Annotated in this window: 41 protein-coding genes (1 of these 41 running past the window's edge); 25 read left to right on the top strand and 16 right to left on the bottom strand. The window is 70.9% G+C overall.

All coding sequences use genetic code 11. The features are described 5' to 3' along the window. Nucleotides 1-618, bottom strand: a 618-nt coding sequence (locus tag ICC28_RS35055; RefSeq protein WP_188292850.1) for a maltotransferase domain-containing protein, incomplete at its 3' end; no start/stop codon positions are given. Between the two features lie 76 nt (nucleotides 619-694). After that, nucleotides 695-985, bottom strand: a complete 291-nt coding sequence (locus tag ICC28_RS35050; RefSeq protein ID WP_188292849.1) for a DUF5133 domain-containing protein — start codon at nucleotides 983-985, stop codon at nucleotides 695-697. Between the two features lie 297 nt (nucleotides 986-1,282). Here ICC28_RS35050 and ICC28_RS35045 point away from each other — a divergent pair, with 297 nt between their 5' ends. Next, on the top strand, nucleotides 1,283-1,795 hold the full coding sequence (locus ICC28_RS35045; protein ID WP_188292848.1) for a pep a2: 513 nt from the start codon (nucleotides 1,283-1,285) through the stop codon (nucleotides 1,793-1,795). Beyond that, nucleotides 1,792-3,936: a glycogen debranching protein GlgX gene (glgX, locus tag ICC28_RS35040; protein WP_317454151.1), complete on the top strand. Its 2,145-nt coding sequence runs from the start codon at nucleotides 1,792-1,794 to the stop codon at nucleotides 3,934-3,936. Before ICC28_RS35045 ends, glgX begins: the two co-directional genes overlap by 4 nt. Before the next feature lie 2 nt (nucleotides 3,937-3,938). Here the strand turns inward: glgX and ICC28_RS35035 are convergent, their stop codons facing one another. Continuing rightward, on the bottom strand, nucleotides 3,939-4,742 hold the full coding sequence (locus tag ICC28_RS35035) for a VOC family protein (protein ID WP_188292847.1): 804 nt from the start codon (nucleotides 4,740-4,742) through the stop codon (nucleotides 3,939-3,941). A 168-nt stretch (nucleotides 4,743-4,910) separates the two neighbouring features. Between ICC28_RS35035 and ICC28_RS35030 the strand changes: the two genes are divergently transcribed. Further along, the gene (locus ICC28_RS35030; protein WP_188292846.1) at nucleotides 4,911-5,240 is read left to right on the top strand and encodes an ANTAR domain-containing protein; all 330 of its coding nucleotides are present in this window, start codon (nucleotides 4,911-4,913) and stop codon (nucleotides 5,238-5,240) included. A 13-nt stretch (nucleotides 5,241-5,253) separates the two neighbouring features. Here ICC28_RS35030 and ICC28_RS35025 read toward each other — a convergent pair whose 3' ends face one another. Next, nucleotides 5,254-6,042 (bottom strand): RNA polymerase sigma factor SigF, encoded by a 789-nt coding sequence (locus ICC28_RS35025; RefSeq protein ID WP_188292845.1) that lies wholly within the window; start codon nucleotides 6,040-6,042, stop codon nucleotides 5,254-5,256. 503 nt (nucleotides 6,043-6,545) lie between these two features. On the opposite strand from ICC28_RS35025, the gene ICC28_RS35020 reads away from it, so the two are divergent. Further along, a complete protein-coding gene (locus ICC28_RS35020) occupies nucleotides 6,546-7,061 on the top strand; it encodes a hypothetical protein (RefSeq protein ID WP_188292844.1) in 516 nt (171 codons plus the stop codon). 12 nt (nucleotides 7,062-7,073) lie between these two features. On the opposite strand, the gene hemC is transcribed toward ICC28_RS35020, so the two are convergent. After that, the gene (gene hemC / locus ICC28_RS35015) at nucleotides 7,074-8,009 is read right to left on the bottom strand and encodes a hydroxymethylbilane synthase (protein ID WP_188292843.1); all 936 of its coding nucleotides are present in this window, start codon (nucleotides 8,007-8,009) and stop codon (nucleotides 7,074-7,076) included. Between the two features lie 105 nt (nucleotides 8,010-8,114). Further along, nucleotides 8,115-9,314 (bottom strand): MFS transporter, encoded by a 1,200-nt coding sequence (locus ICC28_RS35010; protein ID WP_188292842.1) that lies wholly within the window; start codon nucleotides 9,312-9,314, stop codon nucleotides 8,115-8,117. Nucleotides 9,315-9,408: 94 nt separating this feature from the next. Here ICC28_RS35010 and ICC28_RS35005 point away from each other — a divergent pair, with 94 nt between their 5' ends. Further along, entirely contained in the window at nucleotides 9,409-10,398 is a 990-nt protein-coding gene (locus ICC28_RS35005) for an ArsR/SmtB family transcription factor (protein WP_188292841.1), read from the top strand. Between the two features lies 1 nt (nucleotide 10,399). On the opposite strand, the gene ICC28_RS35000 is transcribed toward ICC28_RS35005, so the two are convergent. The 3 genes from ICC28_RS35000 to ICC28_RS34990 all read right to left on the bottom strand — a co-directional run bounded on the left by ICC28_RS35000 (nucleotide 10,400) and on the right by ICC28_RS34990 (nucleotide 13,402). After that, nucleotides 10,400-11,422, bottom strand: a complete 1,023-nt coding sequence (locus ICC28_RS35000; RefSeq protein WP_188292840.1) for a questin oxidase family protein — start codon at nucleotides 11,420-11,422, stop codon at nucleotides 10,400-10,402. Between the two features lie 96 nt (nucleotides 11,423-11,518). Then, nucleotides 11,519-12,295, bottom strand: coding sequence for an NPP1 family protein (locus ICC28_RS34995; protein ID WP_188292839.1), 777 nt, complete (start codon nucleotides 12,293-12,295; stop codon nucleotides 11,519-11,521). Nucleotides 12,296-12,421: 126 nt separating this feature from the next. Then, nucleotides 12,422-13,402: an ATP-dependent DNA ligase gene (locus tag ICC28_RS34990; RefSeq protein ID WP_188292838.1), complete on the bottom strand. Its 981-nt coding sequence runs from the start codon at nucleotides 13,400-13,402 to the stop codon at nucleotides 12,422-12,424. A 768-nt stretch (nucleotides 13,403-14,170) separates the two neighbouring features. Here ICC28_RS34990 and ICC28_RS34985 point away from each other — a divergent pair. The 4 genes from ICC28_RS34985 to ICC28_RS34970 all read left to right on the top strand — a co-directional run bounded on the left by ICC28_RS34985 (nucleotide 14,171) and on the right by ICC28_RS34970 (nucleotide 17,835). After that, entirely contained in the window at nucleotides 14,171-14,551 is a 381-nt protein-coding gene (locus ICC28_RS34985) for a DoxX family protein (RefSeq protein WP_188292837.1), read from the top strand. Further along, nucleotides 14,548-15,015 carry a peroxiredoxin gene (locus ICC28_RS34980; protein ID WP_223190313.1) on the top strand — a complete coding sequence of 156 codons (468 nt, stop codon included), beginning with the start codon at nucleotides 14,548-14,550 and terminating at the stop codon, nucleotides 15,013-15,015. Before ICC28_RS34985 ends, ICC28_RS34980 begins: the two co-directional genes overlap by 4 nt. A 616-nt stretch (nucleotides 15,016-15,631) precedes the next feature. Continuing rightward, the gene (locus tag ICC28_RS34975; RefSeq protein WP_188292836.1) at nucleotides 15,632-16,648 is read left to right on the top strand and encodes a M48 family metallopeptidase; all 1,017 of its coding nucleotides are present in this window, start codon (nucleotides 15,632-15,634) and stop codon (nucleotides 16,646-16,648) included. Between the two features lie 122 nt (nucleotides 16,649-16,770). Continuing rightward, nucleotides 16,771-17,835: a LacI family DNA-binding transcriptional regulator gene (locus tag ICC28_RS34970; protein WP_188292835.1), complete on the top strand. Its 1,065-nt coding sequence runs from the start codon at nucleotides 16,771-16,773 to the stop codon at nucleotides 17,833-17,835. A gap of 245 nt (nucleotides 17,836-18,080) precedes the next feature. On the opposite strand, the gene ICC28_RS34965 is transcribed toward ICC28_RS34970, so the two are convergent. The 4 genes from ICC28_RS34965 to ICC28_RS34950 are packed head-to-tail and all read right to left on the bottom strand — an operon-like array spanning nucleotide 18,081 to nucleotide 22,706. After that, nucleotides 18,081-19,466, bottom strand: coding sequence for a glycoside hydrolase family 32 protein (locus ICC28_RS34965; protein ID WP_188292856.1), 1,386 nt, complete (start codon nucleotides 19,464-19,466; stop codon nucleotides 18,081-18,083). An 11-nt stretch (nucleotides 19,467-19,477) separates the two neighbouring features. Next, nucleotides 19,478-20,332, bottom strand: a complete 855-nt coding sequence (locus ICC28_RS34960) for a carbohydrate ABC transporter permease (RefSeq protein ID WP_188292834.1) — start codon at nucleotides 20,330-20,332, stop codon at nucleotides 19,478-19,480. Nucleotides 20,333-20,346: 14 nt separating this feature from the next. Further along, nucleotides 20,347-21,300 (bottom strand): carbohydrate ABC transporter permease, encoded by a 954-nt coding sequence (locus tag ICC28_RS34955; protein WP_188292833.1) that lies wholly within the window; start codon nucleotides 21,298-21,300, stop codon nucleotides 20,347-20,349. Further along, nucleotides 21,297-22,706 (bottom strand): extracellular solute-binding protein, encoded by a 1,410-nt coding sequence (locus ICC28_RS34950; RefSeq protein ID WP_188292832.1) that lies wholly within the window; start codon nucleotides 22,704-22,706, stop codon nucleotides 21,297-21,299. Before ICC28_RS34950 ends, ICC28_RS34955 begins: the two co-directional genes overlap by 4 nt. Before the next feature lie 445 nt (nucleotides 22,707-23,151). Between ICC28_RS34950 and ICC28_RS34945 the strand changes: the two genes are divergently transcribed. Both ICC28_RS34945 and ICC28_RS34940 read left to right on the top strand, forming a co-directional pair. Next, nucleotides 23,152-25,992 carry a carbohydrate-binding protein gene (locus tag ICC28_RS34945; protein WP_188292831.1) on the top strand — a complete coding sequence of 947 codons (2,841 nt, stop codon included), beginning with the start codon at nucleotides 23,152-23,154 and terminating at the stop codon, nucleotides 25,990-25,992. A 29-nt stretch (nucleotides 25,993-26,021) separates the two neighbouring features. Further along, the gene (locus ICC28_RS34940; RefSeq protein ID WP_188292830.1) at nucleotides 26,022-27,731 is read left to right on the top strand and encodes a ThuA domain-containing protein; all 1,710 of its coding nucleotides are present in this window, start codon (nucleotides 26,022-26,024) and stop codon (nucleotides 27,729-27,731) included. A 115-nt stretch (nucleotides 27,732-27,846) separates the two neighbouring features. On the opposite strand, the gene ICC28_RS34935 is transcribed toward ICC28_RS34940, so the two are convergent. Together ICC28_RS34935 and ICC28_RS34930 are read right to left on the bottom strand one after the other, a co-directional pair. Then, complete coding sequence (locus ICC28_RS34935; RefSeq protein ID WP_188292829.1) at nucleotides 27,847-29,334, bottom strand: arabinofuranosidase catalytic domain-containing protein; 1,488 nt, start codon at nucleotides 29,332-29,334, stop codon at nucleotides 27,847-27,849. Nucleotides 29,335-29,404: 70 nt separating this feature from the next. Continuing rightward, complete coding sequence (locus ICC28_RS34930) at nucleotides 29,405-32,956, bottom strand: ThuA domain-containing protein (protein ID WP_188292828.1); 3,552 nt, start codon at nucleotides 32,954-32,956, stop codon at nucleotides 29,405-29,407. 583 nt (nucleotides 32,957-33,539) lie between these two features. Here ICC28_RS34930 and ICC28_RS34925 point away from each other — a divergent pair. From ICC28_RS34925 to ICC28_RS34900, 6 genes are all read left to right on the top strand, one after another. Next, the gene (locus ICC28_RS34925; RefSeq protein WP_188292827.1) at nucleotides 33,540-35,051 is read left to right on the top strand and encodes a sugar ABC transporter ATP-binding protein; all 1,512 of its coding nucleotides are present in this window, start codon (nucleotides 33,540-33,542) and stop codon (nucleotides 35,049-35,051) included. Beyond that, nucleotides 35,048-36,019, top strand: coding sequence for an ABC transporter permease (locus tag ICC28_RS34920; RefSeq protein ID WP_188292826.1), 972 nt, complete (start codon nucleotides 35,048-35,050; stop codon nucleotides 36,017-36,019). Before ICC28_RS34925 ends, ICC28_RS34920 begins: the two co-directional genes overlap by 4 nt. 1 nt (nucleotide 36,020) lies before the next feature. Next, a complete protein-coding gene (locus tag ICC28_RS34915) occupies nucleotides 36,021-36,992 on the top strand; it encodes an ABC transporter permease (protein WP_188292825.1) in 972 nt (323 codons plus the stop codon). A 22-nt stretch (nucleotides 36,993-37,014) separates the two neighbouring features. Next, a complete protein-coding gene (locus tag ICC28_RS34910; protein WP_188292824.1) occupies nucleotides 37,015-38,187 on the top strand; it encodes a substrate-binding domain-containing protein in 1,173 nt (390 codons plus the stop codon). A gap of 4 nt (nucleotides 38,188-38,191) precedes the next feature. After that, nucleotides 38,192-39,070 carry a sugar phosphate isomerase/epimerase family protein gene (locus ICC28_RS34905; RefSeq protein ID WP_188292823.1) on the top strand — a complete coding sequence of 293 codons (879 nt, stop codon included), beginning with the start codon at nucleotides 38,192-38,194 and terminating at the stop codon, nucleotides 39,068-39,070. Between the two features lie 137 nt (nucleotides 39,071-39,207). Next, complete coding sequence (locus ICC28_RS34900) at nucleotides 39,208-41,502, top strand: ricin-type beta-trefoil lectin domain protein (RefSeq protein ID WP_188292855.1); 2,295 nt, start codon at nucleotides 39,208-39,210, stop codon at nucleotides 41,500-41,502. Nucleotides 41,503-41,711: 209 nt separating this feature from the next. Here the strand turns inward: ICC28_RS34900 and ICC28_RS34895 are convergent, their stop codons facing one another. Beyond that, on the bottom strand, nucleotides 41,712-42,482 hold the full coding sequence (locus ICC28_RS34895; protein ID WP_188292822.1) for a FadR/GntR family transcriptional regulator: 771 nt from the start codon (nucleotides 42,480-42,482) through the stop codon (nucleotides 41,712-41,714). A 159-nt stretch (nucleotides 42,483-42,641) separates the two neighbouring features. Here ICC28_RS34895 and ICC28_RS34890 point away from each other — a divergent pair, with 159 nt between their 5' ends. The 8 genes from ICC28_RS34890 to ICC28_RS34855 all read left to right on the top strand — a co-directional run. After that, nucleotides 42,642-43,913, top strand: a complete 1,272-nt coding sequence (locus ICC28_RS34890; protein ID WP_188292821.1) for an ABC transporter substrate-binding protein — start codon at nucleotides 42,642-42,644, stop codon at nucleotides 43,911-43,913. A gap of 4 nt (nucleotides 43,914-43,917) precedes the next feature. Next, the gene (locus tag ICC28_RS34885) at nucleotides 43,918-44,898 is read left to right on the top strand and encodes a carbohydrate ABC transporter permease (RefSeq protein WP_223190310.1); all 981 of its coding nucleotides are present in this window, start codon (nucleotides 43,918-43,920) and stop codon (nucleotides 44,896-44,898) included. Beyond that, nucleotides 44,898-45,725, top strand: coding sequence for a carbohydrate ABC transporter permease (locus ICC28_RS34880; RefSeq protein WP_188292820.1), 828 nt, complete (start codon nucleotides 44,898-44,900; stop codon nucleotides 45,723-45,725). Before ICC28_RS34885 ends, ICC28_RS34880 begins: the two co-directional genes overlap by 1 nt. A gap of 3 nt (nucleotides 45,726-45,728) precedes the next feature. After that, nucleotides 45,729-46,943 carry a mandelate racemase/muconate lactonizing enzyme family protein gene (locus tag ICC28_RS34875; RefSeq protein WP_188292819.1) on the top strand — a complete coding sequence of 405 codons (1,215 nt, stop codon included), beginning with the start codon at nucleotides 45,729-45,731 and terminating at the stop codon, nucleotides 46,941-46,943. Beyond that, the gene (locus ICC28_RS34870; protein WP_188292818.1) at nucleotides 46,940-47,119 is read left to right on the top strand and encodes a hypothetical protein; all 180 of its coding nucleotides are present in this window, start codon (nucleotides 46,940-46,942) and stop codon (nucleotides 47,117-47,119) included. Before ICC28_RS34875 ends, ICC28_RS34870 begins: the two co-directional genes overlap by 4 nt. A gap of 65 nt (nucleotides 47,120-47,184) precedes the next feature. After that, a complete protein-coding gene (locus ICC28_RS34865; protein ID WP_317454150.1) occupies nucleotides 47,185-48,159 on the top strand; it encodes a sigma-70 family RNA polymerase sigma factor in 975 nt (324 codons plus the stop codon). Between the two features lie 400 nt (nucleotides 48,160-48,559). After that, nucleotides 48,560-50,008 carry a ricin-type beta-trefoil lectin domain protein gene (locus ICC28_RS34860; RefSeq protein WP_188292817.1) on the top strand — a complete coding sequence of 483 codons (1,449 nt, stop codon included), beginning with the start codon at nucleotides 48,560-48,562 and terminating at the stop codon, nucleotides 50,006-50,008. A gap of 79 nt (nucleotides 50,009-50,087) precedes the next feature. Continuing rightward, nucleotides 50,088-52,717: the 5' portion of a glycosyl hydrolase family 95 catalytic domain-containing protein gene (locus ICC28_RS34855; protein ID WP_188292816.1), read on the top strand. Its footprint extends 295 nt past the window's final position; only the first 2,630 of its 2,925 coding nucleotides appear in the window; the start codon lies at nucleotides 50,088-50,090; its stop codon lies beyond the right edge, outside the window.

The raw sequence follows: 52,717 nt of genomic DNA, 5'->3' as shown, positions 1-52,717 counted from the left end.
ACGGGGGAAGAACTCGTACCAGGCGCCGTACAGGGCCCGCTCGCGCTCCACCAGCAGCGGCAGCGGCTCGGAAGCGGTGACCGGCTCCCGCAGCGGATACCGCGACAGCAACTCCTCCACCTCGGGCCGGAAGGCGGCCGCCAGCCGGGTCGCGACCGGCAGCGAGTCGTCGCGCAGCGTCTCGACGGCGGCACGGATCACCCGCCGCTCCTTGCGGGGCACCGAGGCCGCCGCCCGCTCGTGGATGTCGGCGCCCTCCTCCAGGACCAGCCCGGTGTCGATCCCGGCCGGAATCTTGATGCGGGCGTGGTGCCGCCAGGTGGTCACCGGGTCGCCCCAGGCCTCGACGTGGAACGTCCACCGCCCGGGAGCCGTCGGGGTGACGTCGGCGCCCCAGCGGTCGGTGCCCGGGGCCAGCTCCCGCATCGGCGTCCAGGGGCCCGGACGCCCCTGCGGGTCCCGGAGGACGACATTGGCGGCGACGGCGTCATGACCCTCGCGGAACACGGTGGCCGAGACCTCGAACGTCTCACCCACGACCGCCTTCGCCGGGCCGCCCTCCACGGCCGGTCGCACATCCCGCACGGGGATACGGCCGATGCCCGGGGTTGCCTTCATGGTCTCGCCTCTCCACCGTGCCGGTGGCCGGGCCCAGGGGCCCGGCCGGGGGGAATGCAAGCTGCGCCGAACGGGGCTACGTTCCCGCCGGGGAACGCCGCGTGGCCGCCAGACGGGGGCCGCCGGCCGGAACGACGTGCTGACTCTGTTCGCGCAAATAGGTGCCGAGGCTGGTGCGCAGATAGCGCTCGGCGGCGTCCGCGGCCTCGCGCGCGCACCGTTTGCCCATCAGCACGCACAGCGTGTACCCCGCGTCCTCGAAGGTGGCCCGCACATTGCGGTCGGTCGGAGCCGCGAGCATGAGACGTTCCCAGGCGCGGTAGCGCCGCAGTTGGCGGGCGACTTCGGCTTTGGCCGGTAGCAGCATGAGGCCGTTCACCTTCCGGGTCGGTGGGCGCGCGGCCCGAGGGGCGCGCGGTGGCCGGGTGCGGACACACGACACCGCTCCGGGGCGTCGAGGTCTTCACTCATGGTGCATGTGCAACGACCCAGCGTCTTGTTAGAGCTTCAACGACCCGGCGTGTCGCTCTCGTGTTGCACGAATGGCGTAGCACTCCCACGCTTGAGGTGACTCAGAAGCGATCAGTGCTCACGCTTCGCGTTCGGGGCCCGTCCCGCGGGGACGGGGGAAGCGCTGAGTCTCGCCGGTGAGGAGCCAACGACGATGAAGACCGCAGTGCCCTGCTACTACCACCTCGACGTGGAAGTCAGTCCGGAACGGGTCGGACAGGTCAGGCGCATCCTGGCCGCTCACCTGAAGTACTGGCACCTGGACAACCTCGTACAGCCCGTATGCGGCGGCGCCGAACTGCTGCTGAAGGCCATCGACGAGCACGCGACGGACAAGAGCACGTCGATCGAGATGTGGTGGAACGGCCAGCACCTCATCACCGCCATCGGGGGCAACGACCGCGACCTGCGCCCCGACCAGGACCTGCGCGGCTGCCTGCAGCACCTCGCGGCCACCAGCGACGGCTGGGGCTGCTGCGCCACGGACACCGGCGGCAAGGTCATCTGGTTCTCGCAGCGGGCCCGTGCCGGCGGGCGCATCCCGCTCGTGCCGACGGCCCCGGCACCGAGCCTGCGCGAGGTGCTCCAGGTGCCGCGCGACGTTCCGGCCGCCCTGCTGGCCGACCCGGCGAGCACCCCGGACGGGGTGCTGGAGGAGGCGCGGTGACCGCGCCCGAGCACCGGAAAGGGGTGCCCGCCTGGAGCGGGCACCCCTACCCGTTGGGCGCCGCCTACGACGGACAGGGCATCAACTTCGCCCTGTTCAGCGAGGTCGCCGACCACGTCGAACTGGTCCTCGTCGACGACGACGGCAACCACACCGGCGTGGCGATGACCGAGGTCGACGGCTTCGTCTGGCACTGCTTCCTGCCGGGCGTGGGCCCGGGACAGCGCTACGGCTACCGGGTGCACGGGCCCTGGCAGCCCGCCCTCGGCCACCGGTGCAATCCGGCGAAGCTGCTCCTGGACCCGTACACCCGCGCGGTCGACGGTCAGATGGACAACCACGCCTCCCTGTTCGAGCGCACCCCCGGCGGCCCCTCCCCGGCCGACAGCGCCGGGCACACCATGCTCGGCGTGGTGACCGACCCGTACTTCGACTGGGGCGACGACCGCCCGCCGCGGCGGCCGTACGCCGACACGGTCATCTACGAGGCCCACGTCCGCGGCCTGACCCGCACCCACCCCGACGTCCCCGAGGACCTGCGCGGCACCTACGCCGGGCTCGCGCACCCCGCGGTCGTCGAGCACCTGACCTCGCTCGGCGTCACGGCCGTGGAGCTGATGCCGGTCCACCAGTTCGTCCAGGACGGCGTGCTCAAGGACCGGGGCCTGTCCAACTACTGGGGCTACAACACGATCGGCTTCTTCGCCCCGCACAACGCCTACGCCGCCCACGGCACCCGCGGACAGCAGGTCGCCGAGTTCAAGTCGATGGTGAAGACGCTGCACGCGGCCGGCCTCGAAGTGATCCTCGACGTCGTCTACAACCACACCGCCGAGGGCAACGAGAAGGGCCCCACCCTCTCCTTCCGCGGCATCGACAACGCCTCCTACTACCGCCTGGTGGACGGCGACTGGTCCCACTACTACGACACCACCGGCACCGGCAACAGCCTGCTGATGCGGCACCCCTACGTCCTCCAGCTGATCATGGACTCGCTGCGGTACTGGGTGACCGAGATGCACGTCGACGGCTTCCGCTTCGATCTCGCCGCCACCCTGGCCCGCCAGTTCCACGAGGTGGACCGGCTGTCGGCGTTCTTCGACCTGATCCAGCAGGACCCGGTGATCAGCCGCGTCAAGCTGATCGCGGAACCCTGGGACGTCGGCGAGGGCGGCTACCAGGTGGGCAACTTCCCGCCGCTGTGGTCGGAGTGGAACGGCAAGTACCGGGACGCCGTACGGGACTTCTGGCGCACCGAGCCGCACACCCTGGGCGAGTTCGCCTCCCGGCTCACCGGCTCCTCCGACCTGTACCAGCACAGCAGGCGCCGGCCGCGCGCCAGCGTCAACTTCGTCACCGCGCACGACGGGTTCACCCTGCGCGACCTCGTCTCCTACAACGACAAGCACAACGAGGCCAACGGCGAGGGAAACCGGGACGGCGAGAGCACCAACCGCTCCTGGAACTGCGGCGCCGAGGGCGACACCGCCGACGAGGCCGTCCTCGAACTCCGTGCCCGCCAGCAGCGCAACTTCCTCGCCACCCTGCTGCTCTCGCAGGGCATCCCCATGCTCGGCCACGGCGACGAACTCGGCCGCACCCAGCGCGGCAACAACAACGCCTACTGCCAGGACAACGAAGTCTCCTGGATCGACTGGCGGTTGACCGACGAGCAGCGCGAACTCGCCGACTTCACCCGGCATGTCATCGCCCTGCGCCGCGCCCACCCCGTGCTGCGCCGCCGCCGCTTCTTCCGCGGCGAGACGGTCACGCACGCGGGCCAGCCGCTGCCCGACCTGGTGTGGCTGCTGCCCGACGCACGCGAGATGACGGAGGAGGACTGGCAGCGCTCCGACGCGCACTGCGTCGGGGTCTTCCTCAACGGCGACGCCATCGCCGAACCCGACCCCTGCGGCAGGCCGCTGGTGGACGACTCCTTCCTGCTGCTGCTCAACAGCTACTGGGAGCCGGTGGAGTTCCTGCTGCCCGACGTCACCTACGGCGAGCGCTGGACGACGCTGATCGACACGGCGGAGACGCAGGGCGCGCCCGACGAGGCCGAGCACAAGGCGGGCACGGGCATGACGGTGGAGGCGCGGAGCCTGGTACTGCTGTCACGGCCCTCGCGCAGCGGCGGCTGAGATCAGCGTTGGCGGTGCGAGGTCACCGTGAACTGGGCGCCGTCCTGGTCCCGCAGCACCGCCTCGTCGCCCGACTTCGTCAGCACGCTGCCGCCGTGCAGCTCCGCCGCCCGGGCGCAGGCCGCCACGTCCGCGACCGCGAAGTGGACCTGCCAGTGCGGCCGGATCGTGGGGTCGGGGGCGGCTCCCAGCGCCCCCGACTCGATCCGCGCCACCACATCGCCGCGGCTGCGCAGGACGACCTCGCCGCCCTCGTAGTGCACCTCGCAGCAGCCGGGCCGCTCCGACGCCCAGTCCAGGACCTCGCCGTAGAAGATCGCGGCGTCGAAGGCGTCGCGGGTGTGCAGGCTGATGAAGGTCGGGGTGGAGCGGCGCCAGGACTCCCAGTCGCTGAACAGTTCCCCCTCCCAGATCCCGAAGGTCGCGCCGTCCCGGTCGGCGAGGAGGGCCGCCCGGCCCGGCGGGAAGGAGAGCGGTCCGACCGCGGCCGTGCCGCCGCGCTCCTGCACCCGCGCCACCGCCTCGTCGGCGCTGGGCACCGCGAAGTACGGCGTCCAGGCGACGGCCATCTGCCACATCGCGGCCACGCCGGCGATCCCGGCGACCGGTACTCCGTCCGCCAGGGCGATCCGGAAGCGCTCGCCGAGCTTGCCCGTGCGCCACTGCCAGCCCAGAACGGCGCCGTAGAACTCCTTGGTGGCCTCCAGGTCGCGGCTGGTCAGACTCACCCAGCACGGTGCGCCGAAGACGGAGTGCGTGGAGACGATGCTCTTGGTGCCGCTGGGGCCTGTCGTGTCGTGGTTCATGGAAGTCGCGTCCTGGTCTCGCCGGCCGGCGGCCACCGGCTTCTCTTCCCAGTGTCCGGCCGTTACCCCTACGGGCGCTCGCCGAGTACCCCGCGCGGCGCGCCGAAACAATGATGATTCCACCCTGCGCCCGCTGGCATACCGCCGCACGAGTGACACGATGGAGTCGTGACCCGGGGTCCGCACGAACCAGCCGACGAGACCGACCGCATCTCCGAGCTCCAGGAAGAAGTCCAGCAGCTCAAGGAGGCCGTCACCTCGCACGCCGTCGTGGACCAGGCGATCGGCATGGTCGTCGCGATGGGCCGGGTCACCCCGGACGCGGGCTGGGCGGTGCTGAAGGAGGTGTCGCAGCACACCAACATCAAGCTCCGCAACGTCGCCGACCTGATCCTGATCTGGGGCCGCGACGGAGCGATGCCGCCCGAGATCCGCGCCGAACTGGAGGCGGCCCTGGACCGCCACAGCCCGACGCAGATCCCGGGGGCCCCCGAGTGAACGACCGGGGACCTCAGCGGACCCCGGCGAGCAGCTCCTCCCGCAGCTGCGCGAAGCAGCCGCTGAGCAGCCGGGAGACATGCATCTGCGAGATGCCCAACTGCTGGGCGATGCGGCTCTGTGTCATCCCGCCGAAGAAGCGCAGGTAGAGAATGGTCCGCTCGCGCTCCGGGAGCTTGTCCAGGCAGGGCCGGACGGCCACCCGGTCGACGACGAGGTCGTAGCCCGGGTCGGGCCCGCCGATCGCGTCGCCCAGGGCGTAGCCGTCGGTGCCGGGCATCTCGGCCTCCAGGGACAGCGCGGAGAAGCACTCCAGCGCCTCCATCCCGGTCCGTACCTCGCCCTCGCTCAGCTGTGCGTGCCGGGCGATCTCCTTCACGGTCGGGGCGTGTCCCGGTGTCGTCTGGGACAGCTCCTTGGTCGAGTGCCGCACGCGGTTGCGCAGGTCCTGGACCCGGCGCGGTACGTGCAGCGTCCACATGTGGTCGCGGAAGTGCCGTTTGATCTCACCGGTGACCGTGGGCACGGCGTACGCCTCGAAGGCGCAGCCGCGCGCCGGGTCGTAGTGGTCGACGGCCTTGACCAGGCCGAGCGCCGCCACCTGGTAGAGATCCTCCAGGGACTCGCCGCGGCCCTTGAACCGGACCGCGATCCGCTCGGCCATGGGCAGCCACGCCCGGACCAGTTCGTCGCGGAGCGCCTTGCGTTCCTCGCCCTCCGGCAGCCGTGCCAGTCGTTCGAAGGCCTCGGCGGTGTCGGGAGCGTCGTGGTGGGGGTGCTTGGTTCTGCCGGCGGTACGCATCGAGCGCGCCTCCCTCAGCAGATGCTGGATGGACAGACATCGTGGGAGGCGTGCGGTCAGGGACTCGCGGAGAACGTCCGGAGCCCGGCCGAAGCGGCTCCCACGGACGTGCCTCCTGTCCGAAGCACATAACGGAGAATTCCCGGCGCCGGAGGTTCCGAAACAATTCGGGGAATTTCCTGGAGGAAAACCCGGGCGGCGGAACATAACGGAATCGGAAGAATTCGGTGAGTGAAAATGCGCGGCCTTCGGCGGGGGCGTCGACGGGCCGCGCGCCCGCGCCGTGGCGCCGCGTCCGCGGGATGCCGCCGATCATGGCCGTGGACGTGATGTGCGGCACGCTCCGGGGCGGGGCCGCCCGCAGGCCGGCCGGATTGTGCCTGGGCAGCGCTTGATCGGCGATCAGACGTGCCGAATGCGCTGGCCACAGCGCATTCCGCGCATTTGACAGTGCGCTCGGCGCACAGATAGGAAGCAGCTCTCTGAGGTCGAAGAGGTGCAGTGTGTGCGAGCCGAACGTGGTCGGGGACTGGCAGGAGTACGACGAGCATGCCGGTCTGCGGGTCCGCGTCCACCGTCTGGAGAAGTCGGAGCCCCCGCGAGGACGTGACGACGCCGCCGAGGGACTGACGTACTTCAGTGTCCGCGTGACCGTCGAGAACCGCGGTGAGCGGCACTTCGGGATCCATCTGGAGGACGGCCAGATCGACGTGCGGATCGGCCCCGACGGCGAGAGCGCCTTCCTCGACTGGCGCAGCACGCAGTTCATCGAGGGCTTCGACGTCTACCCGCTGCGCCGGGCCACCGCCGTGCTCTACGCGGCCGGGCCGGAGGCGAGCCTGAGCCAGGTCGACGTCCAGATTCAGCTGCGCGTCGACGAGGAGTGGACCGACCGCCGGCTGTGGGCGGGCGGCATCGGGCTCGACCAGGGCCATGCCCCCGTCGGCGCCGGGCGGGAGAGCCTGGCGCACCAGATCGACACCTTCCTGCGGGAGCAGGCGGAGGAGGGCACCGCCTGACCCGCCGCCCGCTCAGTGAGGGATGCCGTCGATGACCTCGCGGGCGCCCTGACGCAGCAGGGCCACGGCCACCGACGTGCCCAGCGTGGCCGGGTCGAGCCGGCCGGCCCACTCGTGGGCGTTCAGCCGCGTCTTGCCGTCCGGGGTGAACACGCACGCCCGCAGCGACAGTTCACCACCGTGGTCCACGCGCGCGTACCCGGCGATCGGGCTGTTGCAGTGCCCCTGGAGCACATGCAGGAACATGCGCTCGGCGGTGGCCTCCCGATGCGTGTCCGGGTCGCCGAGGCCGCTGACCGCGTCGATGAGCGCGGTGTCGCCCTCCCGGCACTGCAGGGCGAGGATGCCCGCCCCGATCGGCGGCATCATCGTCTCGGGGGAGAGAACCTCGCTGATCACGTCACGGCGGTCGATGCGCTCCAGGCCGGAGACGGCGAGCAGCAGCGCGTCCGCCTCGCCGGCCGCGAGCTTCGCCAGCCGCCGGTTGGCGTTCCCGCGGAACGGCACGCACTGAAGGTGCGGGTGCGTGGCGGCCAGTTGGGCGACCCGACGCACCGAAGAGGTGCCGACGCGGGTTCCGGCCGGGAGTTCGTCCAGGGTGAGCCCGCCCGGATGGACCAGGGCGTCACGGATGTCGTCCCGCTTGAGGAACGCCGCGAACGTCGTGCCCGCGGGCAGCGGCCGGTCTGCGGGCACGTCCTTGACGCAGTGCACCGCCAGATCCGCCTCGCCCGCCAGCAGGGCGGCGTCCACCTCCTTGGTGAACGCCCCCTTGCCCTCGACCTTCGACAGATCGCCCAGCCACTTGTCCCCGGTCGTCCGCACCGGCACGACCTCGGTGCGCACACCGGGGTGCAGGGCGGCCAACTCGGCGCGGACGCGCTCGACCTGGGCGAGCGCCATGGGGGAGTCGCGGGAGACGATACGGATCAGTTCCGGGACGGACATGCGGCCACGATAGACCTTCGGACCGCGGCATCCGTGCCGTACGGCTCGATTCGCGTCGGTCGTCCGCGGCACCGACACGAGCCGGTCGCGCAGGCCCCGAGCCCTTCAGCGCGCCGCCGAACCGTCCGGGTAGGTGAGCACCGCCAGCGCCCCCACCGTCAGCAGCCCCCCGACGAGGACGGTCCCGCGCACGTCCACCACCGCCAGCAGGGCGCCGCCGAGGAGCGCGCCGAGCCCCACCCCCACGTTGAACGCCACCGAGTTGGCGGCGAGCGCCGACTCCGTGCGGCCGGGGGCCACATGCAGGACCTGGGTCTGCGTCGCCATGAACACCGGAGCGACCGACGCCCCGAGCAGCATCAGCAGCGCGACCGCCGCGACCTTGCCGTCGCCGAGCGCGTACAGGCCCAGCAGGGCGACCGCCTGGGTCGAGACGGGGACGACGAGGGTGGCCCGCGGGTAGCGGTCCAGCAGCGGCCGGTACACCGTGATCCCGGCGAACGCCGCCGCACCGAACGCCAGCAGTACACCGCTCACCGCCTCCTCGCCGAGTCCGCTCACCTCGTCGAGGAAGACGGAGACGTACGTGAACGCGGTGAACACGCCCGTCACCGACAGGGCGGTGGTGGCGAGGACGACGAGGAAGCGGCGCCGGTCGGGCGCGACGCCGTAGGCCGCGTGGCCCTGCGTCGGGCGGGACGTCGGCAGCAGGACGGCGACGGTGACGAGGGACGCCAGTGCGAGCGCGCCGAGCACCGCGAACGGGGTGTGCCAGCCGGTGTGCGCGCCCAGCCAGGTGCCGGCGGGCACCCCGAGCACCGTGGCCAGCGAGCCCCCGATGGACAGCAGGCCCATCACCCGGCCCCGCCGCTCGGGCGGGAACAGGCCCACCGCGACCGGGCCCATCACCGCCCAGTACAGGGCCTGCGCGAGCGCGGTCGCGGTGCGCGCCGCCAGCAGGGGCCCGTACGTGACGGAGTCGAGCGCCGACACCCAGCTCCCCGCGGCGAGCAGGGCGAGCAGCGCGGTGAGCAGGTACCGGCGGGGCACGGACCGGGTGAGGTGGGCGAGCGGCAGGGACACCACCACCACGGTGAGCGCGTAGCCGGTGACCAGTGCGCCCGCCGCCCGGAGCGAGACCCCGAGGTCGTCCGCCATGAGGGGCAGCAGTCCGACAGGGAGGTTCTCGGCGGTGTTGAAGGTGAACGCGGCCAGCATCAGGGCCCCGACGACGGTGGCCCTGCGCCACGCTGCCGGACGCGCGGGGACAGTGCGTTCCTGTACCGGTGATCGTTGGTCGGTCATTGCAGGCAGCCTGCTGGGCCCGGCGGGAGGCTTCTACTCTTTCGTTCCAGGCCGAATCATCCGCCGGTCCGGCCGCGTCGACGAGGGAGGCGCCTTGCCCCTGAGCTTCCACTTGGGCACCGACGACCTGACGCGCTGCCGGTTCGCGATCTCGCCGCTGTGCCAGATCCACGAGGCGCTGCGCTTGCTGCGCCGCCCCGGCCGGCACGGCTACCACCAGGGCTGGCTGCGCCGCGCCCGCCGTACGGTCGCCGGACTCGGCCTCGATCCGCTGCTGATGTTCATCCCGCCGCCCGGCGGCTACACCCCCGACTTCCTCGGCGCGCCCCCGCCGGAGCCGTACCCCTCCTTCGAGGACGAACTGGCACGGATGCGGGCCACCGATCCCGTCCTCGCCCACGCGGAGATGGCCCGCTCGCTCGCCTGCACCCCGGGGCTCGCCGAGTCGCCCCAGGGGCGCGCGGCGCTCGACGACCCCGCCGCCGCCGTGCGGCACCTCGCCGAACTCACCGAACGGGCCTGGCACGCCCTGCTCGCTGCGGACTGGGCCCGCCACCGTGCCGTGCTGGAGGCCGACATCGCCCACCGCTCCCGGCAGGCGGCCGACGGCGGACTCGACGCGCTCCTCACCGACCTGCACCCCGGCATCGGCTGGACCGACCGGACGCTCACGCTGAGCATGTACGGCGAGGTCGCCGAGGCGCAGCGGGCCGACGGACGGGGTGTGCTGCTGATGCCGAGCGTGTTCGTGTGGCCGGACGTGGTCAGCGGGTTCGCCCGGCCCTGGCAGCCCACCGTCATCTACCCGGCCCGCGGGATGGGCCGACTGCACGACACGGGTGTGCCGCGTCCGTCGCAGGGGCTCGCCCGGCTGCTGGGCCACCAGCGCGCCGCCGTCCTCACCGGGCTGACCGCCCCCGCCTCGACCACCGAACTCGCCGCCCGGCACGGCCTGGCCCCGTCCACCGTGTCGGCCCACCTGTCGGTGCTGCGGGAGGCGGGCCTGCTCACCTCGCGGCGCCGGGGCCACTTCGTCCTGTACGGGCGGACCGGCCTCGGCGACGCGGTGGTGAACGGGGGCTGACTCAGGCGACCAGGGGCTCGCTCATCTCGACCGCGCGGACGGCGGCGGCGAGCGCGAGGTCGTCGCCGACGTCCAGGGCGGTGTCGGCCAGCTTGATGACGTGTTCGTCGCCGTGGGCCAGCGCGCGCTCCATGACCTCCCCGGCCGTCAGGCGAGCGGGCGGCTCGTAGGAGACCGGTTCGTCGGGGGCGTACATGGCGGTGACGGCGGCGGACGCGGTCCAGGCCGCGTGCAGGCTGGGCACCCACAGCTCCCGCGGCAGCGAATCCAGCGTCCGCAGCACGGCGTTGGGGGCCGTGGCCGCGTGGACCAGCATGGTCGGCTCACCGTGGCCGTGGGTGGCGTAGCGGTGCGTCGAGGCGCGGACAAGCTCCGCCAGCCGCTGCCGCGCGGTGTCCGGGTCGGTCACCTCCTGCGCCCACAGCGGCAGTTGCCGCACCGCGGCAAGACGGCTGCGGAAGCCCACGTGCCCCTTGCCGATGGGGGGTACGGCGTCCAGGGCCTCGGTGGCGGTCGGCGCGGCGCCCGGCAGTACGGCCAGGTCGGTCAGCGGCTGGTGCCGGGCCGCCCAGTAGCCCAGCCCGTGCGCGAGTTCGGCGAGCCGGGGGGCGTTCTCGGCGGCCTCCAGGGCGCGTACGGCATGGCCGATCCGGATGACGACGTGCGTCGCGCCGCCGTACAGGCCCGGCAGCAGCCGCGGCCACCACTCGGCGAGGACGTCCCGCCAGGGGCGCTCGGCGAGGGAGCGGGCGAAGTGGTCGTTCCAGTCGGTGATCCGGCGCGGATCCCCCAGCGCCGAGGGCCAGTTGTCGTCCGTGACGGGTGCCACGCGGTCGGGCAGCTCGTCCAGCCGGTCCCGGTAGAGGTCCAGCCAGCGGTGCACCGCCCCCGCGTGCCCGTGCGCGGCGAGCGCCTCGACGACCATGGGGGCGTGATTGGTCAGCCAGCCCTCGAACTCCGGGCCGGAGGCGTGCACGCGTTCCAGAGCCTCTTCGAGCTGCCCGCTCGTGTCTGTCGTCTTCATGCCGATCACGGTAGGCAGCGGCCCGCGCCACCGGATCGGGCCCGAGGCGTAGGCGCGCCGCTGCGCGGGTCCTAGTCCCCAGGCCCGACGGCCGGATCAGGCGTACGGGTCGAAGGCGATGTCCGACGGCTTCGCCTTCGCCAGATGGTTGGTGAAGCTGCCGTCCTTCAGGCCGAAGTGGGCGCTGCCGAAGTCGTACGCGGTCAGCTTGTCGCGCACGCCCGCGGGGTAGCCGTTCCAGCCGACCAGCGGCGGGTACTGCCAGGTGCCCTTGTGGTTCTCCGGCGGCTCGTCGTTGGAGTTCGCCAGCCGGAAGCAGTGCGTGCTGACGCCGTCCTTGTGGTAGACGATCTTCGCGTGCGTGCCGTCGAAGCGCACGCGGGAGGCCGCGGAGATCGTGAACGAGCCGTGGTTGGACGTCGAGACGTACTGGACGGCGCCGTTCTGCACCCAGACCACGACGTGCTCCCAGTCGTGCCGGTGCCCGCCGATGCTGCTGCCCGCGAGCGCCTGGTCCTTCTCGAAGTACAGGCCGTACAGGTAGGCGCACCAGCCGTTGTTGCACTTGTAGCGGGAGTAGGTGTTGGTGTTGTCGAGGTCCGAGGCGTCGCGGCAGCTGCCGTTGAGGGCACCGGTGGGCTTGAGGCCGCCGTTGACCGTTCCGTCCGGGCCGATCGCGGGCGTGGAGTAGCAGCCGTCCGTGTCGTAGTCGAAGGCCGGCTGGTACGTGAACTCGGCGGCCTCGGCGTTGGCGGGCAGGGCGGGCGGCGGGGCGGCGAAGGCCACGGAGGGGAAGGCGACGACGAGCGCGGCGGCACCGGCGAGTCCGGTGAGCCATCTCCTGCGGTGCTTCTTGAACGACGGTGACGACACGGGTCCTCCTCGTCGGGCGGCGCCCAACGGCTGTGGGGGAAAGGGAAGTTCAGCTTCCCCACTTTTCATGTCCGCGCCAAGAGGGGGGGAGGCGTCGCTCCGGTAACGGCCGCGCCAACAGTTGGATCAAGGTGGCGGGTCGGGCAGGTCGGCCGCCGAATCCTCCGGCGTGAGGTCGGGCCGCAGTCGCAACCAGGACGGCTGACGCAGCAGCCCGGCCCGCGTACGGGTGCTGAACCGCACCTCGCCGACCAGCCGGGGGAGCACCCAGCGCGCGCCCGGGACCGGCGGCACCGGGTCGAAGGGACACACGCCCGTCTCGGCGGCCCCGAGCAGAACGGCGAGTTCCGCGCGTTCCCGCTCGCTCCATCCGGTGCCCACCCCGCCGACGTACCGCAGCCGCCCGCCGGCGCGCTGGCCGACCAGAACCGCGCCCGGCAGGCCCGTCAGCCGCCCCTTGCCCGGCAGCCAGCCGCCCACCACGACGTCCTCGCTGTGCAGGTTGCGGATCTTGATCCAGGCGCGGGAGCGGACGCCGGGTTCGTACACCGAGTCCAGCCGCTTGCACACCAGCCCTTCCAGACCGTGCTCCCGAGTGGCCCGCAGCGCCTGCTCGCCGTGGCCGAAGAGGGCCGCGGGCGTCGACCAGTACGGACCGTCCAGGCCGAGCCCCGTCAACCGCTCGCGCCGCCGCGTGTAGGGCAGGGAGGTGAGCAGGCGGCCGCCCAGGTGCATCACGTCGAACAGCACCAGCCGGACCGGCGCCCGCGCGGCCCGGCGGGCGGCCCTGGCCGGGGCGTGGGCGAGCCCCATGCGGGACTGCAGCAACTGGAAGTCCGCGCGCCCCTGTTCGTCGAGGGCCAGCACCTCCCCGTCCAGCACGGCGGCCTGGGTGCCGAGCGCGCCGCCCAGGCCGCGCAGCTCAGGATAGGCGGCGGTGACGTCCTCCCCGGAGCGGGCCCGCAGCAGCAGGGTGCCGTCACCGGGGAGGTAGGCCACCACCCGCTGGCCGTCCTGCTTGGTCTCGTACGCCCAGCGCGCGTCCTGCGCGGCGGGCGGAAGGGCGCCGGGCGTGGCGAGCATCGGAGGGATCAGCGGCAGGCTCACGGATGAGTTGTCGACGCCCCGGTCCCGCGCCACGCACCCGAACCCCGCCTTTCGCCTGATCGGCGGCCCGTGCGCCCGGCGGGAGCGCCGTTGCGCAGGCGGGGCCGCGGTCGCGCTGCCGCGGCAGACCACCGGCTGCGTGCCGCAACGGCCGGGGGAGCGCGGGGGCCTCGCCCGCCACGCGCACGGTGCGGCGACTGGAGCAGTCCGGCCACGTCACCCGCGCACCCGACCCCGACGACCGCCGGGTCCGGTGCATCGACGCGACTGAGTCCGGCCTCGATGACCGCCGGGTCCGGTGCATCGACGCGACTGAGTCCGGCCTCGATGACCGCCGGGTCCGGTGCATCGACGCGACCGAGTCCGGCCTCGATGACCGCCGGGTCCGGTGCATCGACGCGACCGAGTCCGGCCTCGATGACCGCCGGGTCCGGTGCATCGACGCGACTGAGTCCGGCCTCGATGACCGCCGGGTCCGGTGCATCGACGCGACCGAGTCCGCCTCCGACGAGGGCCGCGTCCGGTGCATCGACGCGACCGAGTCCGGCCGGGACGCAGGCGCTCCGGGCACACGGTCGGCCCCGGCCGCCTGGTCGCCTGGTCGCCCGACGAACTCCGGCGACCGGCAGGGCCGTTCCCCCGCACGGTCGACGACTTCCTCGCCTGCGCGGCCGACGGGGAGCCGCAGCACCGGCCGACGGCCGACCGGCCGTGCACCTCCGCTCTACCGTCCGGTAACATCGCGCGGCAGACCCCGGAGGAGGAACCGTGCCACGGTCCGAACGCTCACCCCTGCTGCTCGCCGGCCTCCTGGCCACCGCCGGCGTCGCTCACTTCGCCGCCCCGCGCCAGTTCGACGCGATCGTGCCCCGCTCCCTGCCGGGCACCCCCCGGACCTGGACCTACGTCAGTGGGGCCGCCGAACTGGCGCTGGCTGCCGGCATCGCCCTGCCGCGCACCCGGAAGACCGCCGCACGGGCCGCGGCGGCCTTCTTCGTCGGAGTGTTCCCGGCCAACGTGAAGATGGCCGTCGACTACCGGCACCGCCCCGCCCCGGCCAGGGCCGCCGCCCTCGGCAGGCTGCCGCTCCAGGTACCCCTCGTGCTGTGGGCCCGCAGCGTCGCCCGCGGCGGAGAGGCACAGGCATGAGCACCCCCGTGAAGATCGGCGACACGGTCGAGGACTTCGCCCTGCCCGACGAGACCGGAACCACCCGGCGGCTGTCCGAACTGCTCGCTGAAGGACCGGTCGTGCTGTTCTTCTACCCGGCCGCCCTGACCCCCGGCTGCACCGCCCAGGCCTGCCACTTCCGTGACCTGGCCGCCGAGTTCGCCGCCGTGGGCGCCCGGCCCGTCGGCGTCAGCGGCGACCCCGTGGAACGCCAGCAGGAGTTCGCGGGCCGGCACACCCTCGGCATGCCGCTGCTCTCCGACAGCGACGGCACGGTCCGCGAGCGGTTCGGCGTGAAGCGCGGCTTCTCGCTGGCGCCCACCAAGCGGAGCACCTTCGTCATAGACCGGGACCGCACGGTCCTGGAGGTCGTCCGCAGCGAGCTGCGCATGAACACCCACGCCGACCGGGCGCTCGCCGCCCTGCGTACCCGGCAGGGCTGAGACGCTCGGCTCACTGGCGCACGTGGAGTCGAAGTGGCTCAGCGTGCCCTGCCGCACGACGGCGGGCGCGCACTGGTGTGTCAGCGACTCCGCACGCCGATCTCCTGGGCACTGCGGCGGACCCTGACGGGCGGCTCCATCGGCATCCACGTGTGTGCTGCGACATCGCCGGTCCACACGGTCGGCCCACGTGCGTTCCTTGTTCGAACTCCTCCGAATAGGAGTGACGATCACGTGCGAGTGGCGGGGTGACTTCGACAACGCCGCCCTCAACTCGCTGCACGCTGACGGCTTCGGCCACCCGGCCACCCGGCCGCTCGGACCGACTGGCGAGAACGACTTGATCGACTTCGGGATCGGGTCCGGGTGTCAGCGGCAGGCATGAGGTCGGCTTCAAGATTGCTGGTTTCAGGCAATGTGTGAGTCGACGCGTTCCGCCAGAGTCGGTGAATCGGCAGGTGAGTTCGGTACCGGAATCGGGGGAGCAGAGCGGGTGCGCCTGGCAAGAGAGAGTGGGACGACGGGTCCACGAGCGGTCAGTCATGCGTCTCCTCCCGTCCGGGGCCATCGGGTGAAGGCGGCGCTCGCTGTGGCCGTTTCCGCTCTGGTGCACCTCATGACCGGTGGTCTGGCGGCGGGTGGCACACTGTTGATCGTCTTCGGATGGGAAACGATCGTCCAGCCCGTCATGGGGCTCTTCCTGATCTGCCTGGCTGCGACACTGCGACCCCACCGTGACAAGGTGGACGAGGAGCGGCTCCTGCGACGAGCCGACGCACCTCGGTTGTTCGCGCTTCTGGACGAGATCGCGGAGTCCGTCGGCACCCGGGGTTTCGATGCCGTTCAGCTCACCCAGGACTTTGCGATCAGCGCGGTGCCCTTCGGCCTGCGCGGGAGACGGCTCGATATCGGCCTCGCCCTGTGGGAGACGCTCACGCCGCAGCAACGCATCGCCTGTCTGACCCATGAAGTGGGGCGATTCACCACCGGTGACGTGAGGCACAACCTGATGGTGCGCACCGTGCTCCCACTCCTGCACGGTGCCGCTGCGCCGTCCGACCACTCGGGAGCGATGAGGGAACAGGCCCTGGCCGCCTCGCCGGTGAGCCGGCGCGCAGACGAAATGGCCCAGGCCGCCGCTCGCTTCCGGGTGGACAGCGCCCTGTCACGCTGGGGTGCATGGCTTGTCACCTGGCCGCAGAAGCAGATGGCCCGGCTGGTCCAACGCCTTGCCGCGTCTGCGGCCGAGGAGGCCGAGTTCCGCTCGGATGGGCTCGCCGCCCGCGTAGCGTCCACGGAGGCAGCCGTGCAGGCACTGGAGTGCCGTGGCCTGTCCGGTGCCGTAACCGCCGAGTCGCGTCGACTGGCGGTTGAGGCCCGGACGTTCAGCCGGACGAATGCGGCTGAGGGACTGTGGAGGAAGCTCGCCGCCTACGCCGCGAACGTCTCCGGGAGGGAGTCCCCCCACGATGACGTGCGGGCACGGATCGGCATGCTGAGGGAGGCCGCGCAGTACCCGGCCATGGTGACGCTCGACCACGCGACCGCAGGGACGGTGGAGCGGGAGCTGGAACCCGCCAAACGGGCCGTCGCCGAGCGGTTCATCCGAGAGGGCACCGGAACGGTCCACTGACGCGCGCCGCGGGTGCCCCCGCGGGCACAGCACGCCACGCGGCCGGATGCCCCGGCCGCGCCCCGCGCGGCTAGGGTGGGAGTGATCAAGCGGCGGGGCGGGGACGAGGGCGGCGGACGGACATGGGCACAGCCGAGGAGAAGCGGGCGACGGGAACCGGGCGTCCCACGTCGCGGGACGTGGCACGGCTGGCGGGCGTCTCGCACACGGCCGTGTCCTTCGTGTTCAACGGGCGGGCCGAGGGCAACCTCTCGCCCGCCACCCAGGAGCGCATCCGGCAGGCCGCCGCCCAGCTCGGCTACCGCCCCGACCCCGTCGCCCGCGGTCTGCGCCGCCGCCGCACGGCGGTGATCGGCCTGGTCACGGACGAGATCGCCTCGTCCCCCTTCGCCGGCCGGCTGCTGCGCGGGGCCATGGAGACGGCCTGGGGCAGCGACCACCTCGTGGTGACCGTGGATTCCGGGGGCGACCCGGCCAAGGAGGACGCGGCGGTCGCCGAGCTCCTCGACCGCCGCGTGGACGGCATCATCTACGCCGCCATGTCCCTGCGCCGCGTCCGCGTCCCCGAGGGACTGCACCGCACCCACTCCGTCCTGGCCAACTGCCTGCCCGAGGACGACTCCCTGCCCGCCGTCATCCCGGCCGAGCGCGCCGGCGGCCGTACGGCCGCCCGACTCCTCCTCGACCAGGGGCACCACCGGATCGCCCACATCGGAGGCCACGACGACATCGCCTCCGTCGAGCGACTGCGTGGCTTCCGCGACGCACTGCGGGCCGAGGGCGTCACCGTCCCCAAGGAGTGGGTGGTCAGGACCGGCGGCGAAATCTCCGGCGGTTACGAGGGCGCCCTGCGCGTCTTCGCCGACACGCCCGCCGACCGGCGCCCCACCGGCGTCTTCTGCTACAACGACCGTGTCGCCGCTGGCGTCCTGCACGCCTCGGCCCGCCTCGGAATCACCGTTCCCGACGACCTCTCGGTGGTCGGCTACGACGACCAGGAACACATGGCCGAGTTCCTCGCCCCGCCCCTCACCACCATCGCCCTTCCGCACCGAGCCATGGGCGAGACCGCCGCCCGCCTCCTGCTGGACGCCATCGACACGGGCCGCACCCCACCGGCCACGACCCGCCGCCTGGCCTGCGAGGTGGTCAACCGTGCGTCGGTGGGACCGGTTCCCGGCCGGTGACAGAGGGCCGTGCCGGTGCCAAGCGGACCTGGCGCGTTCGACGGCGGTTCGGCAGCGCCCACAGGGGCGCGGGGAACTGCGCGACCGACCACGACGAGCCCGCAGCCGAAGGACGACACTTCACGGCACTCCACGACACTCCACGGCACTCCCAGCGGAGCGCCGGCGTGCCGCCCCGCGACCGAGGCGGCGTCCGGCCGACCCAGGTCGCACGGACGCCGCCCAGCTGGGACCGCGGGGGCGGTTCAGCGCTCCTGGGTCAGCTCCCATCCCGCTACGGCCGCCCCCGCGCCGGTCACCGTCAGCTCGGGCACGTCGTCCGGGCGTCGGTAGACGCGCTCGGTGACCGTGGCCCGGTCGGCGACGTACAGCTCCAGCAGGGAGCCGTCGACGAGGACGCGTATCTCCAGGTGCGGTGCGGCCGGCACGCGAACCTCGACGGGGGCGGAACCTTCCCGCCCCGTGCGGGGCCAGTCGGTGCGGTCGAGGAGGGCGGTGCCCGCTGCGGGGTCCAGCCGGATGGTCAGCTCGGCGCCCGAGGCGGCGCGCAGCAGGCTCACCGAGGTGGGGCCGGCCGCGGTGACGGTCAGGTCGTAGGCCCGGGGGAGGGGCGCGGTGCCGGGGGCGGTCACGAACGGCGAGGACGCGCGCAGCCGTTCCAGCTCCGGGGCAGGGGTGACGCGCAGCGTCCCGTCCGGGTGTACGTCGACCACCCTGGGCGCGGTGAGGACGCCCGCCCAGCCGGCGGCGTCGACCTCGTCCTGCCCGCGCGCCTCCCAGGACCAGCCCCACATGAGGGCGCGGTCCCGCTCCTGGAGCACGGCGGGTGCGTAGCAGTCCCGACCGTGGTCCAGACGGCCGCCCGTCCGTGCCTCGAAGCGCAACCCGCCTTCCCCGTCCGGGACCAGACGGCCCGTCAGATAGCCGGTGGACCACGGGTCGCCGTCCCACAGCGAGACGACGAGGACCCAGTCCCCGCTCGGCGTCACATACATCTGCGGGCACTCCCAGCCCACGGCCCGGTCGCCCAGCACCTCGGCCGCCACGGGGTCGTTGCCGTCCAGCAGCACGCCGGAAAAGCGCCAGTCGGCCAGGTCGTCGCAGTCGTACAGCAGGACCGACGGTGTGCCGTCGGCGTGGCCCGCGCCGACCAGGGCCCGGCGCCGGCCGCCGCTGCGGAAGACGAACGGGTCGCGGAACATCACCACGTCCAGGCCGTCGGGCGGGCCGGACACCACCGGCGTCGGCAGCGGCTTCCACTCCGCGAGCGCCGGGTCGTCGGGGTCGGCGGCCTGCGCCAGGCAGATCGTGCCGAGGCCCGCGTGGCGGCGGTCGATGCCCGTGTACACGGCCGTCGGCACGCCGTCGTCGTCGACCATGCACCCCGACCAGCAGCCCGCCTCGTCCGGGCCGCCCGGGGTCGGGGCGAGCGCGATCGGGTGGTGCTCCCAGTGGGCGAGGTCGGGGCTGGAGACATGGCCCCAGTGGACGTTGGCGTGCACCGGCGCGTCCGGGTTGTGCTGGTAGAACAGGTGGTACCGGCCGCGCCAACGGAAGGGCCCGTTCGGGTCGTTGATCCAGTGGGCGGGCGGACGGACCCGGAAGCGGGGGGCGTTGGGGTCCGGGGACAGCGGGGTGGTGCTCAACGGTTGACTCCTGCGGAGGTGATGCCCTCACGGAGAGGACGTTGGCCGACGACGAACACGGCGACGGCGGGAATCATGGAGAGGACGACACCGGCGAGGACGACCGAGATCGAGCCGGTGCCGAGGTTGCCCTGGAGCGAGACAAGACCCAGCGGCAGCGTGTAGTTCTGCGCGGAGGTCTCCAGGATCAGCGGCCGGAAGAACTCGTTCCAGTGGTAGTTGAAGGCGAGCACGCCGACGATCGCGAGCCCGGGCGCGGCCAGCGGCGCGTACACCGAGCGGAAGGTCCGCCAGGGTCCGCAGCCGTCCAGCATCGCCGCCTCGCCGAGGTCCTTGGGCATGCCGAGGAAGTACTGGCGCATCAGGAAGGTGCCGAAGGCGGTCGGGAAGGCCGGGATGATCAGCCCGAGCAGGGTGTCGGTCAGGCTCATCGACTTCAGCACGAGGAACACCGGCACGATGGTGACCTGCAACGGCACCATCATCGTCGCCAGCACCAGCCCGAACAGCGGCTTCTTGAACCGGAATTCGAGCCGCGCGAAGGCGTACCCGGCGAGCCCCGCGGTGATCATCTGCCCGACCGCGATCAGCGCGGTCACCAGCGTCGAGTTGAGGGCGAGCAGCCACACGTCGAGCTGGTCGAAGACCCCGGAGTACGCCTCGGTGGTCGGGTTCGTCGGGATGATCTTCGGTGGTAGGTCGAAGGACTCCGCCGGGGTGCGCAGCGACGTGGAGACGGTCCAGATGACCGGCCCGAGGGTGAGCAGCGCGCAGACCGTCAGAGCGGCGATCCGCGCCCACGGTGACAGCGAGTGCCGGGCACGGGTCAGGGACAGGGTTGCTTGGCTCAAGGGACTCACCCGGCTCACTGGTAGTGGACGAAACGCCGGCTGAGCCGGAACTGCAGGGCGGTCACCGCCATGATCAGCACGAACAGCAGCACGCCCACGGCGGACGCCTCGCCGAAGCGGAGCTGCTCGAAGGCGCGCTCGTAGATGACCATCACGACCGTGCGGGTGGAGTCCCCGGGCCCGCCGTCGGTGAGGACGTAGGGCTGCTCGAAGACCTGGAGCGCGTTGATGATGCCGACCACGGAGGCGACCAGCAGCGTGGGCGACAGCAGCGGCAGCGTCACGGTGAGGTGCTTGCGCAGGCCCGTCGCCCCGTCCAGCGAGGCCGCCTCGTGGATCTCCTTGGGGATGTTGTTCAGACCGCCGACGAACAGCAGGAACGAGAACCCGAACTGCTGCCAGACATAGACCAGGACGACCGTCGTCATCGCCGCGTTCTCGGAGGTCAGCCAGGGCACGGGAGCGATCCCGACCAGCCCGATCAGCCAGTTCACCACCCCGAAGTCCTGGTTGAACAGGTACTTCATCACCACCGAGATCGACGCGGCGGACAGCACCAGCGGGAAGAAGAACGCCGAGCGGAACACCGAGCGCAGCCACACCGGCATCCGCCCGTTGATCGCCAGCGCCAGCACCAGCGCGACCAGCAGTTGCAGCGCGACGGCGAACACCATGAACACCAGCGTGTTGCGGAAGGAGACCAGCACCGTCGAATCACTGAAGATCTCACGGTAGTTGCCGGTCCCCGCGAAGCGCGGGTCGTCGATCACGTTCCAGTGGAACAGACTGAGGACGACCGAGCCGATGATCGGTACGACGGTGAAGACCACGATGCCGACGATCGTCGGCGTCAGGAACAGCGTCGCCAGCAGCCGGGAGCCGCGGTCGCGCGCCGAGGAGCGCGGGGCGGCCGCGGGGGGTGCCTCCGTCCGCGAAGGCGCGGCCGGTGCCTGGGTGTTCGTCGTCATACGTCACGCTCCATGGCCTTTTCCAGGTCGCGCTGCATCCGGCGCAGCGCGGGACCCACCGCGCGCCGGGAGGCCAGCGCCGTGCCGGTGTGCTTCAGCAGCACCTGTTCGACCTCGGCGACCTGCGGCGGGGCCGGGATCGGCCCGGTGTCGGGGAACTTGTCGAGGGTGTCGTAGAAGACCTGCCAGTGGTTCGGGCCGGTCTCCCGGTAACGGTCCGCGGTGAGCATCGAGCGGCGGGCCGGGGTGGTCTGGTTGGTGGCGAAGAGCGTGTCGAGGGTGTCCTTGCGGGCCGCGTACTTGATGAACTCCCAGGCCTCGTCCTGCTTCTTGGAGGTGCGCAGCAGCGCGTAGCCGGCGGCGCCGTACTGCATGCGCTGGGTGCGCCAGCGGGGGAAGTACTGCACGTCGTAGTCCTGGGAGCGCATGCCGGCCAGGTGCAGGCCGCCCGCCCAGAAGCCGCCCGCGGGGGTGACGCCGACGCGGCCGGTGGAGAACACGCCGACGAGGTTCTGGCCGTTGCCGCCCTCCGGGCGGGAGCACAGGCCCTCCTGGATGAGGGAGGCGAGATAGTCGTAGGCCTCCTCCACGCGGGCGTCGGTGGCCTGCGGTGTGGTCCAGCGGAAGCCGCCGCCGCGGCCGGTCCGGTCGGCGGCCGGGTAGAAGCGGTCCCACAGCCATGCGCCGCCCGGCGCCTTGGACTCGGCCAGCAGGTTGGTGTCGTTGGCGAACAGCCAGGGCACCACGCCGCCCCACAGCCGGTTGGTCCAGAAGTACGGCGTGAACTGCGAGCCGCTGGACCTCTTCATGTCCCGCAGCAGCGCGGTGAAGTCGTCCCGGGTCCAGTCGGCGGCGGGGAAGTCCGCGCCCGCCCGCTTGAGCACCTGGTTGTTCAGGTACATGTCGGCCGCGTTGAACTCCACCGGCAGCTGGTAGAGGCTCCCCTCGTACATCATCGACTCCACCAGCGAGGGATGGACGTCGGCGAAGTACTCGCGCAGCTCCTCGGCGTCCCGCCGCACCCAGTGGTCGAGCGCGACGCCGAGCCGCTGCGCGAACAGCTGGACGCCCTCGGTGGCGACGTAGACCAGGTCGGGGGCGGTGCCCGCGGCGATCTGCGTGAGGATCTTGGCGAAGAAGTCCGGCCAGTCGACGGCCTGCACGGCGTTGATGCGCAGCTTGATGTCGGGGTGGACCTTCTTGAAGCCCTCGGACAGCGTCCGGACGGCCTCGGGGCCGTAGGCGGGGCCGAGGGTGGCGACGACGAGGGAGTCGTCGTCGCGGCCGGGGATGTCGGCTCCGGTGAGCCGGTCCCAGCTAGCGGCGGTGCCGGCCAGGGCGGCGGCTCCCGCCCCGTAGGCGCCGTACCGCAGCAGTGCGCGGCGGGTGACGTGCGAGTCGGTCATCTAACGGGCCTAACTCGTGTTAGATCAGGATTGATGTCCCAGATGATGGGAAGGGTGCCACCGCTGTGTCAAGACGCGTGACGCCTTGACCTTTAACGAGTTAGGTCGCAGGGGCCTGGTCCGTGCGGGCCGTCGCTGCCGGGCGGCGTACCACTGCGCGACTTGCTCCACAACGGAGCAAAAGCCTGGCCGGTCCGGAGAGAAGTGTGGACGCATGGGACCGAAGCCCTCTAGCCTTGTCGGCGTACCGTCACGGTCGTCGATGTGACCCGACAGCGCGGTGGCCATCGACTTCTCCTTTTCCGAGCTGTTGCCCCCGCTCGGCGCAATGGCCCGCTGCAGCACGTCCGGCGGGCCGAAGTGGTGACATCCCGCTACGGCATCGGCGCGGCAGCGCGCGCCCCTGGCCTGGCAGCCGCCTGTTCGGGAAGGGGACGGCATTGTCATGTTCATGAAAATCGGGAGGGCTCCCGCGCGTGGGGCGGCCATCGGTTCGGCACTGCTCCTGGTCGCGACCGCTCTCGTCGCGGTCCTGTCCAGTGCGCCCCCGGCCTCGGCGCACCCGATCAACCCCGCCGACTTCCAGCAGGTCCAACTGGCCCGCGGCGTCGCGGCAGTCGGCGAGCCGATGTCACTGGCCGTCCTCGCCGACCGGTCGGTGCTGCACACCGCTCGCAACGGGACCGTGCGCCGCACGACCGCGAGCGGCACCACCACGGTGATCGGCACCGTCCCCGTCTACACGCACGACGAGGACGGCCTGCAGGGCATCGGCATCGACCCGGGCTTCGCCACCAACCGGCACATCTACCTCTACTACGCCCCACCGCTGTCCACACCGGGCGGCGACGCACCCACCACCGGCACCAACTGGTCGGCGTGGCAGGGGGTCAACCGGCTGTCCCGGTTCACGCTCAACGCCGACTTCACGCTCAACCAGTCCAGCAGAGTGGACATCCTCGACGTGCCCGCCGACCGAGGAATCTGCTGCCACGCCGGCGGGGACATCGACTTCGACGCGGCGGGCAACCTGTACCTGTCCACCGGCGACGACACCAACCCGTTCGAGTCCGCCGGGTACTCACCGCTCGACGAACGGACCAACCGCAACCCGGCCTTCGACGCGCAGCGCACCGCCGCCAACACCAACGACCTGCGCGGCAAGATCCTACGGATCAAGGTGAACGAGAACGGGACGTACTCGATTCCGGCCGGCAACCTGTTCCCGCCCGGCACGGCCAGGACCCGGCCGGAGATCTACGCGATGGGCCTGCGCAACCCGTTCCGGATGAGCGTCGACAAGGCCACCGGCATCGTCTACGTCGGCGACTACGGCCCCGATGCCGGCGCCACCTCGGCGCGCGGGCCGCAGGGCCAGGTCGAGTTCAACCGCATCACGGGCCCGGGCTTCTACGGCTGGCCGTACTGCACCGGCACGAACACCGCCTCCGAGACGTACGCCGAGTGGGACTTCGCCACCAACACGGCGGGCGCCAAGTACAACTGCGCGGGCGGGCCGGCGAACAACTCGTTCCGCAACACCGGCTTGAGCACGCTGCCTCCCGCCAAGGCCGCCTGGATCCGCTACGGCGGCGACGCCGGCAGCCCACCGGCGTTCGGCAGCGGCTCGGAGTCGCCGATGGCGGGCCCGGTGTACCGGTACGACCCCAACCTCAACTCGCCCACGAAGTTCCCGCAGTCCTTCGACGGGCAGTTCTTCGCCACGGAGTTCGGCCGCGGCTGGATCAAGCCGATCCATCTCAACGCCGACGGCTCCCCGGGGACCATCGACAGCTTCCCCTGGAACGGCAAGCAGGTGATCGACTCGGCGTTCGGCCCGGACGGCTCCTACTACGTACTGGACTACGGCTCCGGGTTCTACCAGGGCGACCAGTACTCCGCCCTCTACCGCTTCGACCACGTCGGCGCCGGCAACCGGGCGCCCACGGCGGTGGCCTCCGCCAACCGGACCTCCGGCGCGGCGCCGTTGACCGTGACCTTCTCCTCGGCCGGCTCGTCCGACCCCGAGGGCGGGGCACTGACCTACGCGTGGAACTTCGGTGACGGCACCACCTCCACCGCCGCCAACCCGACGAAGACGTACAACACGAACGGCAGCTACACCGCCAGGCTGACCGTGCGCGACCCGGAGGGTGCCACCGGCACCGCCGACGTAGGGATCACCGTCGGCAACACCGCCCCGACCGTGACCATCAACAGCCCCGCCGCGGGGGAGATCTTCGCCTTCGGCGACACCGTGCCGTACAGCCTCACCGTCACGGACCCGGAGGACGGCACGGTCGACTGCGCCAAGGTCAAGCTGACGTACATCGTCGGCCACGACAGCCACGGCCATCCGATCACCTCGAAGACCGGCTGCTCCGGCACAATCACCATCCCGGTCGACGGTGAGCACGACGACGCGGCGAACATCTTCGGTGTCTTCGACGCCGAGTACACCGACAACGGCGGGCTCACCACGCACACCCAGCACATCCTGCAGCCCAAGCACCGGCAGGCCGAGCACTACAAGACCTCGTCCGGCATCACCACCTACGACAAGTCGACCGCCGAGGGCGGCAAGTCCGTCGGTGACATCCACAACGGCGACTGGATCGCCTTCGAGCCGTACAGGCTGAGCAACGCCACGTCGTTCAGCGCCCGGGTCGCGTCGGCCGGCGCGGGCGGCACGTTGCAGGTCCGGGCCGGCTCGCCGACCGGCACCGTCCTCGGCTCCGCCACCGTCCCGGTCACCGGATCGTGGACGACCTTCACCACCGTCACCGGCTCGATCTCCGGCGCGCCGGCCGGCACCACCACGCTCTACCTGACCTTCGCCGGCGGCTCCGGATTCCTCTTCGACATCGACGCGTTCACCTTCGAGACCGGCGGGGGCCCGGCGCCCGGTACGGGTCCGGTCGTGGGGCTCGCGGGGAAGTGTCTGGATGTCCGCGACGGCAGTTCGGCGGACGGGACGGCGGTGCAGCTCTCGTCGTGCACGGGCGCGGCGGGGCAGCGGTGGACGGTGGCGCCGGGGTCGACGGTCAAGGCGTTGGGCAAGTGCCTGGACGTGAGCGGCAACAGTACGGCGGACGGGGCGCGGGTGCAGTTGTGGTCCTGCAACGGTGGCGCCAACCAGAACTGGCAGGCGGCCTCGGACGGGTCGTTGCGCAACCCGCAGTCGGGCAAGTGCCTGGACGTGTCGGGCGCCAGTTCCGCCGACGGGAGCCTCGTACACCTGTGGACCTGCCACGGCGGAGCCAACCAGAAATGGACCCTCCCCTGATTTCTGTCACCAAGAAGGGAGCGACGGACATGCGCAGACGACCCCGAATGCTGTTCGGCGGGGCGGTCACGGCACTCGCCGCCATGGCCCTCCTCGCGCAGCCCACACCTGTCAGTGCCGCGGACGCGGCCTACGACGTCCTCGTGTTCTCCAAGACGGCCGGTTTCCGGCACGATTCGATCCCGGCAGGAATCCAGGCCGTCCGTGACCTCGGAGCGGCGAACAACTTCACGGTGACGGCCACGGAGGACAGCAACCACTTCACCACCGCCAACCTGAGCCGCTACGAGGCGGTGATCTTCCTCAACACCACCGGCGACGTCCTGAACGACACCCAGCAGTCGGCGTTCCAGTCGTACATCGGCTCCGGCGGCGGCTACGTCGGCGTCCACTCGGCCGCGGACACGGAGTACAACTGGCCGTTCTACGGCGAGCTGGTCGGCGCCTACTTCGCCTCGCACCCCGCGATCCAGCAGGCCAACATCAAGGTGGAGGGACGGGCGCACGCGGCGACCGCCCACCTGCCGCAGACCTGGACCCGCACCGACGAGTGGTACAACTTCCGGACCAATCCCCGCACCACCGCACGCGTGCTCACCACGCTGGACGAGTCGTCGTACTCGGGCGGCTCGATGGGCGCCGACCACCCGCACACCTGGTGCAAGACCCACGCGGGGGGCCGCTCCTTCTACACCGGCGGCGGGCACAGCCAGGCCTCGTACGCGGAGCCGGCGTTCCGGGCACACCTGCTCGGCGGCATCCGGTACGCGGCAGGCCGGACCAAGGCCGACTGCCGCCCCGAGACCGGCTACACGACCCTCTACAACGGCTCGACCACCGGCTGGTCGCAGGCCGGCCCCGGTGGCTTCACCAACGCCGACGCCACCCTCACCTCGTACGGCGGCCTGGGCATGCTCTGGTACAGCGCCCGGCAGTTCACCAACTACTCGCTGAAGCTGGACTGGAAGATGCCCGGCGACGACAACTCCGGTGTGATCGTCGGCTTCCCGCCGTCGAGCGACCCGCAGTCGGCACTGGACAAGGGCTACGAGGTCCAGATCGACGCCACCGACGCGCCCGACCGCACGACGGGCTCGATCTACGCCGTCAAGGCCCCGGACACGGCTGCCCGGGACGCGGCACTCAACCCACCGGGCGAGTGGAACACCTTCGAGTTGCTGGTGGAGGGCCAGCGGCTCCAGGTCTGGCTCAATGGCGTGAAGATCAATGACTTCACCGACACCGACCCCGCCCGCTCGCTCGCCGGCCACGTCGGCATCCAGAACCACGGCACGGGGGACGACGTGTCCTTCCGCAACATCCGGATCAAGGAACTGGGCGGCCCGTCACCCACACCCGGCGTCGGTCCGGTCGTGGGGCTCGCGGGCAAGTGTCTGGATGTGCGCAACGGCAGTTCGGCGGACGGGACGGCGGTGCAGCTCTCGTCGTGCACGGGCGCGGCGGGGCAGCGGTGGACGGTGGCGCCGGGGTCGACGGTCAAGGCGTTGGGCAAGTGCCTGGACGTGAGCGGCAACAGCACGGCGGACGGGGCGCGGGTGCAGTTGTGGTCCTGCAACGGTGGCGCCAACCAGAACTGGCAGGCGGCCTCGGACGGGTCGTTGCGCAACCCGCAGTCGGGCAAGTGCCTGGACGTGTCGGGCGCCAGTTCCGCCGACGGGAGCCTCGTACACCTGTGGACCTGCTACGGCGGCGCCAACCAGAAATGGACCCTCCCCTGAGCTGACGCGGCACGCCGGAAGGGCCACTGCCCACTGTTGGGCGGTGGCCCTTCCAGGTTCTCGGGCCGGGTGCGGCCGACGTCAGGCGGTGCCGCGTCCCGGTGCGGGCGGCGACTCAGCGGTAGCCGGCGGCGACGATGTTGGCGTGTACCGCGTTCTCGGTCGCGTCGGAGGGGTATCCGGACACCATCGCGCCCTCGTAGAAGGTGCCGGCGCTGAGGTTCGCGCCGCCGCCGGGCTTGCAGCAGTCACCACCGCTGCCGAGGATGATGGCGCCCTGCTTCTTCATGGGGCTGTAGCCGGGCGGAAGGGCGCCGTCCCAGAGCGTGGTCAGGTTTCCGGTCTGGGCGTTGCCGCCCTTGAGCGCGAAACGGCTCGTCCCGTTGTTCTTCAGCATCGCCGTCACGAACTTGCTGGTGAAGGCCCGCTGGTTCGGGTTCCAGGTCTGACTGCCGCCGGAGTAGAGCCCCCATTCGAGGTCGGCCTGGACCCATGGGCCCCGGCCGGCGCACCCGCCGAACCAGCACTGGGTGCTGAAGTTGATCGCGTCCATCGCCCCGGCCGCGTCGGCCGCCCGGGTCGTCTCACTGTTGCCGTAGTCGAAGCAGCAGCCGCTGTTGACATGGGTGCCGCTGGTCACCATGTACATGCCTTCGGGGGCGCTGCCGGTCGGCACGCCGGTCAGGTGGCCGTCCCGCCAGTAGCTGTTGCCGGGGTTGATGTAGAGCGAGTACGCCTTGCTGCCGCCGACCGCCAGGGACTCGGACGTCGCGATCGCCGGGCGGCTCTGGCTGGAGCCGGGAACCACACTCGATCCCTGGTACCACAGGTCGTTCCCGCGGCCGGACTGGTCGTAGATGACCGTGATGACACAGGTGGTCCCCGCACAGAAGGAGTCCTGCGTCGTCGCGTCGGCGGTGCCCCCCGCGCTCAGGACGCCGATGTTCCGCGTGGCGCTGTCGGACGAGCGCCGGACCTGGTAGAGGTTGCCGCCGTAGGTGCCGTAGAGCGCTCGTACGGTGCTGTGGGCGGCGATGCAGGGGGTGCCGCCCGAGGCGTAGATGTCGCACGTGCCCGCGCCGCCCGGCACCGGCGGGTCCGGCGGCGGGGTCGGCGAGTCCCACTGCTGGTTGGTGCCGCCGTTGCAGGACCACAGGATGATCCTGGTGCCGTTGGCGGTGCCTGCGGCGTTGGCGTCGAGGCACAGTCCGGACTGGACGCCGGTGACGGTGCCGTTGGGGTTGACGTTCCACTGCTGGTTGTCCTGGCCGTTGCAGTCCCAGACGATGACGGCGGTGCCGTTGGTGGTGCCGCGTCCGTTGGCGTCGAGGCACTTGTTGCCGGGGAGGGTCAGCTGCTTGCCGGCGGTGTGGGTCCAGGTCTGGCCGGATGCGCCGGTGCAGTCCTGGAGCTGGGTCTGGGTGCCGTTGGCGGTGCTCGGCGCGGTCAGGCAGCGGCCGGACTGCGTGCCCACGAGGGGAGCGCTCTGCCCGGGCTCGATCGGTGCCGCCACCGCGGTGGCGCCGACGGCCACCAGCACCAGGGCGGTGCCCAACGCGGACAGCCGCCCGTGGCGGCGGGGCCGGGGTATGCGAAACACCATGGCTCTTCCTCACCTGTTCGCAGGGAGGGGTGCCCGGCGCGACGCGCGCCGGGCACCCCGTCCGGACGGGCTAGACGGCGGTGAACCGCCACTGTTGGTTGGTGCCGCTGTGGCAGCTCCACTGCAGGAGCCGTGCGCCGTCGGCCGTCGAGCCGCCGTTGACGTCGACGCACAGTCCACTGGGCAGGCTTTTCACCGTGTACACGCCCACCGTGCCGGTCGGTGTGACGACGAACTTCTGCGCGTTGCCGTTGTCGCACGTGGACTGTTGCAGGAACGCGCCCTGGGCGGTGGAGCCGCCCGTGACGGCGAGGCACTTGTCGCTGTGCACCGCCTTCAGCTGGACGGCACCGCCACCGGCGTCGACGGCCCGCCACTTCTGGTTGTCGCCGCCGGTGCCCGCCCACTGGACGATCTGGGCGCCGTCAGCGGTCGAGGCGCCGTTGACGTCCATGAACTTGCCGCTGTGCTGGGCCGCGACCGTCCAGGTCCGACCGGCCACGCCGCCCCCGCCGCTGCCCGGTTCGCCGACCCCGCTCCCGCCGAAGGTCAGCGAGTCGAGGTCGAACCAGTTGTTCGACGTGCCCTTGAACACCAGGTAGAGCTTGTGCGAGCCGGCGAGATCGGCGGTGTTCACGGCCGGCGTGGACTGGTAGGTGTTCCAGCCGCCGGTGCTCGGCACCGGTGTGGTGGCCAGGAGGGTGCCGGTCGGGGAGTCGGCGCGCAGCTCGATCGATCCGCCGCCGCTCGGCGACGACAGGCGGTACCGCACGCTCGTGATGCCCGACAGGCTCATCGGGTCGAAGGCGATCCAGTCGTTGTCGGAGATGTCGCCGACCCGCTTGCCGCTCTCCGCGCCGGCCTGCTCGACGATCCGCACACCCGACTGGTCCGTGAAGAACTCCGCCTGCTTGTGCTTCGGTTGGAGAATCGCGTGGGCGTACCCGGTGAGCGGGGCCGCGCCACCGGGCCCGCCGTCGTCGGTGTAGCGGGCGTTGAGGACGTAGTACAGGTTGGCGCCGTCGGGGTGCCCGCCGAGCAACGTCGTGTCGATGGTGCCCGAGCACCCCGGGTAGTCCGTGGTCTCGTGCTGGTGGTCGTCGTGGCCGAGGGCGGGGTTGACGAACACCTTGGTGCAGTCGACGGGCGCGCCCCCGGGGTCCGAGACGGACACCCGGTACGGGACACGGTCGCCGAAGTCCACCATGCCGCCGTCGGGCGGCAGCGTGACGGTGACGACCGGTGCGGTGTTGCCCACGGTGATCGGCACGTTGGCGAAGGCCGTCTTGCCGGTGTTGTCGGTGACCTTCAACTGGGCGGTGTAGTTGCCGTTGTCGGTATAGGTGTGGGACGGGTTGGCCGCCGTGGACGTGGCGCCGTCGCCGAAGGTCCAGTGGAAGCTGAGCGTGCTGCCCGGATCGGGGTCCGTGGATCCCGCGCTGCTGAACCGCACGGTCAACGGAGCGTTCCCGTTGGTGGGCGTGCCGGTGGCCTTCGCGATCGGCGACCGGCCGCCCTGGTTGTAGTCGATGCGGTAGAGCCCCGAGTCGTTGTTGCCGCCGAAGAAGTTGGTGCCCCACTCGAGCAGGTACAGCGAGCCGTCGGGCCCGAACTCCATGTCCATCGGCTTGAGGAACTTGGCGGCGGGCATGAAGGGGTTGGTCCGGGTGACCGCGGTCGCGGAGTCGAAGTGGACCTCCTTGACGGTGTGGCGTGACCACTCGTAGAAGAAGTGCACCCCGTCGTAGTAGGGCGGGAACTTCGTCTCGGACGGGTTCGCGGCGTCGTAGCGGTAGACCGGTCCGCCCATCGGCGCCGAGCCGCCGGAGCCGAGTTCGGGGAAGTCCGGTGAGACGCCGTAGCCGTACCACATGTTCGGCGCGACGATCGGCTTGAGGTTGGTCAGGCCGGTGTTGTTCGGCGAGTTGTTGACCGGCGCGTTGCAGTTGAACTTGGGGCCGACGACGCGGGTGTCCGGGTTGTAGGGCGCGTAGGCCTGGTTGTCGCCGTGGCAGAACGGCCAGCCGTAGTTGCCCGGCGTCTTGATGACATTGAGTTCGACGAGGCCTTCGGGACCGCGATTGGTCGTGGGCGGATTGCGGTCCGGGCCGTAGTCGGCGAGGTAGACCCACCCGTTGGCCGGGTCGATCGAGAAGCGGAACGGGTTGCGGAAGCCCATCGCGTAGATCTCCGGCCGGGTCTGCGCCGTGCCCTGCGGGTAGAGGTTGCCGGAGGGGATGGTGTAGCCGCCGCCGGCCGACGGCCGGATGCGCAGCAGCTTGCCCCGCAGGTCGTTGGTGTTGCCGGCGGTGCGTGCGGCGTCGAGGTTGGCCTTGCCCGGCCGCCAGTCCAGCGGGGCGTAGCCCTGCCAGTTGGAGTCGAGGTTCGGCGGGACGTCGTCCCCGGTGCCGATGTACAGGTTCTTGTCGGGGCCGAACTCGATGTACCCGCCCGTGTGTCCGGGCTCGGGGAACGTGCGGTCCCGGGTCGCGGGGATGTCGATGACCGTCACCTGGCTCGACATGTTCAGGGTGTCGCCGGTGAGCGTGAACCGGGAGACCCGGTTGATGTCGTTCGGGACGCCGGCCGGGGAGTGGTACAGGTACACGTGGCCGTTGTCGGCGAAGTCCGGGTCGAGCGCCAGTCCGGTGAGGCCGTCCTCGCCGCCGGTGTACACATTGAGCGTGCCGGCCGTCACGGTGCTGTTCGTGGTCGGCTTGAAGATCTTCACCTGCCCGCCCCGCTGGACGTAGAGCACCCGCCCGTCCGGGGCGACCGCGAGGGCCATCGGGTCCGCGGTGTTGTCGTCGAGGGTGCGCTTCTCGAAGTTGCTCCACACGGTGCCGCCGCAGTCGCCGGGCTCGTTGCCGGCCGCCCACTTGACGCCCCCGAGGACGTGGTTGCGGAAGTGGGTCTCGCTGTAGGCCGCGCTGGTGTGCCCCATGCCGGTGGCCCACACCCGGCCGCCGCCGGTGTTGCGGCACCAGGAGATGGGGTGGTCCGGACCCATGGCGCGGGGGCCCGGGTTGTACGTGCGCTCGTCCGCGGTGACCAGGACATGGACGTCGCCGCGGGGGTTGCGGTCGAAGTTGTACCACTCCTCGCTGCGGTTCCAACGGTCCGGCAGGCCGGCCGTCGACGGGTGCTTCTTGTCCGCGACGACGGCGGTGCCGGCCAGCACGCCGGGGGAGTGCTCCGGCATGTGTGCGCCGCCGTTGATGGTCTGGTCCCACCACGGGTACTCGTTCTCGATGCCCATGTCCGTGGCGTTGTGGATCGCGACGATGCCCTTGCCACTGGCGAGGTAGCCCTCCACCGCCTGGCGTTGGGCCGCCGTGCTCCACACCATTCCCGAGGTCTGGAACATGATGAGCACGTCGAAGCCGGCGAGGTTCGCCTGGGTGAAAACGCTGGAGTCCTCGCTGTGGACCAACTCGAAGTTGTGGGCCGCCGCCTGCTCCCGGAACATCGTGAGGCCGGCCGGGATCGAATCGTGCCGATAGCCCACGGTCTTCGTGAAGACCAGGGCTCTGAAGGTCGGCGCCGCTGACGCCGGTTGGGCGACGACGAGCGACAGGAGCACGCTCGCGATCACCCCGAGGACAAAAATGATGCGACGCATGCCGTCTCCCATTTCGGCGGAGCAACGATGGCATGACCACGGGCATGCGCCGGCCGCACCTGCGATGCGTCAGAGTGTCCGAGCGCGTCGTAGGCACACATGTGCCGTCAGCTCGTCGTCCGTCCGCCGTGACGGACAGTCAAGTCCCTACGGAAGCAAGGGATGCACACCAGAAGTGGCCGTCTCCCGTGGTCTGCGGGTCAGCATGCAGCGGGGTGTCGCAACAGTCAATATGAATCGGGTGCGGCCGATTCCATAACAGATTTTGCGCACCAATCCCGGTCGGTTCGGCGTGCGACTGTCGGCGGAGTGATTCCATAACGAATTTTGGGCATCGGTTTTCGTGGTCCGGCACGCGACTGCGGACGGGCTGATTCGATAACAGGTTTTGGCATGTCAATCGCCGCCGACCGATCGCCGGTCCGCATTGAGCAGTTCGAACGGCGAATATCCTGCTGCGATGTCCCACGGTATTGCCAGGCGCTGATCGAGGCATTTACCCTCGGGGCCGCGATGTCGCCATCGCGTCCGGTGAAAGTTCGCGGTTATTCGTCCTGACGACGCGAATGCAGAGGTTTCCACGATGCCTGGCCCGCCGCCGTCGCCGCTGCTCGCTCTGCGAGGCATCGGCAAGTCGTTCCTCGGTGTGCGGGTGCTCGACGGCGTCGACCTCCAGGTCCGACCGGGCGAGGTGCACGCGGTCGTCGGCGAGAACGGCGCCGGCAAGTCCACCCTCATGAAGGTGGTCGCCGGCGTTCACCAACCCGACGAGGGAACGGTCGAGTTCGCCGGCGCACCGCGCACCTTCCGCAGCCCGCGCGAGGCCCGACAGGCCGGTATCGGCATCGTCTACCAGGAGCTGACCCTGCTGCCCGAGCGCACGGTCGCGGAGAACGTCTGGCTGGGCCGCGAGCCCCTGCGCCGCGGGCTCGTCGACCGCAGGGCGATGCTCGGCCGCACCGCGGAGCTCCTCGCCTCGATCGGGGAGGGCTCCCTGCCGCCCGACACACGCGTGGGACGCCTCGGCGTGGCGCAGCAACAGGTCGTCGAGATCGTCAAGGCGCTCGCCCTCGACGCGCGGCTGCTCATCATGGACGAGCCCACCGCCGCTCTCGCCGACCACGAGGTCGACCAGCTCTACGCGCTCGTACGGCGGCTCCAGGCGCAGGGGATCGGCGTGCTGTACGTCTCGCACCGCCTCAAGGAGGTCTTCGACCTGTCCAGCCGGATCACCGTGCTCAAGGACGGCCGGGCGGTGGCCGCCCTGGACACCGCGGACACCGGCGCCGACGAGCTGGTGCGCCACATGGTCGGCCGCGAGCTGTCGAGCTACTACCCCGGCCTCGCGCAGCCGCAGGAGCTGGGGCCGGTGCGGCTGACCGTCCGGGGCGGAGGCAACCGGAAGCTGCGCGACATCGATCTGCGGCTGCGCGCCGGCGAGGTGCTCGGCGTCGGCGGCCTGCAGGGCTCCGGCCGGTCGGCGCTGGCCCGCGCACTGTTCGGCGCCGCACCGTTCAGCACCGGCCAAGTGACCGTCGACGGAGCGCCGGTCCGGCTGCGCTCGCCCCGCGCCGCGATGCGGGCGGGTATCGCCTACGTCTCCGAGGACCGCAAGGGCGAGGGGATCGTCGCCGGGCAGTCGGTGCTCGACAACGCGCTGCTGGCCGTCCGCGCCGTCCGCCCGGACCGGCTCGTCCGCGGCTCCCGGACCGCGCGCATCCGGGAGCTGCTCGCGGCCGTCGACCTGCGCTCGGCGGGGGAGGACCAGGAGATCCGCTTCCTGTCCGGCGGCAACCAGCAGAAGGTCGTGCTGGCCAGGTGGCTCGCGCTCGCCCCGAGGATCCTGCTCTTCGACGAGCCGACCCGCGGCATCGACGTGGGCGCCAAGTCGGCGATCCACGACCTCGTGCGCCGGCTGGCCCGCGACGGCGCCGCCGTGCTGATGGTCTCGTCCGAGCTGCCCGAGCTGCTCGGCATGAGCGACCGGATCGTCGTGATGCGCGACGGCCGGATCGCCGGCGAACTGCCCGCCGGCGCGAGTGAGGAGAATGTCGTCGCCCTGGCGGTCGGCACCGCACGGGAGGCGGCCGGATGAGCGGCGCGCTCTCCCTGGCGTCCCGCCGGACCCCGCCCGGCGTGTTCGTCGCCCTGGCCCTCACCCTGGCGATCGGCTGGATCGTCGTCACCCTCGACGGCGGACGCCTGTTCAGCGTGCCGACGACGGTGAGCCTGCTGCACGTCGCCGCCGGTCTGGGCCTCGTCGCGGTCGGCCAGACACTGGTCGTCGTCGGGGGTTCGCTGGACCTGTCCGTGGCGTACGTGGTCAGCCTGAGCACCCTGGTCGCCGCCGAGACCATGGCCGGTGACGACGGTGCGCTGCTGCCGGCGATCGGCCTGACGCTCGCCGTCAGCGCCACGATCGGCCTCCTCAACGGCCTGCTCGTCACCGCGGCACGGATCAACCCCTTCATCGCGACCGTCGGCGTCGGACTGCTGCTGAAGGGCTACCTCGACAACGGATACGACGGCCCGGCCGGCAAGACCGCCCCCACCCTGGTGCAGGGCCTGGGGTACCAGCGCGTCGGCCCGGTGCCGCTGTCGTTCCTGCTGCTGCTCGCCGTCGCCGCCGCGGCCTGGTTCGTGCTGGCGCGCACCCGCTTCGGCCACCACCTGTTCGCCGTGGGCGGTGACCCGGAAGTCGCCCGCCTCTCCGGCGTGCGGGGCGGCCGGGTCCTCGTCACCGCCCATGTGCTGTGCTCCCTGTGCGCCGGCCTCGCCGGGATCTACCTCGCCAGTCGGCTCGGCGCCGGAGCGCCGCGGGTCGGCACCGAGGGACTGTACGACCTGGAGTCGATCGCCGCGGTGGTGCTCGGCGGCACCGCCCTGGCCGGCGGGCGCGGCGGCGCGGTCGGCACGGTCGGCGGCGTGCTGCTGCTCGCGAGCGTCGACGCCGTCTTCAACCAGCTCGAGGTCGATGTGTTCTTCAAGCAGGTGATCCGTGGCGCGATCATCATCGCGGCGGTCGCCGTCTACGCCCGCCGGGCGATGCGAAAGGCGTCCTAGCATGCAGATCGCGCGCCCCCTGCGGCTCCTCACCTTCCGCTCCGGCGGTCTCGCACCGATCCTCGTGATCCTGGCGGTGCTGCTGGTCCTGCTGACCGTCCGTCAGCCGGACTTCCTCTCACCGCCGTCACTGATGTCGTTCCTCGGCCGCTCCGCGCCGGTCGTCCTGCTCGCCGCCGGCCAGTACTTCGTGATCGTCTCCGGCGAACTGGACCTCTCCGTCGGCTCCCTGGTCACCGCGCAGGTGGTCGTCGCCGCCCGGCTGATCGACGGCGATCCGTCCGCCGGCTGGCCCGTCGTGGTGCTCCTGCTGGCGTTCGGCGTCGTCGTCGGCCTCGTCAACGGCCTCGTCACCACGCGGCTGCGGGTGCCGTCGTTCATCACCACCCTCGGGATGTTCCTGATCCTCGTCGGCGCCGTGTACCTGTGGTCCGACGGGGCCCCGAAGGGCGCCCTCTCCGAGGGGTTCCGCCGGCTCGGCCGCTCGGCGTTCGAGGACGTCCCCGTGCTGGGCCGCATCCCGTACGCCCTGCTCGTCCTGCTGGCGGCGGCCGCGCTGGCGCTGGTGCTGACGCGCTCGGACTTCGGCCGCACCCTGGTCGCCGTCGGCGGCAACCCGCGGACCGCCGAGCTGAGCGGCGTGCGCGTGGGGCGGGCCAAGACCCTGGCGTTCGTCCTCAGCGCGGTCGCCGCCACGCTCGCGGCCATCCTCATCGGCGGGTACAGCGGGGTGTCGTTCCAGGCCGGGGCCGGCCTGGAGTTCGGCGCGATCACCGCGGCGGTCCTCGGCGGTGTCGCCCTGGGCGGAGGCCGCGGTTCGGTCGTCGGCGCGATGCTCGGCGCGCTGACCCTGGAGACGCTCTTCACGCTCATGAACTTCTACGGCGTCTCCGGCGCCCTCGAACCGACCGTCCAGGGCGCGATCATCCTGCTCGCCGTGGCAGCGGCGTCCTTCCGACTCCCGTCCGGATGAAGGGGATTCAGTGAGACATTCCATGACGGTGTTGACCGTGAGCGCCCTGCTGGTGCTGGCCGGCTGCGCCACCGACGAGCCCACCACCGACGCATCGGGTTCGCCCACCGCGGGCACCGGATCGGGCACCGGGAAGCAGTCGAAGTTCTTCGTGCAGGCCGACTACGACCAGCAACTCGCGCTGCTGGACGCCAAGCCCACCGGACCGGAGGGCAAGCCCTGGGAGCAGGCGCTCGACCCGGAGATGGTGCAGACCGCGAAGTTCAAGAAGCCCGGACCGTACAAGATCTGCTTCTCCAATGCCGGACTCAACAACCCCTGGCGCCAGGTCGGCTTCAAGACCATGCGGGCCGAGGTCGACACCCACCGCGACCGGATCTCCGAGTTCGTCCACGTCGACGCCGAGGGCAAGGACCAGAAACAGATCGCCGACATCAACGACCTGCTCGGCAAGGGCTGCCACGCGCTCATCGTCTCGCCGAACACCACCGCGACGCTCACCCCGGCGGCGGAGGCCGCCTGCAAGAAGGGCCTGCCGGTCGTCGTCTTCGACCGCGGGGTCGACACGACGTGCCCGGTGACGTTCATCAACCCGATCGGCGGCTACGGATTCGGCCATGTCGCCGCGGAGTTCGTCACCCAGAAGATGCAGAAGGGCGGCAAGGTGCTCGCGCTGCGCATCCTGCCCGGCGTCGACGTGCTGGAGACCCGCTGGTCGGCGGCGAAGGTGGCCTTCGACAAGGCGGGCGTCGACGTCGTCGGCGTCGAGTTCACCGACGGCGACCCGGCCAGGACGAAGAAGATCGTCAACGACTACATCCAGCGGTACGGCACGATCGACGGCGTGTGGATGGACGCCGGGGCGGTCGCGGGCGCGGCCGTCGAGGCGTTCGAGGACGCCGGAAAGCCCGTACCGCCGATCAACGGCGAGGACCAGCTCGACTTCCTGAAGCTGTGGAAGGACAAGAAGCTCACGGCGATCGCCCCCACCTACCCGACCTACCAGTGGCGCACCCCGATCATCGCCGCGCTGAGGATCCTCGACGGCGAGCGGGTGCCGAACCCGTGGAAGCTGCCGCAGCCGACCATCACCCAGGACAACCTGGACGAGTACGTCGACCCCTCCATGCCGCCGCTGCACTACGCGATGTGCGGCTGCACCGACCTGCCCGGCTACCCGAAGCGCTGGAAGTAGCCCGGTGTACCCCATCGGTGTCAACCCGTGGGTCTGGGCCTCGCCGGTCGACGACGAGGCCCTGGCCGACCTGGTGCCGCGGATCGCCGCGTTCGGGTTCGACGCGGTCGAGCTGCCTATCGAGCGACCCGGCGACTGGGACCCGGCCCGCACCCGGGACCTGCTGGCGGCGCACGGCCTGCGCGCGGTCGGCGTCTGTGCAGTCACCTCGCCGGGACGCGACCTCGTGAACGCCCCGCCGGAGACCGTCGCCTCCACCGTGGCGTACCTGACGGCGTGTGTGGACCGTGCGGCGGCCGTCGGCGCGCCCTGCGTCGGCGGCCCGGTCTACGCCGCGGTGGGGCGGACCTGGCGCATGTCACCGCCGGAGCGCGCGGCCTGCTACGCCGACGTCCGCCGCGCCCTGCTGCCGGTGGCCGACCACGCGGGGGAGCGGGGCGTGAGCATCGGCGTGGAGGCCCTGAACCGCTATGAGACGAGCGTGGTCAACACGGTCGAGCAGGCGGTGGAGTTGATCGACGGCCTGCCCGCGAACGTCGGCCTCATGATCGACACCTATCACATGAACATCGAGGAGGCCGACCCGTACAAGGCGCTCCGCACGGCGGGTCCGCACCTCAAGCACGTCCAGGTCAGCGGCACCGACCGCGGCGCCCCGGGCGCCGACCACTTCGACTGGCCACGCTTCCTCACAGCCCTGGCCACGACCGGCTACGACGGCGCGGTGTGCATCGAGTCGTTCACCGCGCAGAACGAGGCCATCGCCACCGCGGCCTCGATCTGGCGGCCGCTCGCCCCGTCACAGGACGCCCTCGCCCGTGACGGACTGTCCTACCTCCGAACCGTCCTGCGCGGACTGCAGGACACTCCCGCGACCGGGTGACGGGGGTGAGGTCGCTTGTGCCGTCCTCCCCTTCGGCCCGGGAACCCCCACAAGGAGAAAACGTGCTCACACCTCTCGCGATACCAAGGCGGTTTCTGACCGCAGTCGCCACAGCCGGTCTGGCCGCGACCGCCGTGATGGCGTCCCCCGCGCCCGCGGCCGCGGCTCCCGTCACCGTGTACGCCTCGCCGTCCGGCAGCGGCACCGACTGCTCCAGCGCGCAGCCCTGCTCACTGACCGCCGCACAGGCGATGGTGCGCTCGCTCAACGACGCCATGTCGGACGACATCGTGGTGCAACTGGCCGACGGCGTGTACCGCCTGGCCCAGCCCCTGCGGCTGACGGCGGAGGACTCCGGCTCGAACGGCCGCACGGTCGTGTGGCAGGCCGCCCCGTCCGCGCGCCCGGTGATCACCGGCGCCCGCGCGGTCACCGGCTGGACGGTGGCCGACGCCGGCAAGAACATCTGGAAGGCCGACGTCCCCGCCGGCCTCGACACCCGGCAGCTCTACGTCGACGGCGTCGTCGCCACCCGGGCCCGCACGCAGGTCAACCGGGCCGACTTCACGCCCACCGGCACCGGAATGAGGTTCTCCAGCGGCGCGTTGAGCTATCTGAACAACCTGGCGAACCAGAGCCGGATCGAGGTGGAAGGCGTCAACTCCTTCACCGACCGGTACTCGCCGGTGCAGAGCATCAGCGGGAACTTCATCACGATGCAGCAACCGGCGTGGAACAACAACAACTTCGGCTACGACACCCTCATGCGGCCCCACCGCGCCGGCCCGTTCTACCTGTCCAACGCGTACGAATTCCTGGACTCGCCCGGTGAGTGGTACCTCAACCCCACCGCCAGAACCCTGTACTACATCCCCCAGGCCGGCCAGAACATGAGCACCGTCAGCGTGGAACTGCCCACGCTGCAGTCGCTGGTGAACCTCGGGGGCACGTACAGCGCGCCCGCGCACCACATCACCTTCAGCGGGATCACCTTCACCGGCACGAGCTGGCTGGGCCCCAGCAGCAACCAGGGTTACGTGGACCAGCAGACCGGGGCGTACCTCTCCGGCAACTGGAACTGGCCGGGCTTCGACTCCTGCCACAACGGCTGCACGCAGTTCGAGGCCGCCCGGCCGCACTGGCAGCAGATGCCGGCCGCCGTGCAGGTCTCCGCCGCCAACGCCATCACCTTCACCGACTCCCGGTTCGTCAACCTCGGCCAGACGGCCATCGGCATCGGCAATGACGCGGGCGCGCACGCCAGCGGTGTCGGCCTGGGTGCCCGCGACATCACGGTGACCCGGTCGGAGATCGCCCGGAGTTCGGCCGGCGGCATCCTCGTGGGCGGCGTGCGCGCCGACGCCCACCACCCAAGCGACCAGCGCATGGTCAACCGGGACATCACGATCAGCCACAACCGCATCCACGACCTCGGGGCGGACTACCGGGGCATCGTCTCCGTCCTGACCACGTACGTCACGGGCAGCACCGTCGCCCAGAACGAGGTCTACAACATGCCGTACTCCGGCATGTCGATCGGGTACGGCTGGGGCGCCAACGACGCGGGCGGCAGCACCCATTACGCCAACCGCGGCCTGTACAACTACCAGCCGCGCTACACGACGCCGACCACCGCGTCCGACAACCGGCTCATCGGCAATCACATCCACGATGTCATGCAGCAGATGAACGACGGCGGCTGCATCTACACCCTCGGATGGAACCCGGGGGCCCAGATCAGCCGGAACCACTGCCAACGGCCCAACGGACACTTCGGGCTGTACTTCGACGAGGGCTCGAAGTACTACACGGCCACCAACAACGTCTTCTCGAACACCGGTACGTGGGCGACGGCCAACTACTGGGGTGGCGAGAACATGGGGAACTGGACCGTCACCAACAACTGGTCGACCAACGGCAGCACGAACATCACCAACGGGGACCGGGGCAACGTGGTCTCGGGCAACGTCACGGTCACCAATGGCAACTGGCCTTCCGGCGCGCAGGACGTGATGGCGTCCGCCGGGCCGCAGGGCACGACCCCGCCGCCCACGGGACAGCAGATCGTGGGCGCGCAGTCCGGCCGCTGCCTGACCGCGCCCGGCACCGCCAACGGCACCCAGACCCAGCTCCAGGACTGCACCGGCGCATCCGGCCAGACCTGGACGCACACCGCCGGCAAGCAGCTGACCCTCCCCGGCAACAAGTGCCTCGACGCCAACGGACGCGGCACCACCAACGGCACCGCAGTCATCGTCTGGGACTGCAACGGCCAGGACAACCAGCAGTGGAACGTCAACCCCAACGGCACCGTCACCGGCGTCCAGTCCGGACTGTGCCTCGACGCCAACGCCGCAGGCACCGCCAACGGCACCAGGATCATCCTGTGGTCCTGCAACGGCGGCACCAACCAGCAGTGGACCCTGCGCTAGCGGAACGCACCGGTCTCGCTCGCGGCAGGACTCGTGGGCCGCGAGCGGGGCCCGCCTGCACACAGGCCGGGTGACGTCGACTACGGTTCGGCAGCGCCCGGAAGGGGCGCGGGGCTGTGTCGATTTGCGGCTCCGCCGCGCGGGCGCGACCGGCCACGACGGCGCCGCAGGCGAACCACGGCCCGTACCGAGCGCCTCCGGCGGAGCGCTCAGCGCCCCAGCAGAGTCGGCTCGCCCGGCCCGCTGCGGCGCACCACCCACGCCTCGGTGATGTGGGTGAACATCGCTTCGGCCGCGCCCTTGGGGTCGTGCGCGGCGATACGCTCGTAGATGCGCCGGTGGCCGTGGTTGGACGCGACGCAGAAGGCGCGGCCGGTTCGGCCCATGTACCGCGCGGAGTCGATGACCTGGCGCTCCAGCGAACGGACCACGGCGCGGCCGATGCGGTTCCCCGACGCCTGCATGACGGTGTCGTGGAACGCACGGTCCGCTTCGTGGTACGAGGCGGGGTCGTCGACGAGTTCGTCCATCCGCTCCACCAGGCCGCGGAGTTGGTCGATCACCTCCGCGGCCGCCAGCCGGGCGGCGACGTTGGCCATGTCGGACTCCAGCGCGCGGCGGGTCGCGACGAGGTGATCGAGGATGGCCAGGCTCTCGTCCTCGGCGATGGTCGCGCCGAGGACGAGCTCGTCCAGCATGTTCCACTTCGTCGGCGGGGTCACCATCGTGCCGGCGCCCTGGCGGACCTGCACGAGCCCCTTCTCCTGAAGTATCTTCACCGCCTCGCGGACCACGGTGCGGCTGACCGAGAAGGTCTCGCAGAGCACGGGCTCGGGGGGAAGCGGCGAACCGGACGGATGGACTCCACGGACGATCCGCTCCACCAGCTCAGCCGTGACCGCGGCGGCGAGGTTCACCGGGCGCCGACTCCAGGCGGGGGCCTCGGAGGCCGCTGCGGATGGCTGCGGTACTGCCGTCATGACACCCCCCGGGGACCCGTGCCGGACCACGGATGCTCGCCAACTATACGGCACTCTGTTGACGTCATACGTCATACGAGTTACATACGTCATACGAGTTGCGTTCCTCCTCAACCTCAACTGCCGGACAGCCGGCCACCCCAGGAGAGCGGAGCAGCAATGAAGCAGCGAAGACTGTGGTCGGCGATCCTGGTTGCCGGGCTCCTTGCCTCGGCCGGTTGCGGAAGCGCTTCCGACCCGGATGCGAAGTCCGGTGGTGCGAAGGGCAAGCTCGTCGTCTGGGACTGGAAGTCCGGGGACGCCACAGCGTCTTCGTACGTCGAGAAGGCCAAGGCCGACTTCGCCGAGCGGCATCCCGGCGTGACGGTCGAGTTCGTCGCGCAGCCGTTCGAGCAGTACTACACCCTGCTCGGTGCCGCCGTCCAAGCCGGCAAGGGGCCGGACGTCATGCTCTTCAACGGCGGCGGCCAGATCCGTGACCGCGCGGACTCCCTGCTCCCGTTGGACGAGTACGTCCGTGACGACAGGAAGCGGCTGGCCGGGTGGGAGGCCTTCACCAAGGACGGCAGGACCTACGCCGCCCCGGTGACCCTGCAAGGCCACCCGATCTACTACAACAAGTCGCTCTACCGGAAGGCAGGGCTGGACCCGGACCGGCCGGCCACCGACTGGGACGAGTTCCTCGCCCACTGCCGGACCCTCACCAAGGCCACCGGTGCCAGATGCTTCGCGCAGGGCAACAAGGAAGGCATCGGTATCCAGTTCTTCCTCTCCGGGCTCGGCTCGGGCGTCCTGTCGCCCACGGAGTACGACGACTGGATCGCCGGCCGACGGGACTGGTCCTCGCCGGCGGTCAAGCGGATCTTCTCGCTCTGGAAAGAGGCCGACGACAAAGGCCTGAACAACGACGGGGCGAACTCGACGGCGATGTTCAACGATGCGTTCGCGGTGTTCCAGTCCCAGAAGGCCGCCCACGTCATCGGGTTGATGTCGGACGTCGGGCACTGGAAGGACTTCGCCGAATTCCTCGACGCCGACGATATCGGCGTCATGAAGTCACCGGTCGTCACGGCCGGCGCCACGCCGAGCCTGCCCTTCGACGGCGGCATCGGCTACGCCGTCGCGAAGTCGACCAAGGACCCCGAGGCCGCCGCCGACCTGGTGCGCTCCCTGACCTCGACCGACGCACTGAAGTCGTTCTACGCCGACGCGGGCGCCATCGCGGCCGACCGCACCGTGGACGTCTCCGGCGGTGGCCCGGCCGTCGCCGGCATCGTGTCCGAGATCGACCGTGGCAAGCCCGCCCTGCATGTGGCCCTGCCGTCCAGGACCGTGGACCTGATGGGGCGGCTGTCCCAGCAACTGCTGAGCGGATCGGTCACGGTCGACGCGGCGGTCGAGCAGCTGGCCGCATCCGACCAGGCGGGCTGAGGCCATGTCACCCATGGGTTCGCCGGCCCGCACTGCTCAAGCAGGGCGGACGGACGGGGTGCGAGCAGGTGAGGCGTTGGGCGGCCGCGGCCCCGCGTCGAAGTCTCCGCGAGTCCGGGGCGGCCGGCGCGCCGAACGCCTCGCCCCCTACGTCCTGGTCGCTCCCGCAGTCCTGATCATCGTGCTGCTCCGGCTCTGGCCACTGGGACTGGGGGTCAACTTCTCCTTCACCGGTGACGGCGAAGACAACGGCACCACGGTGGGCCTCGGCAACTACGCGGAGCTCATCGACGACCCCCTGTTCCGCACCGCGCTGCGCAACGTCGGGCTGCTGGTACTGCTGCTGCCGGTCGCGGTCGCGATCCCGGGACTGCTCGCCACCTTCATCTACCTGCGGGTTCCAGGACACCGGTTCTTCCGGAGCGTCTACTTCTTCCCGGCCGTGCTCTCACCGGTGATCGTCGGCGCGATCTTCAACCTGCTGCTGGCCTACGACGGTCCGCTGAACGCCGTGCTCGGCGGCGCGGGGCTCGGCCGGGTGGACTGGCTCGGCGATCCCGACGTAGCCATGTTCACCGTCGTCGGTGTGCACATCTGGGCGACGGCAGGGATGGCACTGGTGGTGTTCCTGGCCGGGTTCGCGACCCTGGACTCCGCGCTGCTGGACGCCGCCCGGGTCGACGGCGCCTCGCTGGCGCGGATGATCTGGCACGTCATCATCCCGGGTCTGTCCCGCACCATCCAGTTCGTCGTCGTCACCACGATGATCGGGATGCTGACCTCGATGTTCGGGCTGCTCTACGTCATGACCAGCGGTGGCCCGGAAGGGTCGACCTACCTGCCCGAGTACTACATCTGGGTCCAGCAGGGGCAGATGAGCCGCCCGGCGCTCGCGTCGGCCGCGTCCACCCTCCTCTTCCTCATCATGCTGGTCGTGGGCCTGCTGCAGGTCGGCCTGCTGCGCCGGGCGGGGAGGGAGGACTGATGTCCCGTCTCGGGCCGGGCAGATGGCTGATCGCCGTGCCCATGGCGCTTCTCGCCCTGGCGACCCTCTACCCGCTGCTGTTCACCGCCAACGTCGCGATGAAGACCCGCCGGGAGTACGTCCTCGACCGGTTCTCCCTGGTCGGCACCCTCCGGTGGGACAACCTCAGCACCGCGTGGAACAGCGACGGCATGGGGCGGTACTTCCTCAACTCCGTGATCGTGGTGGCCTGCAGCGTGGCGCTGCTGCTGCTCATCGGCTCCATGGCCGGGTTTGCGCTGGCCCAGGTGCGCTTCCGCGGCTCGTCCACGCTGGCCCTGATCGGCCTCGCGGCGCTGTTCATCCCGTTCCAGGTGATCATGGTGCCGCTGGCCAGGATCATGGCCGACGGCGGTCTCATCGACACCTATCCGGGGCTGATTCTCGCCTACGTCGCGCAGTTCCTGCCGTTCACCGTCTTCCTGCTGACGAGCTACTACCGAGCGGTGCCCACCGAGCTCGTCGACGCCGCACGGATCGACGGCAACACCCTGTACGGCGTCTACCGGCGCATCATGCTGCCGATGGGTGCGCCGGCACTGCTGTCGGTGGGCATTCTCGACGCGCTGTTCTGCTGGAACGACGTGCTCATCTCGCTGCTGATGATGCCGTCGGCCGACCATCGCACCCTGATGGTCGGCATCACCTCGCTGCGCGGCCAGTACTCCGCCGACATCCCCACCTTCGCAGCCGGCGTCCTGATCGCCGCACTACCGGTGTTGGTGACCTACCTGTTCCTGCAGCGCCAGATCGCCGACGGCGTGACGGCCGGCGCGACGAAGGGATGACGCATGCGCATCACCGGGTACCGAACCCTGACCACGGCGCAGCGATGGGGCCGCCCCGTCGGTGACGCCAACGGTGTCTACGACGACGGCGTCGTGCCCGTGCCGGTCGTCGTCGTCGAGACCGATGAAGGGATCACCGGAGTCGGCCTGGGACCGCACGTGGAAGCCGAGGCGATCTTCGCCGCCATCGACGGCCAGGACCCGCGCGCGGTGACCGCCCTCTACGACCGCATGCTGCGGCACACCTTCAAAGCCGGGCACGCCGGGGTGGTGTTCGGCACGATCGGCGCGTTCGACACGGCGCTGTGGGACATCAAGGCACAGGCCGTGGGCGAGCCGCTGTGGCGGTTGCTCGGCGGCCACGACCGCACGGTCCACGCCTACGCCTCCGGCCTGGACATCGGCCTCACCGACGACGAACTCGTCGCCACCTACCAGGTCTACGCCGAACGCGGGCTGAGGGCGGCGAAGCTCAAGGGCGGCCTGGACATCGAGCGCGACCGGCACCGGCTGTCGCTCGTACGCGAGGTACTGACCGAGGCCGCGCACGGGAGGCGGCCAGGGCTCATGCTGGACGCGAACGAGTCCTGGAGCCGCAAGCAGGCGGTACGCCACGTCGCTGAACTGGAACGCACACTCGACCTGACCTGGATCGAGGAGCCGGTCCGGCGCTGGGACGCCGACGGCCTGGCCACTGTCAGCCGTGGCGTACGGACGGCGGTCGCCACCGGGGAGAACCTCACCGGCCTCGAACAGTTCCGCCCACTGATCGCGGCGGGAGGCGTCGACATCGTCCAGACCGCCGCGGTCTGGGGAGTCACCCACTTCCTGCGTGTCGCCGCGCTGGCGCACGCCTACGACCTGCCGGTCAGCCCGATCGGCAACACGCCGGTCGCGCTGCTGCACGCCGCGACGTCGGTGCCCAACCACCTCGTCAGCGAACTGCAGGGCCTGCAGCCGCCGATCGGCGTCGCGATGGACCTGCACGTCGAGGACGGCGCCTTCGTGCTCGGCGACACACCGGGCCTGGGCATCCGGATCGACGAGACGGTGGCGACCGCGCCCCGACAGCGAACGGCCCATGCGTCCGACGGACCGCACATCCGGCCGGAACAGGCCGGCCGGCGGCTGCTCGCGGTCGCTCCTGGACCATGCGGAGCCACCGGGGAAGGGACGTTCGACAGGCCGCTCGACACCATGAGGATGGAGGATCGATGAAGGCTGTTGTCCACCGCGGGGCCCGCCCCCTGCAGACCGAGAACCGGGTCGCCGGGACACCGGCCCCGGGGAAGGAGTGGCGCGACGCCGACGCCGTAGCACCGGGCCGCCTCGCCACCGAGGACACCGAGGCGTTACGCACGGGCCTCCAGCGCGACCGGGCGAGGCGATTATGAGCCGCCGGGCATCACCGGCCGGCCGCGCCCGCGACGATCGTGCGGACGAACCCGAGGGGGACGGCGTGCGCGGCACCCGGGGCGGCCCGGCCCGAGGCACGGTGTACGGGCTCGTGATGCGAGCCGGCCGGGCCGACGAGTCGAGCCTGGTCGTCGCCGCACAGGCCGGCGATCCACGAGCGCTCGACGACCTGGCGGCGACGTATCTGCCGCTGGTGTACGCGATCGTGCGCAGGGCACTGGGCGAACTCGCGGACGTCGACGACGTGGTGCAGGAGACGATGCTCCGGGCGCTGCACGAGCTGCGCACGTTGCGCGCCCCGGAGTGCTTCCGGCCCTGGCTGGCCACGATCGCGACACGGCAGATCAGCACGTGTCTGCACCGGCGGCAGGCGGACGCCGAACGGACGGCCCCCCTCGACGAGATGACCGACCCGCCGGACGCCGACGCCGAGAACCTGGCCCTGATCCACATCGAGCTGTCCGGTCATCGCCGAGAGACCGTACGCGCCAGTCGATGGCTCGACCCGGACGCCAGGGCGCTGCTGTCGCTGTGGTGGCGGGAGGCCGCGGGTCGGCTGACGAGGGCGGAACTCGCGGCGGCGCTGGGAACGAGCGTGGCCCACGCGGGTGTGCGCGTCCAGCGGATGCGCAACCAGCTGGAGCTGAGCCGGGCACTCGTCGCCGCGCTGGAGGCCGACCCCCGGTGTCCACGGCTGACCGCCGCGCTGGTGGGCTGGGACGGCGTCCCGAGCGCGCTGTGGCGCAAGCGCATCACGCGGCACACCCGATCGTGCGCGGACTGCGGCCGTGCCGCCGACGAACTGGTGCCCCTGGAGCGGCTGATCGTCGCCCTGGCACTGCTCCCCGCCCCGCCTGCGCGGTCGGCCGCGGTGGTATCCAGGTCATCGCGTTCGGCGACGGCGCCGTATTTCTCGACATTACGACCACTGCGACTGTTCAAGCCGGCCGCCGATAACGAGAACTGCCGCGATGCACACGCGTCTTTCACTTCGATTCGCCTCCTGAAAACGTTATGAGGGGTGGCCGTTAATAGTCCCGCTTTCTTCGGTTGGTCGCACGACGGCTCAGGCCGATATGAATCGACGATTCCCTCTTGAATGGACCATGACAATCTGCCAATCTTCTAGTCGTCGACGCGTGATGTTCCCCTTCATGGCCTGTGAAAGCGAGAGCCGGAATCGATCCATGAATTACCGACGCCGACACAGTGAGATGGCTTCGGGTGAAGCCGGGGAGCAAGGCTTTCCAGGCGCCACGACAGCGGCATGACGCTGACATGCCCGCTGCGCGAGCGATCTGGGAGGGGGCCGGCGCGGAGAGGGCAATCTCCGCGCCGGCGCGCCCGGCTGCCGACCGGCGTCGACGCATTCCGCACAGCGCAGACGTGACCACACCGCCCACCGGGAAGGCACGACCATGCCGCACACCTCTCGCAGGCGCCACCTCGCCCGGGCGCTCGCCTGCGCCCTGACGGTCGGCGCGCTCGCGGTCGTCGAGCACTCGAGCGCCTCGCCGGCCGTCGCCGACACCTCCCAGTTCCGCGGCGTCAACTGGGCCCGGCTCGGCGACAACTTCCACGGTGGACCGCTGGTCCTGCACGGATTGAGCGCATCGGACAGCTATCAGACAGTCGTGGCGAAGGCCAATGCCGTCTACTCCGGCTTCGAGGGGAACCTCGGCGCCAACACCGTTCGGCTCCCGATCAACACCTATACCGTCGGGACGAGTTGGTGGAACGCGTACACGGGCGCGATAGACGCGGCCACCGCGAAGGGATTCAAGGTCGTCCTCTCCTACTGGGACGACGGGGTGGCCGCCCGCGACGGCCGCATCGTCAACCAGGGCGCCTTCGACACCATGTGGAACACCGTGCTGGCCCGGTACGGCGCCAACAGCCTCGTCCACTTCGAGCCGATGAACGAACCGGGCGGACACAGCGCCGGCGAGTGGGCGAACGTGGTGAGCAACTGGATCAGCAGCCGCCCGTCGATCCCGCGGAACCGCATCTTCGTCAGCGGCGCCGGCCTGAACACCGACATCAAGTCCATGTGCGCCGACCGCCGCCTCGACGGCACGTTCCTGTCGCTGCACCACTACACGTTCTTCAGCGGCGCGAAGACCTACGACCAGTGGGTGACGTACCTGCGGAACGCGATCGGCTCCTGCGCCGACCGCACGGTCGTCGACGAGTTCGGCGCGCCGATGGACACCGGGCTCAACTACCACGACGCCGGCAGCACCGACAACTTCGTGCGCTACTTCCGGGCCACCACCACAGTGCTCCGGGAACTGCGGATCGGCTCCGTCTACTGGCCCGGGCTCGGCGGAAAGATACGCGCCGGCCAGAGTGACGACTGGTACGCCATGCAGAAACTGCACGGCACCGGCACCAACCTCACCCTCAGCACCCCCAGCGCCAGCGGCCGCGAGCGCCTCCGTTACGGCTGGGGCCTGGACGGCGACGCCCCGACCCCGACGAGCCTGCTGCGCAACGTCGGCACCCAGCGCTGCCTGGACATTCCGGGCGGGACCACGGCGAACCTCCAGGTGCAGGTGGGCACCTGTGCCAACTCGGTCGGCCAGCAGTGGACCTTGACGGCCGGCGGACAGATCACCGCACTCGACGGCCAGAAGTGCCTGGATGCGTACAGCAGTGGGACGACGAACGGCACCGTGGTCGGCACGTGGGCGTGCAACGGCGGCGACAACCAGCGTTGGACGGTGGGCGCCGACGGCACCGTCCGCAGCGTTCACTCCGGCCTCTGCCTCGACGTGAACACCACCACCTCCAAGGTGCAGCTGTGGGCGTGCTGGGGCGGCGACAACCAGAGATGGCAGATCCAGAACGCAGACGCACACCACTGACGCGTGACGCGACGCCCGGCTCGGCGGACACGGTGGACCCCCGTCAGTGACCCGCTCCAGTCCGTGAAGGGAGTACGACATGTCCGAGGTGACACGCAGACGGTTCCTCGCCGCCGGGGCGGCTGCCGGGGCAGGGATCGTGTCGGGTGGGTGGACGGCCGTGGCCAGGGCCGACTCGGCCGCGCCGCCGGAGGTCCTGGCCGCCGACGACCTCGCCCTGTGGTACGACAAGCCGGCCGGCGCGGACTGGCTGCGGGCACTGCCGATCGGCAACGGACGCCTCGGCGCGATGGTGTTCGGCAACGTCGACACCGAACGGCTGCAGCTCAACGAGGACACCGTCTGGGCCGGCGGTCCGTACGACTCCGCCAACCCCCGCGGCGCGGCCAACATCGCGGAGATCCGGCGGCGGGTCTTCGCGGATCAGTGGGGGCCGGCGCAGGACCTGATCAACCAGACGATGCTGGGCAACCCCGCCGGACAGCTGGCCTACCAGCCGGTCGGAAACCTCCGGCTCTCCTTCGGCAGCGCCACCGGTGCGTCGCAGTACAACCGGACGCTCGACCTGACCACCGCCACGGCCACCACGACCTACGTGCTGAACGGCGTGCGGTACCAGCGTGAGGTGTTCGCCAGCGCACCCGACCAGGTGATCGCGGTCCGGCTGACGGCCGACCGGGCCAACTCCCTCACCTTCACCGCAGCATTCGACAGTCCACAACGGACCACGGTGTCCAGCCCGGACGGGGCCACGATCGCCCTCGACGGCATCTCCGGCACCATGGAGGGCATCACCGGACGGGTCCGGTTCCTCGCCCTGGCCCACGCCGCCGTGACGGGCGGCACGGTCAGCAGCTCGGGCGGCACGCTGCGGGTCTCCGGCGCCACCGGCGTGACGTTGCTGGTGTCGATCGGCTCCAGCTACGTCAACTTCCGCAACGTCGACGGCGACTACCAGGGGATCGCGCGCAGCCGTCTCAACGCCGCCCGCAACGTCGGCATCGACGGACTGCGCAGCCGGCATCTCGCCGACTACCAGGCCCTGTTCAACCGGGTGTCGGTCGATCTGGGACGTACGGCGGCGGCCGACCAGCCGACCGACGTACGGATCGCACAGCACGCGCAGGTGAACGACCCGCAGTTCTCCGCCCTGTTGTTCCAGTTCGGCCGGTATCTGCTCATCTCGTCCTCGCGGCCGGGCACCCAGCCGGCGAACCTGCAGGGCATCTGGAACGACCAGATGGCTCCGGCCTGGGACTCGAAGTACACCATCAACGCCAACCTGCCGATGAACTACTGGCCCGCCGACACGACGAACCTCTGCGAGTGCTTCCGCCCGGTCTTCGACATGATCAACGACCTGGCCGTGACCGGCGCCCGGGTGGCCCAGGCGCAGTACGGCGCCGGCGGCTGGGTGACGCACCACAACACCGACGCGTGGCGGGGCGCCTCGGTCGTCGACGGAGCGCAGTGGGGGATGTGGCAGACCGGTGGCGCGTGGCTGGCCACCCTGATCTGGGACCACTACCTGTTCACCGGGGACATCGACTTCCTCCGCTCCCGCTATCCGGCCATGAAGGGCGCCGCCCAGTTCTTCCTCGACACCCTGGTCGTCCATCCGACGCTCGGGCACCTGGTCACCAACCCGTCGAACTCTCCGGAGCTCCCTCACCACGCGAACGTCACCGTCTGCGCGGGCCCCACCATGGACAACCAGATCCTGCGCGACCTCTTCAACGGCGTCGCCCGCGCCGGCGAAGTCCTCGGCGTGGACGCCGGCTTCCGCGCTCAGGCACTGGCGGCCCGGGACCGGCTGGCGCCGATGCGGGTCGGCTCCCGGGGCAACATCCAGGAGTGGCTGGCCGACTGGGTGGAGACCGAGCGGAACCACCGGCACGTCTCCCACCTGTACGGTCTGCATCCGAGCAACCAGATCACCAAGCGCGGGACACCCCAGTTGCACGAGGCCGCGCGGCGGACGCTGGAGCTGCGCGGCGACGACGGGACGGGATGGTCACTCGCCTGGAAGATCAACTTCTGGGCGCGGATGGAGGACGGCGCCCGGGCCCACAAGCTGATCCGGGACCTGGTGCGGACGGACCGGCTCGCGCCCAACATGTTCGACCTGCACCCGCCCTTCCAGATCGACGGCAACTTCGGCGCCACCTCGGGTATCGCGGAGATGCTGGTGCAGAGCCACAACGGCGAACTGCACGTGCTGCCGGCGCTGCCGGCCGCCTGGCCCACCGGGCGCGTGAGCGGACTGCGCGGCCGCGGCGGATACACCGTCGGCGCCGAATGGAGCAGCGGCCGGACCGAGTGCGTCGTCACCCCCGACCGGACCGGTGCCGTCCGGGTGCGCAGCCGGATCTTCGCCGGCGACTTCACGCTGAAGGACGACGCGAGCGGCGAGCCCGTCCAGTCGAGGCGGCTGGAGGCCGATCTCGTCGAGTTCGCCGGCCAGGCCGGCCGCACCTACCGCGCGTCCGCACTCAGGTCGGGGTCGCCGGTGGAGGCCGGCGTGGCCTATCGGCTGGTGGCCCGGCACAGTGGCAAGGCCGCCGACATCAACGGCGCGTCCACGGCCGCCGGTGCCCGGCTGATCCAGTGGCAGATCACCGCCGGCCTCAACCAGCACTTCGAGTTCCTGCCCTCCGACGGCGGGCACTACAAGATCCGGGTTGGGCACAGCGGCCTGTTCCTGCACGT

Source organism: Streptomyces sp. TRM68416 (assembly GCF_014596915.1).
Lineage (GTDB): Bacteria > Actinomycetota > Actinomycetes > Streptomycetales > Streptomycetaceae > Streptomyces.
This window is presented reverse-complemented; position numbering and strand designations above follow the sequence as displayed.

Excerpts from the sequence above, each read along its gene's own strand:
- ICC28_RS34915 (WP_188292825.1), top strand. The coding sequence starts at position 36,021 with ATGCAGATCGCGCGCCCCCTGCGGCTCCTCACCTTCCGCTCCGGCGGT.
- ICC28_RS34930 (WP_188292828.1), bottom strand. The coding sequence starts at position 32,956 with ATGCGTCGCATCATTTTTGTCCTCGGGGTGATCGCGAGCGTGCTCCTG.
- hemC (WP_188292843.1), bottom strand. The coding sequence starts at position 8,009 with ATGTCCGTCCCGGAACTGATCCGTATCGTCTCCCGCGACTCCCCCATG.
- ICC28_RS34900 (WP_188292855.1), top strand. The coding sequence starts at position 39,208 with ATGGCGTCCCCCGCGCCCGCGGCCGCGGCTCCCGTCACCGTGTACGCC.
- ICC28_RS34910 (WP_188292824.1), top strand. The coding sequence starts at position 37,015 with ATGACGGTGTTGACCGTGAGCGCCCTGCTGGTGCTGGCCGGCTGCGCC.
- ICC28_RS35000 (WP_188292840.1), bottom strand. The coding sequence starts at position 11,422 with ATGAAGACGACAGACACGAGCGGGCAGCTCGAAGAGGCTCTGGAACGC.
- ICC28_RS34880 (WP_188292820.1), top strand. The coding sequence starts at position 44,898 with ATGTCCCGTCTCGGGCCGGGCAGATGGCTGATCGCCGTGCCCATGGCG.
- ICC28_RS35035 (WP_188292847.1), bottom strand. The coding sequence starts at position 4,742 with ATGAACCACGACACGACAGGCCCCAGCGGCACCAAGAGCATCGTCTCC.
- ICC28_RS34890 (WP_188292821.1), top strand. The coding sequence starts at position 42,642 with ATGAAGCAGCGAAGACTGTGGTCGGCGATCCTGGTTGCCGGGCTCCTT.
- ICC28_RS34980 (WP_223190313.1), top strand. The coding sequence starts at position 14,548 with ATGAGCACCCCCGTGAAGATCGGCGACACGGTCGAGGACTTCGCCCTG.
- ICC28_RS34870 (WP_188292818.1), top strand. The coding sequence starts at position 46,940 with ATGAAGGCTGTTGTCCACCGCGGGGCCCGCCCCCTGCAGACCGAGAAC.
- ICC28_RS34875 (WP_188292819.1), top strand. The coding sequence starts at position 45,729 with ATGCGCATCACCGGGTACCGAACCCTGACCACGGCGCAGCGATGGGGC.
- ICC28_RS34975 (WP_188292836.1), top strand. The coding sequence starts at position 15,632 with ATGACCGGTGGTCTGGCGGCGGGTGGCACACTGTTGATCGTCTTCGGA.
- ICC28_RS34895 (WP_188292822.1), bottom strand. The coding sequence starts at position 42,482 with ATGACGGCAGTACCGCAGCCATCCGCAGCGGCCTCCGAGGCCCCCGCC.
- ICC28_RS34935 (WP_188292829.1), bottom strand. The coding sequence starts at position 29,334 with ATGGTGTTTCGCATACCCCGGCCCCGCCGCCACGGGCGGCTGTCCGCG.
- ICC28_RS35050 (WP_188292849.1), bottom strand. The coding sequence starts at position 985 with ATGCTGCTACCGGCCAAAGCCGAAGTCGCCCGCCAACTGCGGCGCTAC.
- ICC28_RS35045 (WP_188292848.1), top strand. The coding sequence starts at position 1,283 with ATGAAGACCGCAGTGCCCTGCTACTACCACCTCGACGTGGAAGTCAGT.
- ICC28_RS34955 (WP_188292833.1), bottom strand. The coding sequence starts at position 21,300 with ATGACGACGAACACCCAGGCACCGGCCGCGCCTTCGCGGACGGAGGCA.
- ICC28_RS34940 (WP_188292830.1), top strand. The coding sequence starts at position 26,022 with ATGCGCAGACGACCCCGAATGCTGTTCGGCGGGGCGGTCACGGCACTC.
- ICC28_RS34920 (WP_188292826.1), top strand. The coding sequence starts at position 35,048 with ATGAGCGGCGCGCTCTCCCTGGCGTCCCGCCGGACCCCGCCCGGCGTG.
- ICC28_RS34860 (WP_188292817.1), top strand. The coding sequence starts at position 48,560 with ATGCCGCACACCTCTCGCAGGCGCCACCTCGCCCGGGCGCTCGCCTGC.
- ICC28_RS34970 (WP_188292835.1), top strand. The coding sequence starts at position 16,771 with ATGGGCACAGCCGAGGAGAAGCGGGCGACGGGAACCGGGCGTCCCACG.
- ICC28_RS34950 (WP_188292832.1), bottom strand. The coding sequence starts at position 22,706 with ATGACCGACTCGCACGTCACCCGCCGCGCACTGCTGCGGTACGGCGCC.
- ICC28_RS35025 (WP_188292845.1), bottom strand. The coding sequence starts at position 6,042 with ATGCGTACCGCCGGCAGAACCAAGCACCCCCACCACGACGCTCCCGAC.
- ICC28_RS35010 (WP_188292842.1), bottom strand. The coding sequence starts at position 9,314 with ATGACCGACCAACGATCACCGGTACAGGAACGCACTGTCCCCGCGCGT.
- ICC28_RS34925 (WP_188292827.1), top strand. The coding sequence starts at position 33,540 with ATGCCTGGCCCGCCGCCGTCGCCGCTGCTCGCTCTGCGAGGCATCGGC.
- ICC28_RS34945 (WP_188292831.1), top strand. The coding sequence starts at position 23,152 with ATGTTCATGAAAATCGGGAGGGCTCCCGCGCGTGGGGCGGCCATCGGT.
- ICC28_RS34885 (WP_223190310.1), top strand. The coding sequence starts at position 43,918 with ATGTCACCCATGGGTTCGCCGGCCCGCACTGCTCAAGCAGGGCGGACG.